Consider the following 57,671-nt stretch of genomic DNA (forward strand, 5'->3'; position numbering starts at 1 on the left):
TGGACTTGTCCACCGGCAAACACATTCACGAAACCCGCGAGTGGATCATCCGCAACTCGCCGGTTCCGATCGGCACCGTGCCGATTTATCAGGCACTGGAAAAAGTGAATGGCGTCGCCGAAGACCTGACCTGGGAGCTGTTCCGCGACACGCTGATCGAGCAGGCCGAGCAGGGCGTCGACTACTTCACCATCCACGCCGGCGTGTTGCTGCGCTACGTGCCGCTGACCGCCAAACGCGTGACCGGCATTGTGTCCCGTGGCGGTTCGATCATGGCCAAGTGGTGCCTGGCGCACCACAAAGAGAACTTCCTCTACACCCACTTCGACGAAATCTGCGAAATCATGAAGGCCTACGATGTCAGCTTCTCGCTGGGCGACGGCCTGCGTCCGGGCTCGATTGCCGACGCCAACGACGAAGCGCAGTTCGGCGAACTGGAAACCCTCGGCGAGCTGACCAAGATCGCCTGGAAGCACGACGTGCAATGCATGATCGAAGGCCCGGGCCACGTGCCGATGCAGTTGATCAAAGAGAACATGGACAAGCAGCTGGAATGCTGCGACGAGGCGCCGTTCTACACCCTCGGCCCGCTGACCACCGACATCGCACCGGGTTACGACCACATCACCTCGGGTATCGGTGCGGCGATGATCGGCTGGTTCGGTTGCGCGATGCTCTGCTACGTGACGCCGAAGGAGCACCTGGGTCTGCCGAACAAGGATGACGTGAAGACCGGGATCATCACCTACAAGATCGCCGCTCACGCCGCGGACCTGGCCAAGGGACATCCGGGCGCGCAGATCCGCGACAACGCCTTGAGCAAGGCGCGTTTCGAATTCCGCTGGGAAGACCAGTTCAACCTCGGTCTGGACCCGGACACCGCCCGTTCGTATCACGATGAAACCCTGCCGAAGGACTCGGCGAAGGTCGCGCATTTCTGTTCGATGTGCGGGCCGAAATTCTGCTCGATGAAGATCACTCAGGAAGTCCGCGAATACGCGGCCAACCAGCGGATCGACGCGGTCGACGTGGACGTCGCCCAGGGCCTGGCGGAACAGGCCGAGCGGTTCAAGAAGGAAGGCAGTCAGCTGTACAAGAAAGTCTAGCCACGAGCGGCAAGCTACAAGCTACAAGAGGAGAAGCAGTCCGCATATCGCTTCTGACTTGTAGCTTGCAGCTTGCAGCTTTTTTCTGCTTCTCTGTGAGAAACGTCCTTGAGCATTCAACCCGGTACTTATTCCCCCGACCTCGCCGTGCCCGCCAATCAGCGTGTGTTCGGCGGTCGCGATCTGTTTTCCCTATGGTTTTCCCTCGGCATCGGCCTGATGGTCTTGCAGACCGGTGCGCTGCTGGCGCCGGGGCTGGGCCTGTCGGGATCGCTGCTGGCGATCTTCCTCGGCACCCTGGTCGGTGTCCTGTTGCTGGCTGCCGTCGGCGTGATCGGCAGCGACACCGGCCTGTCGTCGATGGCTGCGCTGAAACTCAGCCTCGGCAGCAAAGGCGCGAGCCTGCCGGCGTTGCTCAACCTGCTGCAATTGATCGGATGGGGCTCGTTCGAAATCATCGTCATGCGCGATGCGACCAGCCTGCTCGGCACCCGTGCGTTCAGCGAAGGCTCGCTGTGGGCCAGTCCGATGCTGTGGACGCTGTGCTTCGGTGCATTGGCGACCTTGCTCGCGATCAGCGGGCCGTTGACGTTCGTGCGCAAGATCCTGCGCAAATGGGGCATCTGGCTGATTCTGGCCGCGTGCATCTGGCTGACCTGGAACCTGTTCGCCAAGGCCGATCTTGCCGCCTTGTGGGCACAGGCCGGGGATGGCTCGATGTCGCTCGCCGTGGGCTTCGACATTGCGATTGCGATGCCGCTGTCGTGGCTGCCACTGATTGCCGACTACTCGCGTTTCGGCAAGAAGGCGAAGAACGTGTTCGGCGGTACGGCGATCGGTTTCTTCATCGGCAACTTCTGGCTGATGAGCCTCGGCGTCGCCTACACCCTGGCCTTCGCGCCGAGCGGTGAAGTCAACGCGCTGCTGTTGGCGCTGGCCGGTGCAGGCCTCGGGATTCCGCTGCTGCTGATTCTGCTGGACGAGTCGGAAAACGCTTTCGCCGACATTCACTCGGCAGCGGTTTCCAGCGGGATTCTGTTGCGTCTGAAAGTCGAGCATCTGGCGTTGGCCATCGGTGTGATCTGCACCCTGATCGCCTTGCTCGCGCCACTGGCGCAATACCAGAACTTCCTGCTGTTGATCGGTTCGGTGTTCGCGCCGCTGTTCGGCGTGGTGCTGGTGGATCACTTCATCCTGCGCAAGCGCAGTGCCCAGGTGGCGTCGGCCGCGTTGCGCTGGCCGGCACTATTGGCCTGGCTGGGTGGCATCAGCACCTATCACTTGCTGGCCAATCTGTATCCGGATGTCGGCGCGACCCTGCCGGCGCTGGTGCTGGCAGGGCTGCTGCAACTGGTGCTCGGTCGGGCTTTCAGTTACGGCCGGGAAACAGCTCGGGCTTGAGAATGCCGTTCAGGCGCGGGTAAGGGATCTTCAGTTCGACGTGGCCCAGCGCATAAGGCGCGATGGTGGTCACGTCGTACTTGAGGATCACGCCGCCGTAGGTCAGCGCCACGTTCGGGGTTTTAACGAATGGCCAGCTCTTCACGAACTCCGGTTCCTGATCGAGCTTGGTGCTGATCAGCCAGCTGTTGTGCGCCACTTGCGCGGCTTTCCAGAATGCCTCTTCCTGACCTGGCAGCAACATATCCGCCAGGGTCAGTACCTTGTGCTGCTGACGCGAATAGTTGATGAAACCGCGGCCCGGTGTGCCATGGGCGCCGCCGATGTCCAGGTAGCTCGACGTTTCGATGATCACCAGACCGTCATGCTGCTCGCGTACTTTCGCCTGCAAATAGCTGCTGTTGCGCGGGCCGGCGTTGGCCAGGAACTGCTCGCGATACGCTGCCAGCGTCGGCGCCACCGGGGCGTTCGGTGCGGTGCGGGTCATCTGCAGCAGGCGTTTTTCGATGATGCCGTCCAGCGCCGGTTCTGCCGGGAAGCGCAACGTATCGATGTTCACCAGCGGGCAGTCCGGGTTGGAACAGCCCGGTTTAAGCGTTTCCGAGGCGTCGCGGGTGGTTTCCAGCGGCGTGCGGTAGTTGGGCTGGAACAGGCTGGCGCAGGCGCCCAGGGTCAGGGCGATGGCGGCCACGGAGGCGATTTTGAAAAGCGACATGGGCGTCCTTTCTGAAGCAGGGGAAGGCAAAAAGTTACCGCTTCGACTCTCAACGAAGCGGTCAGTTCGCCACTAAGCTAATTAGAGTGGGTTTCGCCTCCACCGTCCATCCCGCTGACAGTAAAGGGGCTGCATCAAACGTCACCGGCGCGTTAGGATGGCGCGAAGTCGAGGTCGCAGGTAAGGCGCCTCGTATTGGATTTGCAGTAAAGAGGATGCTCATGACCGATTTTGCCAAAGCCATTCCGTCCGCCGTCGATATCGTGCGACGCGAGCAGTGCTACAAGGGCTTCTACAAGCTCGACCGTCTGCACTTGCGCCACGAACTGTTCGCCGGTGGCATGAGCCGCGAAATCAATCGTGAAGTGTTCGTGCGCCACGATGCCGTGTGCATGCTGCCCTACGACCCGCAGCGCGATGAAGTGGTGCTGATCGAGCAGTTTCGCGTCGGCGCGATGGGCAAGGCCGATAACCCGTGGCTGGTGGAGCTGGTCGCCGGTCTGATCGACAAGGACGAACAGCCGGAAGAAGTTGCTCACCGCGAGGCACAGGAGGAAGCTGGGCTGGACATCAAGGCCCTGTGGCCGATGACCAAATACTTTCCATCGCCGGGCGGCAGCAACGAATTCGTGCATTTGTATCTGGGGCGTTGCAGCACCGAAGGCGCGGGCGGCCTGCATGGGCTGGAGGAAGAAGCTGAAGATATTCGCGTCACGGTCTGGGCTTTTGAAGATGCCCTGCAGGCCGTACGTGACGGACGGATTGCCAATGCGGCGAGCATCATCGCCTTGCAGTGGCTGGCGCTCAATCGCGCCGAAGTGAGGGGGCTATGGTCGTAAACAAGCTGCGCGATCGCTACCGCGTCGACCTCGTGGGCCTGCAAGCCGCGTGCGAGGCGAACTACGCGCGCCTGATGCGACTGTTGCCGGACATGCGCAGCGACCCCGAGGCCCGGCGTATCGCCGTGACCCAGGGCGACCAGATGCTCGGCGTACTGACCCTGGAAGTGCTGCAGGCCTGTCCTTACACCACGACCCTGCAGGTGCGTCAGGAACACAGCCTGCCGTGGCTGCCGGTGCCGCAACTGGAAGTGCAGGTCTATCACGACGCACGCATGGCCGAGGTGATCAGCGCCGAGCATGCGCGACGGTTTCGCGGCGTCTATCCTTACCCGAATGCGGCCATGCATCAGCCGGACGAGAAGGCCCAGCTCAATCTGTTCCTGGGCGAGTGGCTGAGTCATTGCCTGGCGTGCGGACACGAATACGCGGCGGTCCGATAACCACCGCAAGTTGTGAACTGCGTCCGGTTCGCCGGTTTCTCTTTGCGCTGTCCCCCCGCATAATTGCCGCACCTATCCAGTCCCGCGATCCCGGGGGAGAACGCCTTGCCGAGCGTATCGACTTTGACCACCGCCGACACGGCGTTGCTGGTGCAACTCTCTGACAGTCATCTGTTCGCCGAGGCGGATGGAACGCTGCTGGGCATGAACACCCGCGAGAGCCTGCAAAAAGTCATCGAGCTGGTGCTCGAACAGCAACCGCGGATCGACCTGATTGTCGCCAGCGGCGACCTGTCCCAGGACGGTACGCTGGAGTCCTACCAGCAATTCCGGCAGATGACGGCGCAGATCGACGCGCCGGCCCGCTGGATTCCCGGCAACCACGACGAGCCACAGATCATGGCTCAGGCGACTGTGAAGAGTGCGCTGCTGGAGTCCGTGGTGGACGTCGGCAACTGGCGCGTGACCCTGCTCGATTCGGCGGTGCCCGGATCGGTGCCGGGGTATTTGCAGGATGATCAACTGCAACTGCTCGCCCGCGCCCTGAGCGAAGCGCCGGATCGCCATCATCTGGTGTGCTTTCACCATCACCCGATGTCGATCGATTGCGCCTGGATGGAGCCGATCGGCTTGCGCAATCCGGAAGCCTTTTTCGAGGTGCTCGATCGTTTCCCGCAGGCCCGTGCCGTGCTGTGGGGGCATGTGCATCAGGAGATCGACCGCGAGCGCAACGGCGTAAGGCTGATGGCATCGCCGTCGACCTGCATCCAGTTCGAGCCGGGCAGTGAAGACTTCAAGGTCGGCGAGCAGGCACCGGGGTATCGCTGGTTGCGCTTGTTGCCAGATGGTCGGATTGAGACGGGCGTGGAGCGTGTCACCGATTTCCGGTTCACCGTTGATTACGGCTCCGACGGTTACTGATCAAAGGGCGCAGCGCTGATTTCCTCGGGTGCTGGCCCAACACCCCTCGACTCCCTGTAAACTCCGCTTTCTTCAGCCGACGCCCAGGGAGCTCAAATGTCCGGTTCGATTCTCTATATCCATGGTTTCAACAGTGCGCCGGCCTCGAAAAAGGCCTGTCAGCTGGTCGAGGTGATGGAGCGGCTGGGTTTGAGCGATCAACTGCGTGTGCCGGCGCTGCATCACCACCCGCGCGAAGCCATCGGTCAGCTGGAACAGGCAATCGCCGAACTCGGCCGGCCATTGCTGGTGGGAAGCTCGCTCGGCGGCTACTATGCGACTCACCTGGCCGAGCGCCATGGCTTGAAAGCCTTGCTGGTCAACCCGGCCGTCAGTCCGCACCGGATGTTCGACGGATACCTGGGCACCCAGAAAAACCTGTACACCGACGAAACCTGGGAGCTGACCCACGACCACGTGACGGCCCTGGCCGAGCTGGAAGTGCCGGCGCCGCAGGATCCGCAGCGTTATCAGGTATGGTTGCAGACCGGGGATGAAACGCTGGATTATCGCCTTGCCCAGCAGTATTACCGGGCCTGCGCCTTGCGCATTCAGGCCGGCGGCGACCACAGTTTCCAGGGATTTGTTACACAATTGCCGGCATTGCTCAGCTTTGCCGGGATTGGTGCCGATACCTATCAGGCAATCGATTTCACCGCACTGTGAAGTCTTGCCCCATTTTCATTGAATCACTGACGACGAGACCCTATGGCCACTCCCAGCGCTAGCTCCTATAACGCCGACGCCATCGAAGTCCTCTCGGGCCTCGACCCGGTGCGCAAGCGCCCCGGCATGTACACCGACACCAGTCGGCCGAACCACCTTGCCCAGGAAGTCATCGACAACAGCGTCGACGAAGCCTTGGCCGGCCACGCCAAATCGATCCAGGTCATCCTCCATGCCGATCATTCGCTGGAAGTCTGCGACGACGGCCGTGGCATGCCGGTCGACATCCATCCGGAAGAGGGTGTGTCGGGCGTCGAGCTGATCCTCACCAAGCTCCATGCGGGCGGCAAGTTTTCCAACAAGAACTACCAGTTCTCCGGCGGTCTGCACGGGGTGGGTATTTCCGTGGTCAACGCCTTGTCGACCCAGGTACGGGTGCGGGTCAAGCGTGACGGCAACGAATATGAAATGACCTTCGCCGACGGCTTCAAGGCCACCGATCTGCAAGTGATCGGCACTGTCGGCAAGCGCAATACCGGGACCAGCGTGTACTTCGCGCCGGATCCGAAATACTTCGATTCGCCGAAATTCTCCATCAGCCGCCTCAAGCACGTGCTCAAGGCCAAGGCCGTTCTGTGCCCGGGGCTGCTGATCAGTTTCGAAGACAAAGGCACTGGCGAGAAGGTCGAGTGGCATTACGAAGATGGCCTGCGTTCCTACCTGGTGGACGCGGTCAGCGAATTCGAGCGCCTGCCGGACGCGCCGTTCTGCGGCAACCTGGCCGGTACCAAGGAAGCGGTCGAGTGGGCCTTGCTGTGGCTGCCGGAAGGTGGCACCTCGGTCACTGAAAGCTACGTCAACCTGATCCCGACGGAGCAGGGCGGCACCCACGTCAACGGTCTGCGTCAGGGCCTGCTTGATGCGATGCGCGAGTTCTGCGAATTCCGCAGTCTGCTGCCGCGTGGCGTGAAGCTGGCGCCGGAAGACGTTTGGGAGCGCATTGCTTTCGTCCTGTCGATGAAGATGCAGGAGCCGCAATTCTCCGGCCAGACCAAGGAGCGTCTGTCGTCTCGTGAAGCAGCGGCTTTCGTTTCCGGTGTGGTCAAGGACGCGTTCAGCCTGTGGCTCAATGCCAACCCGGAAACCGGTCTGGCGCTGGCCGAACTGGCAATCAGCAACGCCGGCCGTCGCCTGAAGGCCAGCAAGAAAGTCGAGCGCAAGCGCATCACCCAGGGGCCGGCGTTGCCGGGCAAACTGGCCGATTGCGCCGGGCAGGATCCGATGCGTTCCGAGCTGTTCCTGGTGGAAGGTGATTCCGCCGGCGGTTCTGCCAAGCAGGCGCGGGACAAGGAATTCCAGGCGATCCTGCCGTTGCGCGGCAAGATCCTCAACACTTGGGAAGTCGACGGCAGCGAAGTGCTGGCCAGCCAGGAAGTGCACAACATCGCCGTAGCCATCGGTGTCGATCCGGGCGCCGAGGACATGAGCCAGCTGCGCTACGGCAAGATCTGCATCCTCGCCGACGCCGACTCCGACGGTCTGCACATCGCGACCTTACTCTGCGCCCTGTTCGTCCAGCATTTCCGCCCGCTGGTGGATGCCGGTCACGTCTACGTGGCGATGCCGCCGCTGTACCGCATCGATCTGGGCAAAGAGATTTACTACGCCCTCGACGAAGCCGAGCGCGACGGGATCCTCGACCGTCTGGTGGCCGAGAAGAAACGCGGCAAGCCACAGGTCACCCGATTCAAAGGCCTGGGTGAAATGAACCCGCCGCAACTGCGCGAAACCACCATGGACCCGAACACCCGGCGTCTGGTGCAGTTGACCCTCGGGGACGACTTCGCCCAGACCTCGGAAATGATGGACATGCTGCTGGCGAAGAAACGCGCCGGCGACCGCAAGACCTGGCTCGAATCCAAGGGCAACCTTGCCGAGGTTCTGGCCTGATGCGGTTTGGCTGGATCTTGGCGGGTGCGTTGCTGCTGGGTTCGATGACGGTGTCGGCAGAGCCTGTGCAAGAATTGCGCGTGCTCGCCGAACACCCGGTCGAAGGCATGCGCGGCGGCAATCTGTCGGGGCTGGCCTTGTGCGGTAATGACCTGTGGACGGTTTCGGACCGCGACGATGATCAGATCTACCGTCTCGATATCCGCGACCGGGTCTGGCAGGCCACGGCCGTGCGCATCGATCCGCCGAAAGTGCCGGACAGCGGCTTGCCGTGGGGCATCAGTTCGCGCACCTGGGCGGCGTCGTTCATTCGTGGCGGCGATCTGGATTTCGAAGGCATCAGCTGTGATAGCGCCGGTAACCGCTACATCGTCAGCGAAGCCCACGCGGCCGTGCTGCAAGTACCGCCGCAGGGGCCGTCGTCGTGGCTGAAAATCTCGCCGATGATGGTGCGCGAGGCGCGGGCCAGTGGCATGTTGCTGCAGTTCAACGCGATATTTGAAGGTCTGGCGATCAGTCCGGCGGGCGATCAGATGTGGCTGGCTGCCGAGCGGCAAAGTCGCGGTTTGTTGCTGATCAAACGCCAGCAGACGGTGTGGGATTGTGACGGTCGCTGCGTGCTGCTCAGTGAAGGCGGCATGGAAATGCAACCGCCGCAGTTCCCGAAAGCGCGTCCGGTCAATCGGGATTTTTCCGATATCTCCCTGTTCAACGGGAAGCTGTTTACCCTTGAGCGCAACGCGTACCAGATCTGTCGTCGCGATGCGCAGACGGCCAAGGTCGAGCTCTGCTGGTCGTATGCGGCCGAGCTGTTGCAGGCCAATCGGCGTTATTCACAGAACTTCGGCCTGGAAGAGGCGCTGGTGGTCGATGCTCAAGGCGCCTGGATCGGCGTCGACAACAATTTCGGCCCGCGCGCCGATGGCGAGGTTCGCCCGATCATCTGGCGTTTCGCCGCGCCCGAGGGTGGCTGGAGCGCCAAGCCATGAGCCAGCAACCGCCGGGCAAACGCGCCGGTCGGGTGCTGATGATTCTGGCGTGGTGCGCGGCGCTGTTTCTGGCCACGCGGTTTTTCGGCCAGTGGGAAGAACGCCAGCGTAATCCCAATGCGGAAGTGGCTTCGCTGCAGGGCAACGGCTTTATCGAAGTGAAATTGATCGGCAACGCCCAGGGACATTTTGTCGCCAGCGGCCTGATCAACGGTCGGCCGGTGGAGTTCATGCTCGACACCGGCGCGACCGACGTGGCAATCCCGGCCGAGGTGGCGGAAAACCTTCGGCTGGAAGAAGGTTTCGGTGTGACCCTGAGCACGGCCAATGGCCTGAGCCAGGGCTATCGCACCCGTATCGACCGCCTGCAACTGGGCGACATCGTGCTGCGGGACGTCCGCGCACTGGTGGCGCCGGGGCTGCATGGCGATCAGGTGCTGCTCGGCATGAGCGCCCTGAACAAACTTGAATTTACTCAGCGCGGCGGCACCATGCTGCTGCGCCAGACAACGAACCGATGAGGCCCGCATGAGCGATAACCTTGCAGACAGCTTAGATGGCGTAGAACGCCGGTCGCTGGCTGACTTCACCGAAAATGCCTACCTCAACTACTCCATGTACGTGATCATGGACCGTGCCCTGCCGCATATCGGCGACGGTCTGAAACCAGTACAGCGGCGTATCGTCTATGCCATGAGCGAGCTGGGGCTGGATGCCGATTCCAAGCACAAGAAGTCGGCGCGTACCGTCGGCGACGTGCTCGGCAAGTTCCACCCGCACGGCGACTCGGCGTGCTATGAAGCGATGGTGCTGATGGCCCAGCCGTTCAGCTATCGCTACACGCTGGTGGACGGCCAGGGTAACTGGGGTGCGCCGGACGATCCGAAATCCTTCGCCGCCATGCGTTACACCGAAGCGCGGCTGTCGCGTTATTCCGAAGTGCTGCTCAGCGAACTGGGCCAGGGCACCGCAGACTGGGGCCCGAACTTCGACGGCACCCTGCAGGAACCGCTGGTGTTGCCGGCACGTTTGCCGAATATCCTGCTCAACGGCACCACCGGCATCGCCGTGGGTATGGCCACCGACGTACCGCCGCACAACCTGCGCGAAGTCGCGACCGCGTGCGTGCGCCTGCTCGATGAGCCGAAAGCCACGGTCGAACAGCTCTGCGAGCACATTAAGGGCCCGGACTACCCGACCGAAGCGGAAATCATCACCCCACGCGCCGACCTGTTGAAAATGTACGAAACCGGCAAGGGCTCGGTGCGCATGCGCGCCGTGTACCACGTCGAGGACGGTGACATCATCGTCACCGCGCTGCCGCATCAGGTCTCCGGGGCCAAGGTGCTGGAACAGATCGCTGCGCTGATGCAGGCCAAACCGTCGAAAGCGCCGCAGATCGCCGATCTTCGCGACGAATCCGACCACGAGAACCCGTGCCGCATCGTGATCATTCCGGTCAACAGCCGCGTCGATCACGAAGCGCTGATGCAGCACCTGTTCGCCAGCACCGAGCTGGAGTCGACCTATCGGGTCAACGTCAACATCATCGGTCTGGACGGCAAGCCGCAGCTGAAAAACCTCCGTGCGCTGCTGGTGGAGTGGCTGGAATTCCGCGTGCTGACCGTGCGTCGCCGCCTGCAATTCCGCCTCGACAAGGTCGAGCGTCGCCTGCACCTGTTGGACGGTTTGCTGATCGCCTACCTCAACCTGGATGAAGTGATCCACATCATCCGCACCGAGGAACACCCGAAAGCCAAGCTGATCGAGCGTTTTGCCCTCAGCGAGATCCAGGCCGACTACATCCTCGACACCCGCCTGCGTCAGTTGGCGCGACTGGAAGAGATGAAGCTGCGCGACGAGCAGGACGAACTGCTCAAGGAACAAGCCAAGCTGCAAGCCTTGCTGGGCAGCGAAGCCAAGCTGAAGAAGCTGGTTCGCACCGAGCTGTTGAAAGACGCTGAAACCTACGGCGATGACCGTCGGTCGCCAATCGTCGAGCGTGCCGAAGCCAAGGCGCTGACCGAACACGATCTGCTGCCGAACGAGAAAGTCACCGTCGTACTGTCGGAAAAAGGCTGGATCCGTTCGGCCAAAGGCCACGAGATCGACGCCACCGGCCTGTCGTACAAAGCCGGGGACGGCTTCAAGACCTCGGCGGCGGGGCGTTCGAACCAGTCGGCGGTGGTCATCGACTCCACGGGCCGCAGTTACTCGCTGGCCACCCACACCCTGCCATCGGCACGGGGCCAGGGCGAGCCGTTGACCGGCCGTCTGACGCCGCCGCCGGGCGCCACGTTCGAATGCGTGCTGATGCCTGAAGAGGACTCGCTGTACGTGATCGCCTCCGACGCCGGCTACGGTTTTGTGGTGAAAGGCGAAGACCTGCAAGCCAAGAACAAGGCCGGCAAGGCCCTGTTGAGCCTGCCGAACAACGCCAAGGTGATTGCGCCGCGTCCGGTCGCCGACCGCGAGCACAACTGGCTGGCCTCGGTGACGACCGAGGGTCGCCTGTTGATCTTCAAGATCAGCGATCTGCCACAATTAGGGAAGGGCAAAGGCAACAAGATCATCGGTATTTCCGGTGAGCGTGTGGCCAGTCGCGAAGAATATGTCACGGACATCGCCGTTCTTCCGGAAGGCGCCACCTTGGTGCTGCAGGCCGGAAAACGTACCTTGTCGCTGAAAGCCGACGACCTCGAACACTACAAAGGTGAACGTGGTCGTCGTGGTAACAAACTGCCACGTGGCTTCCAGCGGGTGGATGCGCTGCTCGTCGAAAACCTCAATTAAGCGTCCTAGAGCGCCGGATCTACGATTTAACCCGTAGATCGGCGCTTTGGCGCTGGAGTCGGAACGCATATTCACGGATGATATGGCCTTTCCAAGCGCCGGCGTGGCCGAGCGTTCTTCATATTTATTGAGTATTTTCACTGTGGTCAGCCTTGTGGCGGCCACCTGGACGGGATGATGACTTCTCTGCGCCCCCTTATTTTCCTGCTCGCCGGCGTTCTTGGCCTGGCGGGTTGCAGCGTTCACCAGCCGGTGTCGCTGTATCAGCTGGACAGCGGAAGTCCGGCCCAGCCTGCGCAAAGCGCGGGCATGGCAGTTTTGCTGGGCCCTGTGATCGTTGCCGATTACCTGCAACGGGAAACCCTGTTGCAGCGTCAACCGGATGGCAGCCTCCAAGCTTCGACCGATGGTCGCTGGGCCGGAAGCCTTTCGTCGGACATCGATCAGTTGCTGTTGCGTCAGGTTGCCGGGCATCTGGACAGTCAGCGCGTCGTGCTGGCGCCGGCCACTGTGGGCTTCACCCCGGATGTGCAGGTGCTGTTGACCATTACGCGTCTGGATTCTGGTCAATCGCAACCGGCGATCCTCGATGCGCAATGGCGTCTGATCGACCGCCGTGGCCAGGTGCGCGATAACCGCATCGTCCATCTGCAAGAGCAGCATGCCGGCACCACCGCCGCGCAGGTGCAGGCGCAAGGCGTGTTGTTGCAGCGTCTGGCCGAGCAGTTGTCGGTAGCGCTCAAGCCGTTGGCCAATCAGCCACCGGTCGCCGAAGCGCCGCGCAAACCGGCACCGAAACCGGCAGCACCGGCGGCGGAAGCCGAGAAGCAGCCGAAGATACCGATGGCTTCGCCGATTCGTACGGATATGGAAGTGTTTCGCTTCTAAGGCTGGATCGAGTCAGGACAGAGCCCGCCTTGTGCGGCTTTGTCGTGTCTGGGCGTTGGTGGGACATGCATTGGTGTCCGACTCGAAAAGCCCCTCACCCTAACCCTCCCGAAACGTCGGACCGCCCGGAGGGAGAGGGGACTGATTGGGGGATATTCGGGAGGTACGCCGACTTGAAAGCTCGGCTGTGAATCCATAATCGACTCAAATTTTCAGGTCGACGGATAGCGTTATACACCTCAGTCAGTCCCCTCTCCCCTCTGGGAGAGGGCTAGGGTGAGGGGCTGTTTGACGACGGGTGATATCACAATAACGCCACAAACAAAAAGCCCGCAGACAATCACTCGTCTGCGGGCTTCTTCACATCAAGGGCAAGGCCTCAGGCCCGACGCTCATGCATCCGCGCCAGCTGCCGCTCAAGCATCGACGGATAAGGCTCCATCAACCGCTCCACACAGCAAGCCCCCTCAGGGCTGGCAATCGGGCGGATCCGCGCACGCTGGCGAATCAGCGCGTCGTCACCGATCTTGCGCTCCACCAGCAGCAGGTTGCGGCTGTGTTGCGACAGAGCCAGGGCGTCCTGGGCGGAGTCGGTCAGCAACAGGTCGATCTGGCTCAGGCCGAACAGCTCGTCGCCAAGTGTCAGGCCCAGCTGCAATTGCAGGGTGATGCCGCTGTCGGCGACTTCGATCTGCAACTGGTGGCCCAGCGCCCGCAGCAGCTCGCCGCAGCAGATGGCGTTGGTCAGGTAATCGTCGCCGCTGTCTTCGGTGTGGAACAGCATCAGGGTGCTGCCGTCGTTCAGTGTTTCGATTTCGCCCTGGTACAGCGAAGCAGCCTGCTCCAGGCAGTCGCGATAGCGATCCTGCAACTCTTCCAGACGTGCGCGCGGCAAACGGCGCAGTTGTTCCTGCGAGCCCAGTTGTACCGCCAGCACCGCCGTGTGTTGCGGCACGCTCGGGGTCGGTCGGCGCACTGCCGGTTGTGCTGCTTCGTCCAGCGACTCGTCACGCAGATCGGCGAACGGATCTTCGTCATCGTCGTCTTCAACGGTGCTGACCACATGGCGTGGCGCAGGCTTCTGCGCGGCCATCGGGCGGCTCTCGTCGAAGCTCGGATCACGCAGGTTGCGCACTTCGAATTCCGGCTCGTCGTCCTCGAACTCGGGTTCCGCCTCAGGCTCCGGTTCGGCCGGCTCCGGGGCGTAGTTGGCGTGCAACTGGCGGGCAAGATCGCCGATCTCGTCCTGACGTTCGATACCCGGCGTGTATTCGTCGATACGGCGCAACCACACGCGCAGTTGCAGCAGCGGCGTGGAAATGTGCCGGCCCAGACGCAGGCTCAGGGCCAGTGACAGTGCCAGCAGGATCGCACTCAGGATACCCATGCTTTGCAGGCTGATGGTCATCGGCTGCTGGAACTGATCCATGTCCAGGCTGATGCGCAGTTGCCCGGCGGTCACGTCCTGGAAAGTGATCTTGCTCTCGTACATGCCCTCGGCTTCGCCCAGCAGGCCGTGCTTGGGCCGCTGACCGGACTCGGCGAGGATGCGGTTGTCCACGCTGTAGATGGCGGCGTGGGCCACCAGCTTGTTCTTGGTCAGGTTGTTGAGCAGCACGTTGAGGCTGAGGATGTCGTTGGACACCAGCAGCTCGGTGGCGGAGGTGGCGGTCTGCGTGGTCAGGCTTTCGCCCAGCGCATCAGCCTGCTCGTGCATGGCCTGCTTGAACTGCAGGCCCATCACGCAGGCATAGATCACCAGGGCCAGGGCGACCAGGATCACGTTATGGCTGGCAATGCGCAATGCAATCGGTACACGGCGGTGGCGCAGTGCACGGAAGATCAGCAGGAAGAAGTTATCGGTTTTAACTGGCGTGGGCCGGTTCACTGAGCTCGGCTCTTTTGTCCGTGAAGTTGACGCGCAGTATAGCGACAGGCCCTAGACCGGCAAAGCGCTGGCGGTGCCCGATGGTCACTGAAAGTGGGTAGAATGCGGTTTTTTTCCAGTTGCGGGGGTGCGCGTTGCGCGAAATCGTCCTGATTAACATCACGGGAGTCGACCGTCCGGGTCTGACGGCGGCCATTACCGGTGTTCTGGCCCAGGGTGGTGTGAATATCCTCGACATCGGTCAGGCGGTGATCCACGACATGCTGTCGTTCGGCATCCTCGTGGAAATCCCCGATTCCGAGCAAGGCAAGTCGGTGCTCAAGGACATCCTGTTCAAGGGCTATGAGCTCGACCAGCAGGTGCGTTTCACCCCGGTGTCCGAAGAGGATTACCAGCAATGGGTGGGCAATCAGGGCAAGAAGCGTCATATCGTTACTCTGTTGACCCGCAAGGTCACCGCTGGCCAGTTGCAGGCCGTGAGCTCGATCACCGCCAAATACGGCCTGAACATCGACCATATCGACCGTCTGTCGGGTCGTATGCCGCTGGACACCCCGGCTGACAAGGGCAAGGGCTGCATCGAATTCTCCGTACGCGGTGAAGCGGCCGACCCGCAGGCCCTGCGCGCCGAATTCCTCAGCGTGGCTCAGGAGCTGAACGTCGACATCGCCTTCCAGGAAGATTCGCTGTTCCGTCGCAACCGTCGTCTGGCGGTGTTCGACATGGACTCGACCCTGATCGAAGCCGAGGTCATCGACGAACTGGCCAAGGCCGCCGGCGTCGGCGATCAGGTTTCGCAAATCACCGAGCGGGCAATGGCCGGCGAGCTGGACTTCCGCGCCAGCTTCAAGGAGCGTCTGGCACTGCTCAAGGGCCTGGATGTCAGCGTGCTCGATTCGATCGGCGCCTCGCTGCGCCTGACGGAAGGCGCCGAAACCCTGTTCGCCGAACTCAAGCGTCTGGGCTACAAGACCGCGATCCTGTCGGGCGGCTTCACCTACTTCGCCAAGCAATTGCAGGCCAAACTCGGCATCGATTACGTGTTCGCCAACGAACTGGAAGTGGTCGACGGCAAGTGCACTGGCGTGGCGATCGAGCCGATCGTCGATGCCCAGCGCAAGGCTGATCTGCTGAAGCAGCTGGCTGAAAAAGAAGGTTTGCGTCTGGAGCAGACCATCGCCGTGGGCGACGGCGCCAACGACCTGCCGATGCTGGCGATTGCCGGTCTGGGCGTGGCGTTCCGCGCCAAGCCGCTGGTCAAGCAGTCGGCGAAGCAGGCGATCTCGACCCTCGGTCTGGATGGCGTGCTGTACCTGCTGGGCTTCCGCGATCGCGACGGGCAGCTCTGACATCGGCGCAGGATCGCAGCCTTCGGCTGCGGTCCTGGCTCAAAGGGATTTCCACAACGAGTCGAAATCCTCTTCGCTCCCGCCATTCCTGGCGGTTTCCAGCGAGCGATAGGCAAACTGATTGAAACTGTGAGTGCTGGCCACCCGCCGATCCAGCCCGGCGCGGTGCTCCTCGCCCTGGGTGTTGATCAGCACTTTGTTGCCTTCCTGAAACGGCAGCCGTGGCGCCAACAGCGTCGCCGGCAAGTCGATCGCACTGATTTCCGGCAACAACAAACCGCGCAGATACTGGCTGTGATCATCCCGCGAACGCACCAGTTGCAAACCGCACGGCCGCGCATGGGGCGCCACCAGTTCGATGCCCATTTGCGTACCGGCGCCGCGCACCTGGCGGATCCAGCGCACCACGGCAATGCTCCAGCCCTGATTGAGGCTGTCCTGAATCCCGACCATTTCCCCGGCCTGCAATTCGGCGGGTACATCCTTCGGCCAGGCCAGACAATAACCGCCGGGGCTGTGGTTGATCACCGGCAAGGCGTAGGTCGGGTAATGCGGCGGACTGTCGGCGTCGTCTTCATCGTCGATCAGCGGTTCGTAACGAATTTCCTCGTAGGGCAACAATTCATCGGATGTGCTCTGCGGCGCGGCATCGAACGCCTGGCTCCAGCTGTCCTTTTCGCCCTGAACCACCGCGCGGCTGAAATTCGCTGCACGGGCGCCGGGGTGCTTGAGCAGTTCGCTGAAGGTGCGTTCGCCGCCGAGGTAGAAGTGCAGGGCGCTCATGCCGACGCACACGGTCAGGTTGCCCTGGCCGACGGTGCGCTGGAAGCTGCGTTCGGCAGCTTCGCCCCAGGTGGCGTGCAAATGTTGCAGGGTGTCGAGCGTCAGGCCGGACGGCACGGGCAGCGGCGTGGTCGCATCCTGATGCAGCAGGTGGGCCTCGATGGCGTTCACCAGTGGTTGCGGATCGAAACCGAGCAGACTGGCTTGTTGCTCGCTACGGAATTGGGAGCGGTAACGCGGGCCGGCGTCGATCTCTGCCGAAACCGCGAACAACCCCTCGCCCGGATGTGCGGGATGCAGTTTCAGCCACGCACTCCACGGCTCCACTACTTGGGCCAGGCGCGCGATCTGATTCTGCCGCAACTGATTGCAGCGGGCGCTGCCCAGCAGCAGGGCGGCGAGGTAGGTCTGTTCGACACTCAACTCGGCGGTCAGGCTGGCAAGGTCGTCGCGCACCCGGCGATGTTGCAGTTGCAGCTCGCAGGCGCAGCGAAACAATTGATGCAGTTCGAACCACAGCTGTTCCGGTGCGGCGCTGTACAACTGCGTGGCGCGAACCAGTTGCCCTTTCAGCGCATGGGCCGCCCGTTGCAGCGCTTCGCTCACCAGGGCTGCGCGATCCCGGGAATACTTGGGCGCGATCCGCAGAATGATCTGTTTGTAACCGATGGCCAGCTGACTTTGCAGGGCCTGGCACAGGTTGCTGATCTTGCGTGAGCGCTCATCGAGCATGATCGCCTGATGCAGAAAATGCCGTTCCAGATGCTGGCAGACGAAGTAAACCTCGGGTCGCAACAGTTCCAGCAGATGCAGGCGATTATCGCTTGGCGTCAGCAATTGATTGAGCTCACCTAAGCCTTGATACAGCAGGCGCGCGGTTTCGCCGATGTTTGCTTTCGGCAGGTCGGCGATCCAGCGCTTGAGGTCGCGCGGGGTGGCTTCACAGAAGGACAGGCGCAACTGCGTCGGGGTCGGGGCGCTCAGTTTTGGTTGGGAACGAGGCTCACTCATGCCGTGACAAGCTCCGGCGGCGAATAGGGCAATGCCAAAAACTCTAGCAGTTGTGGTCTGTTTCGCAGGCGATTGTCAGGGTTTTTTACCGTTGGTCTGCTGGCCTGGTGCCATTCCCGCAGGCGCTACTAGGCTCTCAGACGTGCGATCGGAAACGCACGGTTGCACGGCCTGCCGTCAACGTCGGGGCAGGTCTCCCGAAACTTCAAGGAGATGAGGTTCATGTCTAAATACGCAGTGGCAAATCAATGGGGCGGTAGTTCGGCACCCTGGCATCCGGGTGGAACCTGGGTGCTGGGCGCGCGGGACAACCAGAACGTCGTCGCGATCGAGATCAAGTCCGGCGACGGTGGCAAAACCTTTAACGGCACCATGACTTACGCCGGCGAAGGCCCTATTGGCTTCAAGGCTCAGCGCACTGGCCAGAACCAGTACAACGTCGAAAACCAGTGGGGTGGCAACGATGCCCCGTGGCACCCAGGTGGCAAATGGGTGATCGGCGGGCGGGATAACCAGAACGTTATCGCGTTGAGCGTCACGTCCAGTGACGGAGGGAAAAACCTCAGCGGCACCAATACCTACGCCAACGAAGGGCCGATCGGCTTCCGTGGGCAGATAGAGTAACGGCGCCACCCAGGTCGTATCCGCCCCTTCGCAGACTTGCGAAAGGGCGGATCAACCGGTTCAGGGGTTGGACAGTGCCAGGGCCTGACCCATCTGCACCGGCGAGCCGGCTCTCAGTTCTTCAACCCATTTCACCTGATCCGGCCCGAACAGCACGATCGCGGTCGAACCCAGCTTGAAGCGCCCCAGTTCCGCACCTTTTTCCAGATGAATCGGCGCACGGGCGGCTTCGTCGTAACGGAAGGTTTTCAGCTCGCGCTTCGGCGGCGTGACCAAACCGGCCCATACGGTTTCGATCGATGCCACGATCATCGCGCCCACCAGCACCACGGCCATCGGCCCGCGCTCGGTGTCGAAGATGCACGCCACGCGCTCGTTGCGGGCGAACAGTTCAGGAACGTTTTCCGCGGTGGTCTGGTTGACCGAGAAGATCCGGCCCGGAATGTAGACCATTTCGCGCAGGGTGCCGGCCAGCGGCATGTGCACGCGGTGGTAGTCCTTCGGCGACAGGTAAACAGTCGCGAATTCACCGCCCATGAACGGCGCCGCATTGGCCGCGTCGCCGCCCAGCAGTTCCAGCACGCTGAAGCTGTGGCCCTTGGCCTGGAAGATACGACCGTGTTCGATCGGACCGAGCTGGCTGATCGCACCGTCGGCCGGGCTGAGGATTGCGCCCGGGGTCTGGTCCAGTGGACGTGCGCCGTCTTTCAGCGCGCGGGTGAAGAAGGCGTTGAAGTGCTCGTAAGCGGTCACGTCTTCAACCAGCGCCTGCGACATGTCCACTTGATAACGCTTGGCGAACCAGGTGGTGAAGGCATTCTTGAACCAGCGCACGCGGCACTCGGCGACGCAGCCGGCCAGGCGCGACAGCAGGTGATGAGGCAGCAGGTACTGGCTGATGATAAACAAACGCTCTTTCATGACTGTCCTTAAAAATCCTTAAAGCTCGACGGGGGTGTCGGGGTGGTTGCCCCATTCGCCCCAGGAACCGGCGTAGCCCTTGACCCGCGGATAACCGAGGGCCTTGGCCACCAGATAAGTGAAACCGGACCGGTGATGGGTCTGGCAGTGGGTAATGATTTCTTTGTCCTTGGTGATCCCGAGGTTTTCGAGGATCTGCGGCATGTCGGTACGGATGCGCAGCTGGCGCGCCTGATCCATGCCCGCCGTCCATTCGAAATTGACCGCGCCGGGGATGTGCCCGCCCTTGGCCGCCAGGACCTTTTCGCCGGAATACTCCAGCGGACCTCGAGCGTCCCAGATCGCCAGGTCAGCGGCGCCAAGACGGCTCTGCAGGTATTCGCGGGTGGCGGTGGGTTCCTCGTGCAGGGTCAGGGCAACCGGGCCGCCCGCCGCTGGAGGAATCTGGATCGACATCGGCGAGCCTTCCGCCAGCCACGCCGGCAGACCGCCGTCGAGGTAGTGGTATTTGTCATGGCCGATCACGTCGAGCAGCCAGATGAAGCGCCCGGCCCAGCCGCCGCCTTCGTCGTCATAGACCACGTAAACCGCGTCCTTGCGATGACCCAGCTCGCCGAACAGTTCTTCGAGTTTCTCTTTGCTCGGCAACAGGCCCGGAGCCGGCGCCTGACCCAGCTGGGTGCGTTTCGGATCAACAAAACGTGCGCCGGGAATGTGTCCCTCGGCGTAGCGGGCGGCACTGGTCAGATCCACCAGAATCAGATCGCGGGATTCGAGGCGCGGCAGCAGGTCGCTCGGCTCGATCACCAGGGCCAGGCCAGAGAAATCAGACATGTGAGGTCTCCAGAGCACAAAGGGGAAGGATTGTAGCTGTCATTGGCCGCGCTGGCTAAAACTGTGCAGGGCTTTCTCGATGCACTGCGCGGTTTTGCCGAAGGCTTGCACGGTGATGTCGGCGAACGGCCCGCCACCCTGGTCGGCGACCACGATCATGATCACCCGGCCGTTGTTCACCAGTGAACGCAGGAACAGGTGCTCGCCCCGGAACAGCGTGCGCAGCGAGGGCGGCAGCAGAGCGGAAAACTGGGCATTGTTGTCCGGGGTGATCCGCACTTGCGCCTGCTGCGCGAGCAAGCGTTGCAGCACCGAACTCTGGCTGACAACGAAATTGAGCGCAGCGGCTTCCTTCGGCAACCCCGAGGTTTGATGGACGCGCAGATTGGCGTGGCTGCGGTCGGCCATCAGGATCATCACCCGACGCATGCCGCTGGCGACCAGCGCGTCACGGGCGGCGACAGTCAGGCTCATGGCATTGGTGAAGCGGCTTGGCACGGCCAGCAGCTCGGCGCATTGCCGGCGCCACTGGGTCAGATCTTCAGCGGATGGCGCCGCAGCCGGCAGCATTCCGGCAGGCAGACGACGGGTGCCCCACGGCCAGAGCAGCGAAACCGCCGGGTGCCACAGATCCGGCATGGAATGATGGCGAGCGCTGACGGCGGCCTGTTGGTGCAACTGTTGTTGCACCTCGTCCATCGAGATTTGCAGATAGAGGCTGGTCAGGAATTGCCAGCGCTCACTGTGCGGACTGTCCCAGGCCTGTTGCGCCGAGAGTGCCAGACCGTTGGCCAGCAACACGGTGTTGGCCGGCTGATTGAGCCAGCGACGCAGGGTCGGATCGTCGTCGAGGCGGTTTTGCTGGCGCAACGGATGATCCACATCGCGGGCAATGCGCAGGACCTTGACCAGTTCGCGCTGCTCGGTCAGCAGCAGCCGATAACCTTGTTGCACCCAGATCGGCAGACGCCAGGCTTCGACCAGCGCTTCGCCGATTTTCAGCAGGCGCACGCCGAACAACTGCTTTTCCACGACGCGCGCTGATTCGCCCTTGTGGATAACCCGCACTTCCCACTCTTCAAGCAATTGGGGAAAGGTCAGTGCCAACGGCCACAGCGGCGAGAGAAACAGCAGGCTGCCCCAATGGATGTCCTGCCACAAACGTGCGAGGCGGCTGGCGAAAAAACCGTTGGCCTGTTGCGTGGCGTGCTGGCTGATCATCTGCAACTGGCGCAGGGCCTGGGGGATCTGTGCGGAAGGTTCGGCGGGCAGGCGCGCGAGCAGTTCTTCGGTGCGGCCAAGGCCGAGGCGATTGATCGCCACTTCGAGGTTTTCCGCCGGCGCAGTCATGTTGCCGTGGGTGTGGCGGTTGGCTTCGCGGATGATGCTCAGAGCCAGTGCCGGGCTGTCCTGCATCAGGTCGGCGATGTCGCGCAGCGAGCTGCGGTCATCGCGAATCGCCCGGCAGACCCGGTCATGGGCATCTTGCGGCACCGGCAGGCGAACGCTGTCGAGCAGCTTCACCCAGCCATCGAGTGTGGTCGGTTTTACGTGTGGGACGTTCGTTTCATTAGCCATGTCTGGACGAGATCTTCACTGACTGTAGACGCGCCCGGCATGGGCTAAATTGGCTTTTCGCCTGAACTGGCTATAGTCTGGCGCAGTTTTGCCGATAAGTAGAAGAAGAGATTTTTTAACTTCCGAATATGACCTTGAACCCGACTTAAACAAGTACCTTTCTACCTATGGCTAAAATTATCGGCATCATCGTCGTATTCGCGAGCGTGCTCGGCGGATACGTGCTCTCCCACGGCAAGATTGCCGCCCTGATCCAGCCTTTCGAGGTAATGATCATCGGTGGTGCTGCACTCGGTGCATTCCTGCAGGCCAACCCCGGCTACATGACGATGCACGTGCTCAAGAAATCCCTGAGCATGTTCAGTTCGCGTTTCAGCCACACGTTCTATCTGGAAGTGCTGGGCCTGATCTACGAGATCCTCAACAAGAGCCGCCGCGAAGGCATGATGGCCATCGAAGGCGATATCGAAGACGCCGCCGCGAGCCCGATCTTCGCCAAGTACCCGGCGGTACTGAAAGACGAACGCATGACCGCGTTCATCTGCGATTACCTGCGCATCATGTCCTCCGGCAACATGGCTCCCCACGAGCTGGAAGGCCTGTTCGACATGGAACTGTACAGCCTGAAGGAAGACCTCGAGCATCCGTCCCACGCGGTGAACGGCATTGCCGACGCCATGCCGGGTTTCGGTATCGTCGCGGCGGTACTGGGTATCGTGGTGACCATGGCCTCCCTGGGTGAGGGCGATCAGAAGTCCATCGGTCTGCACGTGGGTGCGGCACTCGTGGGTACCTTCTTCGGTATTCTCGCGGCATACGGTTTCTTCGGCCCGCTGGCGCACTCCCTGGCGCACGATGCCAAGGAAGAGCTGAACGTCTACGAAGCCATCAAGGCCTCGCTGGTGGCTTCGGCTTCCGGCATGCCGCCGTCGCTGGCTGTCGAGTTCGGTCGCAAGGTTCTGTACCCGGCTCACCGTCCAAGCTTTGCCGAGCTGGAACAAGCCGTTCGCGGTCGCTAAGTCATGGAAAATAACCAGCCGATAATCATCAAACGCGTCAAGCGCATCGCCGGCGGGCATCACGGCGGGGCGTGGAAGATCGCCTTCGCCGACTTCGCGACGGCGATGATGGCGTTCTTCCTGGTGTTGTGGCTGCTGTCCACCGCGACCCCGGAACAGAAGATCGCCATCGCCGGTTACTTCAAGGATCCGGTCGGTTTCTCCGAGAGCGGCACGCCGTACATCATCGATCTGGGCGGTACGCCGACCCTGGCGCCGGAAAACACCCTCAACCCTGAAGTGAAGTCGCAGCCGCAACCGGACAAGGTCACGGTCGACACCGAACAGGTTGAAGGCATGGCCGAGCAGGTCGAGAAGGAACGCCTGGAACTGTTGCTGCAGGAACTGCAGAACAAGGTCGACGAGAACCCGCAACTGCAGAAGTTCAAGGATCAGATCCTGTTCGAGATCACGCCGAACGGCTTGCGCATCCAGATCATGGACGCCGAGAACCGACCGATGTTCGACTCCGGTTCTGCACGCCTGAAGCCGTACTTCGAAGACATCCTGCTGGCCATGGCCGACACCATCAAAGCGGTACCGAACAAGATCAGCATCAGTGGTCACACCGATGCCAAGCCTTACGTGGGCAACGGCGATTTCGGCAACTGGGAGCTTTCGGCCAACCGTGCCAACGCCGCCCGGCGTGCATTGGTGGCGGGCAGTTATCCGGATGCTCAAGTGGCGCGGGTTGTTGGTTACGCCTCGTCGGCACTGTTCGACAAGGAGAACCCGTTCAACCCGGTCAACCGCCGCATCGACATCGTGGTGCTGACCAAGAAGGCCCAGGCGGCCATCGAAGGTTCGCAAGGTGCCGACCCGTCGAAACCGGCAGATCAAGGCCAGAACGGCGCGGCGCCGGCCACCCCGGTCGACCCGAACGCCTTGCCGGCGGATCAGCAGCCGGTGCCTGCACACGAGTTGCGCGAACGGCTGAACCTGTTCGACGACCCGCTGCCGAAACCGACCGAGCCGGGCGCAGCGGCACCAGCCCCGGCGCCTGCTGCACCGGCTCCCGCGCCGAAGCAGTGACCCACAAAAAAGCCGACAGCGATGTCGGCTTTTTTGTGTCCGGTGGGAAGGCTGGTCACAGACGTATTCCCTGCGGCGCTCGGGCTGACTAAAACCCGCGTCGAATACGGTTTTTCAGCGCGTCATGAAACACTTCGGCGTTGTGTCGATTGGCGGTTCGGGTTGACTGATTTGCCGTGACCGAATCCAGGGTCATGGAACGCTTGACGCTTCCTTCGGTGCGGTAAGCATCGATGAAGAAATCCAGATCCCGATCGGTGCTCAGCTTCGGCCATTTGTCCAGGTAGTGCGGAAGCTCCGCCGGCCCGGTTCTGAACGAGCAGATTCGTCGGTGGCTGATGGTCGCCTCGCCGATTTCGAACGGCACCCACCACGACAGTGCGGTCTTTTCCGACACCACGGCCAGCAGGTGGCTGCACTCGGTGATGTTACGGGTGATGACACCCGTGATGTCGTCGGTGGTCTGGGATTCAGGATCCAGCACATCAAGGTAGGTCTTGATATTGGCCTGAACCAGGCGGCTGTTGATGGCAATCGCCTGAGCGCGATCGCCGTGGCGGTAGCTGATGAATACGGGCATCAGAAATGTCCTTTGAGCGCGAGCTCTCGGTAATAGGCGCCGAGTGCAGTGAGGCGGCAGCCGGTGGAGTGGAGGGCGGCGTAGTACATGTGCTCGGCGTCGACCGGTTCGATCAGGCTGTGGCGGTTGCACATCTGCAACTGTTTGAAGACATCGCCGTGATCGGGATCGAATGCCGCTTCGGTGGGTTCGTAGCTGGGATCGAGCCGGAAGACGAAGCTCGGCTCGGGAAACCAGTCCTTGAGCTTGCGCAGTGTTTCTTCGGCAATCAGCGGCGCGACTTCGCGCAGCGGTACGAATTGCGACACGTTGGTCTTGAACACCGGCCGCTGTTCCCATGCCCCCAGCGCATTGTCGACAAACGAATACACACTGCCCGGCGTGACCTTGCCCAATACATTGGCTGCGCCGCCGTGCAGGGCTTGCAACAGCAGATCGGTGAACACCCCGTGGCCACGGCTTTCCAGCGCCGATTGTTCTTTCTTGCAGGCCGTCAGGATGGTCATGCCTTCGCCGATCACGCTGCTGCCACCGCGCAGACTGCGCATGGCACCTGCTGCGCCGGCCTGGCAGCAATCCAGGATGATGATCTTGTTCTTGATGTGCGGTGCCTGATCGGCCCACCTCAGAATGTCGCTGATGCGAATGCCTTCGCCGCCGTGCCGGAAGTCCTGTGGAATCAGCAGTCCTTCGTCGATGCTGGTGTCGAACTGGCCATGGCCTGCGAAGTACAACAGCGCCACATCGCAATCGCCGGAAAACAGCTCCCGGATCTGTTGCTTCATCGTGTCGAGTGTCAGGTTCTCCTCGGCTGAAGTCAGTACCTTGCTGCTGAAGTTCGGCCGCCCGTTGGCGTGGCGCTCCAGTACCGAGGCCATGGCCATGGCATCGTTGTTACAGCCGCTCAGAGGGGCGACATGGTGGTAGTGGTTGATGCCGATAAACAGTCCCTTGCGCATGGTTACACCGCCGTGTGCAGGCGGATGGCCTTGATGATGCTCTGGGTGTTCCACGCACACTCGGCATGTGCGGCATTGCGTACAACGGTGGAAATCCGTTCGGCACCGAACGGTTTGATCGCGATGATCACCTTGCCCATGCGTCTGGCGATCTCGATTTCCTTGTTGATCCACTTGCTGTAGGTCGAATACATGCCGGCCATGATCAACACCGCCGAGCACGGCCGGATCTTGTTTTCGATCGCCTCTTCAAGCTGCTTGTCGGTGCGTGCACCCATGATCGGATTGTGCGGTGGCACGGAAAAGTTCTTGAAGCAGAAGTCGGGTTGAGCGCCGAGCAGGCGCACCAGATTGTCGTGGGCGTGGGGGTGGTTCCACGAGTGACTGATGAACAAATGATAGGTCTGCATGGGGTTCCTCGGAGATCGCATAGGTGCGAAGGAAGAACCCAATTTAGGCCTCTGGAAGGGCGCTACAAGGTCTGGGCGGGAAAAGAGAAATGTCCTGCAAACTGAAGTAATCAGGCTTACAGAAAGGGCTTGTGTTTAAGGTGAGGGTGGGAACGCCGGCAGGTTCCGACAACCGGCAGCCCTTGGGGAAGGGCCGCCGACAGGGCTGTTTAGTAGCCGTTTTCCGGCAAACTGGCGATGATCGAGCGGTAGCTGTTCATTCGCTGCTGCTGCACGCGGCCGTCTTCCAGGGCCTTGAGCAGTGCGCATCCCGGTTCGCGATCGTGCTTGCAGTCGCGGAAACGGCAGGTGCCGAGCAGGTCGTTGAACTCGATGAAGCCGGCTTCGACGTCGGCGCGGCTGACGTGGCCGAGGCCGAATTCACGGATGCCCGGGGAGTCGATCAGTTCACCGCCGCCAGGGAAGTGGAACAGGCGCGCGGTGGTCGTGGTGTGCGTGCCCTGGCCGGACAACTCGGACAGCGGGCCGACACGGGTTTCGACTTCCGGCAGCAGGCTGTTGACCAGGGACGACTTGCCGACACCGGACTGGCCGACGAACACGCTGATGCGCCCGTCGAGCTGCTTCTGCAATTGCTCCATGCCGTTGCCGTGGTGCGCCGAGACTTCCAGCACCGGATAACCCAGCGTGCGATAGACCGCCAACAGGGCATTCAGCGCCGGGGCGTTCTGTTCGTCGATCAGGTCGAATTTGTTCAGCAGCAGCAACGGGCGGATGCCAGCGTGCTCGGCGGCGACCAGATAACGGTCGATCAGGTTCGCATGGGGCTCGGGCAGCGGGGCGAACACGATGACGATCATGTCGACGTTGGCGGCCACCGGTTTGAGCTGGCCACGGCTGTCCGGACGGCAGAGTTCGGTGGTGCGCGGCAGTTGCGCCACGATCACGCCGATGCCCTGGTTGCCGGCGCGCCATACTACCCGGTCGCCGGTGACCAGTGCCGGCAGGTTGGCCCGCAGGTGGCAGCGGAAGACCTGGCCGGCCAGCTCACCGTCAACGGCCTCGACCTCGACCTGCACCCCGAAGTGGGCGATCACCAGGCCGTGCTGTTCCGGGCCGAGGTCGCCGCCTTCGAGCGCCTCGACAGCCGAGGACTCGCGTTTGGCGGCGCGGGCGGCGCGCTCGCCCTGAATCTTTTCGATGCGCCAGTTTTGACGACGATTGAGTTGGCGTTTGGCCATGGGTGTTCCGTCTGAAGAATGCAGCGATTAGGTAAAACGGCCGCGAGTTTAGCACGCCCGGCAGGCTGCCTAGGCTAAACTGCGCAGCATTGCTCAGGAGCCGAAATATGCAAAACCCGCAGAATCTGATCTGGATCGACCTGGAAATGACCGGTCTCGATCCGGAAAACGACGTGATCATCGAAATGGCCACCATCGTCACCGACAGTGACCTGAACACCTTGGCCGAAGGCCCGGTGATCGCCATCCACCACAGCGACGAAGTCCTCGCCCGCATGGATGAGTGGAACACCCGCACTCACGGCAACTCCGGCCTGACCCAGCGCGTGCGTGAAAGCCGCGTGAGCATGGCCGAGGCTGAAGCCGAAACCATCGCCTTCCTGGAGAAGTGGGTGCCGAAGGGCAAGTCGCCGATCTGTGGCAACAGCATCTGCCAGGATCGTCGCTTCCTTTATACCCACATGAAGTCGCTGGAAAGCTACTTCCACTACCGCAACCTCGACGTCTCCACACTCAAGGAACTGGCCGCGCGCTGGGCGCCGGAGGTGCGCGACAGCTTCAAGAAAGGCAGCACCCACCTGGCGCTGGATGACATCCGCGAGTCCATCGCCGAGCTGCAGCACTACCGCAAGCATTTCATCAAGTTCTGAGATCGGCACCCACGCCGGGGCGCCCTCTTTTGGTGCCTCGGTGAAGTGAGTAGACTGCGCGCCTTCCTGCCAGGATCGCCACCATGTTGCTGATGCTCTATCTCGTCGCCATTACTGCCGAAGCCATGACCGGCGCCCTGTCTGCGGGCCGTCGCGGCATGGACTGGTTCGGCGTGGTGCTGATCGCCTGCGTCACGGCATTGGGTGGTGGTTCGGTGCGCGACGTGCTGCTCGGGCATTACCCGCTGACCTGGGTCAAACACCCGGAATATCTGATACTGACCACAGTCGCGGCGATGATCACCGTGTTCACGGCTCGCTGGATGCGCCATCTGCGCTCGCTGTTTCTCGTGCTCGACGCGGTCGGTCTGGTGGCGTTCACCCTGATCGGCTGCATGACCGCCCTGGAAATGGGCCACGGCATGCTGGTGGCCTCGGTCAGCGGTGTGATCACCGGCGTGTTCGGCGGCATCCTGCGCGATATCTTCTGCAACGACATCCCGCTGATCTTCCGCCGTGAGCTGTACGCCAGCGTCTCGTTCGCTGCGGCCTGGTGCTACATGCTGTGTCTGTTCCTGAACGTGCCGGGCGAGCAGGCGATTCTGATCACGCTGTTTGGTGGCTTCCTGTTGCGCCTGCTGGCGATTCGTTTTCATTGGGAAATGCCGAAGTTCGTTTATAACGACGAACATTGAGACCTTGCGCAAATGAATTCGTAGCTGTTCTGCCAGCGAATGATTTTTTCGCTATCTGTGTTGTCGAGTGCGGCTGCTTTACGTTCTTCGTGGTTTTTTTCTTTCGAGCTTACATTTCATGATGAATGTATCTCGGAGGTAATGTGGCCGGGTTTTTCAAATTGCTGATTCTGCTTTCATTTTAGCTACAGGTTCTTACATTTAAATTTTTGCCGGTTTGTGGTTGCATGTTATTCATGTCTCACTTCGCGTTTGCTTTGCGAGGTATGGAATGACGTCAAACACAAGGAGTAAAAATATGAGTGAGCTTAACGAAGTGTCAGGAAATCAGTTGGTCCATCCTGAAAGGCTGGACAATATCGACTTGAAGGTGAAGTTCGACTCTTCGTCATTAACGCGAAGTAAAGTGCTGTACGGCAACGGCCGTATGCAAGTAAAGGTTCAGGTGCTGGTATCGGGTTATGATGGAAACGGGGATCGAATTCTGGTTCCAGCAGAAGTCATGAATACGGTTGAACTTATTCACTACAACACCGGGAGAACCTTGCGCGATGGCTGGAGTGCCAGTACCGAACAAGGTCGATTTACGCTGGAAGCGCCGGTGATACAGGATGCAGCACAACCCTCTGACGATGAGCCGGATGATGGTATCCACCCGCAAGTGCGCACATTCTGGGTATCGTCCGCGGGTAGCGGCACGACGCAAATCGCGGCAAGTGTTTCTTTGAACGGGGCAACTATCCGAAGCAATGGAACCGGTCTTTCCGGTTTTCAGGACAGCAGTGTCACTCTGGACGCTCAGGTGCCGGTTACCTACTCGGTAGAACAGTTTCGCTGGACTTCGAACAGACGAGGCAATGAGGAGCCGGGAAACCGGATCTGGAACTACTATCTCGGACTTGTTTATCAGGGACAGCAGATCAAACTGGTGGACTGGGTTTCTTCGAAAGGTACGGATGATGTCAAGTTTGCCTATGGCAACTGGATATATGCGTCGAAAACCAACTATTTGAAAGGGAATCTGGTAAGGCCGAATAAAACTGATGTCACTGTTGCGCTACCTGTTAATGACAATACCTTTGTAAATTATATATTTCGAGATCACGCTCTGGATTCTTCGGCAAAGACCAAAGAGTATGTCGTCAGAGTCAATGATCGTCACGGCGAGTTGACCGTCGTGCAAGCGCTTTCCGAGTTCGCATACACGGCGGCCGAATCCAGTGCGGATGGCGTGTTTCCCTTTGTCGCAATCGACCAATATGGCACGGAGCACAAGTTGGCCATTCGGACCAACTCTGAAAAGCGTGAGTTCTTTCTGGAACGGGGATGAGTCTGCGGCGAGGTGCATTCACTACTTGAGTTCTTTTCGTCGAAAAGGATCCGACCTTGCCAATTAAATATACAGCGGTGCCGACACCTTTATAGATTGGAGGTGCGCGTGGCAGCGCGCGCTTGGTTTTCTGATATCGCCCGATTTGTTGCTACGGTTAATTTAGCCGTTTTCTCGCAGTTTTAAATGATTGCGGGAAAACGGTTTTTTATTGTGCGTAATTAAATGTCCGTTTGTTGAAGAGGGTATTGAGCAGTTCAGAGTCGGAAGTGAGTTTATCGTTGTTTCATTGTGTGTGATTACATGTTGTCACTGGTTGTCTGTTTTATTTGTTTTTGGAGCGTGTATCAATGAGTTGGCGTGAATGCTATTCAAGCTTCGCGATAACTTTTTTGTTTAAGGGGTTTGATATGTCTGAAGAAGGTTTGATTATCCAGCGTATTGAAGTGAAGTTCGATTCTTCGGCGGCCATTCGCCATAAAGCACTTTATGCCAACGGTCGCATGCAGATTCGGGTGTTGGTGCTGATTTCTGGTGAAGATGCGCAAGGCAACGCTGTTTCGCTCCATGGCCACTCTGCTCTGGAGACACTTCGGTTGATTGACTATAACTCCGCCGCACCGCTGACAGGTGACTGGACAGCGAGCTCCCGGGAGAATCATTTTGCCCACGACATTAAGGGGGGGCACGCACGGGTCTCGCCATTGGTGCCTGCCGCCGGCAATCGATTGTCCGACCCTTCGGAGGTCGTCCAGGTTTTTGAGTACTGGGTTTCCAGCAGTCGCTCGGGGTCGATGCAGATTGCTGCCGAGGTCATCCTGGATGGCGAAAGGTATCGAAGCAACGGCCAGGACGGACGCGACAGCAGTATCACCTTGGAGGCCATCTCACCCAGGCAATATCCGATCGCCAATTTCATGCTGGCCAGGACAAGGGTGCTGGATCGGCCAGGTCTGTTTGAAAGGATGGAGCAGCACAGTCTGACCTTAAACGCAGAAGGTCGTCTGATTCATTTGCTCGAATGGTCCAGCGGGACGGTACAGCAGGAAACCGAATATGCAAGCGAGTTTTTCTATTCCGGCGATGCAACAAAAGTGTCGGCCGGTTTGAGAAGTTATATCGGTTACATTGGTCCTGCTTTCAGCGATCAGGTGACCGCGCGCACGCCGAGTGGCTTTCGGACGTTGCGTCAGGATCCCGGTACGATCTCGATAATCACCCATATAACAGCAGAACTCCAAAGTAAGGTGATACGCCGGGAGTTTCTGGATCTAAATGTCTACGACGAGTATGGCACCGAACATCGGATACGTATAAACCCGGATATTGCAAATCGGTCATTCACATTAAGTTGAAATGCATTTTTCAATTTGACGCTCTCTTGGCGTTGCTCTGCAATCTTCTTGCGCAAACAGTTTGTCGCAAATAAATGACAGGATGTTAGTTATGAGTAACCACTCTCCGGAGTCCGTGCATTCGAATGCATTCAATTTTGGTGATTTTGTAGCCGGCGGGGTCGATCCCAGAACCGGCGTTTATACCTGTTCGTTATCCCTTGGGTCTATTCAGTCCGTCGACCTTAACGGCCCTTCATTCAATCTTGCGCTGAATTTCAATCCGTTGAATTCGCGCAATGCCGGTTATGGCGCTGGCTGGTCCTTGTCGATCACCCATTATGACTTGCGCAGTAAGGTTATGACGTTCTCCAGCGGCGAGCGCTACAAAGCTGTCGAGTCGCGGGGAGCCTTGCATTTCAAGGAAATGAAGCTGGAAAGCGCCAAGGTTCTGAAAACTGCTGATGGACGATACGAGATCCGATACAAGGATGGTCGACGTGAAGTGCTCAGGGTCCATGGGGCGACCAACATCGCGGTTCCCGAGACGATATTCGCAGCCAATGGCGTGAGTATTTCCCTGAAGTACAGGACGTTCAATGAGCAGCCGATGCTGATCGAGATCAGCGACTTCCAAAGAACGTTGCTCAAGATCGCCCGCAAAGACACAAGGGTGATTCTGACCCGGCATCCGGAGACGCCCTCCAGCGCTGAGTTTGCTCTGACGCTCAGAAACGATCAGGTCAACGCCATCGATTTGCCGGAAGGTGGGGGCTGGAAGCTGCAGTACGCAGACGGTTATCTGACCCGAGTTGAATCGCCCCTGGGTGCCGTGGAAAACATTCGCTACAAGGAAGTCGGCCATCTATTTCCGACCGTCGAGGGTGATCAAAGCCTGCCTTGCGTCATTGCCCACGATATTTACGCCAGATACGGGCAACCGAAGGTCAGCAAGATCTACACCTATTCGGACCATAATTACCTTGGGCACGGCGTTGCAGCGGATCCCCAGGACGATGGCGATCCTCTTTTCCGCGCCGTGGGGGGCTATCAGTACTCCAGCGAAGAGCGGCTGATTGTCGGGAACAAAGTCCACACCCGTATCAAGCGAACCTACAACAAGTTCCATTTGTTGATCTCCGAGGTGACCACTTGCGGTAATGCGCAAACATCAGTTGCAACGCGGTACTACTGTGACGTGAGACTGCCTTTCACCCAGCAGCCCGCGCAGTTCCGGATGCCTGAAGTCCAGACCCTGACTTACGAGGACCTGACGACAAAAGAGAAGCGTTCCGAGGCCTCTGTCACTGAATACGATGCCATCGGCAACCTGCTCAAACAGGTCGGGGCGGACGGGGTGACAACGCGGTTTGAATACTATCCGGCGACCCAGACACCGGATTGTCCAGCGGATCCGCTGGAGTTTGTCCGCTTCCTGAAGCAAAAAACCGTGGCTCCCGCGACGGGTGGCGGTGCGTCCATCGTCACGCGTTATCGCTATGCCTTGCTCTCCGTGCTCAAGGGCGGGACGCTGGCCAGTGTGGTGCCTGTCGAGGAAAAATCTTTCGAGTGGGTCGCAGATCGCGAAGTTCTTCGTTCGACCCTTGCGCTGACTTATCTGGAAACACCGGACAACCCTCTTACACACGGCCTCCTGGAGCAGCAGAAGGTCACTCGCAACGGCACGACGACTTGTATCGAGCATGCCTACACGACCGACGATTTCTCCCTGCGGCTGAAGACAACCTTGCAGGGGTTCGACGGTACAGCGAGTTCGACCGAGCAAACGCTTTCCACCCTGAGTGGTTTGACGCTGTCCGAGCGCGATGCTGACGACAGTGTGGTTACATTCGAATACGACAAGCTTGGACGTCGTGTACGCAAGACGCTTGTCTCTGGCACGACGAATGTTGCTTCGTATCAATGGCGTCACGAAACGGCCAAGGTAGACGTGCCGGCCACGGTGGTTCTGACCGATCCGTCGGGAGGCATGCAAAAAGTTACCTATGACGCGTTGGGGAGGGTCATAGGCGTTGAAGAAAAGGATTGCGACAACCCGGATCCGGCAGGCTCATTTCCGATGCGAGCGGTCTATGCCGCGCTCCATGATCGGGTCGGACGACTGACTGAGCAGACCCGCACCGACTGGTGGGACGGTGTTGCACGTCCTGTGAAATCGCAGGTGTTTTACGACAACTGGGGTCAGATCAAGGAGACTCGCCATGCCGACGGGCGAGTCGAGTATAACGAGTTCGACCCGGTGGCTCGCCAGCAGAAGCGCTGGCAGCGAGGCCTGGGTAAAACTGTCACTGTCTTCAATGCCTTCGGCAAGCCGGACAGCCTTGAAGTCTTCGACCTCAAGGCGCAAAGCCTCGGCAAAACCGTCTTTGAGTACGACGGATTGGGTCGAACGATCAGTCAAACCGACCCCGCCGGGAACAGGACCGGTTATGAGTACGATACGTACGATCGACTGTTTCGCAGTGTTTTGCCGGACGGGCATGCGGTGCAGACCGACTTTGCTTTCCACAGCACCGAGGTTTTGCCGGTCGCCATCAGAGTCGCCGGGAAACTGTTGGGGCAGCAAGTCTTCGATGGTTTGAATCGGCTGACCGAGCTTTCGGTGGGCGGGCGCAAGTCAGTTGCAGTTTATCCGGCCGGCAAGACTCAGCCCACATCGCACACGAGTGCGGCAGGGGAAACGACCGAGTTTGTTTATTCATCGGGTCCGGGTGGCGCCTTGACTGAGCGCAAAGCGCTAACAGGAGGCGGAGGGCTTACCCGTTTCACCTACGATGAACGAAACGGCAGAATGGAAAGTTGCGTCGAGCAAGGACGTGAGAATCTGTTCGAGTACTTTCCGTCCGGGCGTCTGAAGTCGGAAACAACCCGCTTTGACGGGCAGCGCCGGACGACCTCCCATACCTACTCCCTGGCGGGGCGCCCTCTGGAACACGTGGACGTATCGGGCACGCGGCACAAAACCGAGTACGACATCTGGGGGCGCGAAACCTTGCACAGGCAAGGCCCGATAGAAACTCGATACTTCTATGGCAAGGCTGGTTTGCTTGAGCGGATCGAAACCCGGGATACCCTGTCCGGGCATCATATCCTCACGCATCTGACCTACGATGATATCGGTCGTGAGCTGACCCGCCGTTTTGAAGTCAACGGGTTATTCTCTCAAACGCTGAGCTCCAGTTACACCGTGACGGGCAAGCTGGCGCAGAAGGTTCTCAAACGCGGCTTCATGGTGTTGCGCGATGAGCGGTTTTCTTACGATGCACGCGGTCGACTCATCCAGTACGACTGTGAAGGGATCCAGCGACCGCGGGACCCTTATGGCAAGGAAATTATCCAGCAAACATTCACGTTCGATGCGCTGGATAACATTCTCTCCTTGCAAACCACGTTCCCTCTGGGTGTCAACGTGACGACGTTCAGTTTCAGCGAACAGGATCCGGCCCAGTTGGTCGGGGTTCAACATTCTCATGCCGACTATCCGGCACCGGTCACCCTGGAATACGACGCCAACGGCCGGATGATCAAGGACGATAAGGGCCGTACTCTGGCCTACGACACGTTTGGCCGCCTGACTCAGGTTATCGATTCACGTGGGGAGGTCCTGCGTGGTTACCAATACGACGGCTTCGATCGGCTGGTCGAGCTGTCGCAATCCGGAAAGTCGGCGGTGCAGCGCTTCTATCACCACAACAAAATGAGCAACGAAGTCAGTGGTCCTGAATCACGCAGTGTCGTGCGACACGGCCGTCTGATATTGGGACAGCAGCAACTGGGAGCGGATGCGGGTATCCGGCTTTTCGGGGCTGACCAGCAGCAGAGCGTGCTGAGTCGCTCGCATGGCGAACAATCGCTCGACAGCGCCTACAGTCCCTACGGGCATCGGCCTGTCGAGGGAGGCCTGTTCAGTCAGGCGGGTTTCAATGGCGAGCAACTGGATGAGGTCACCGGTCTGTATCTGCTGGGCAATGGTTACCGGGCCTACAGCCCGACACTGATGCGCTTCATCAGCCCGGACAGCCTGAGTCCGTTCGATGCAGGCGGCTTGAATGCTTACGCGTATTGCCTTGGCGATCCGGTTAACCGAGTGGATCCTACGGGGCATGTTTCCTGGCAGTCGATTGCCGGGGTTGCGCTAGCAGCACTGGGGACTGCGGTGAGTTTTCTGACGCTGGGAGCGGCCTCGCCACTCGGTGTGCTGGCCATCGGGCTGGGAGTCGCCTCGGGTGTTACCGCTATCGCCAGCGAGCTGGCTCATGAACTGGCCCCGGATTCTTCGGCGGGTGACGTCCTTGGCTACATCAGTCTGGGACTTGGGTTGGCATCCCTTGGCGCCGGCCTGGCGGGTCAGGCTATCAAAGGTGCCAGCAGGTTGGCGGGGGCTTTCAAGTCAGGGTTGAGCACTAATCCTCGCGAGGCCGCCAGAGCCATGGCGAGTGGAATGGGGGGGCGAAGCACTTCGGGAACGAGCGCAGGTCCACGAAAATGGACATACAAGACACAGGGCTTCAGAGGGACGGTAGATGGTCAAAAAACAGGAAGAGGCGCCATTCCCGGCTTTGAAGACCTTGATGACATTTCAAGGGATAAATTCTTCCGTTTCAAGGATGCAATCAAGGACGGAGGAAAGTCTCCAAGTGAAGCTGCAAATGGTCTTGGGGGCAAGACTTATTACAATGAGATGGTCCCTTTCAAGTCTCCCAACCCGCGTCAGCTCCGCGACCCAGGTTACTTCAATGACACGGGTTACACGGAAATCAGGCTTAACCAGGCCACACGTCTGTTTTTCTTTGCAAACCATGACACCCGGACGGTAACCATGCATGCGTTTGGTCATACCGTTCGAGGCGCTTGATGGGCCTGGCGTGCCATGGCCGGGAGGGCAGCGCCCACTCGAGCTTTTGCCGGATACACTCTGAGGAATGATCCGGTCGCGCCTTCGGTGGTTCCAAGAGGAATCGCTGAAGGCGCCTTTTCTCTTTAATTTACTGATCAGGCAATCAACGCGCCTCCAGGCTGCAGTGTGAGAATGCAGGCTCATGCGGTAGACATATGTACGACAGTGCGCAGCAAGCACGGCGGTATGATGGTTTTTCGAGGGCCAGACAATTCAGGTTTGGCTGACTGACCTGCGCGTTCGATACGGTTCGCGTAGCACTCCGTTATCAGTGCAACCCAATCTCAAGGATGAGAGTTTCATGGCTGACAAATCACCCAGGATCAAACCTGGCTCCAGCAAAATAAATGACTCTGCTGCCGATGGTTCTCATCGTGTGCCCAGAGGGGATTCTCCCCTCTCAGCCCTGCCGCATCGCCCGGATCCGCGACCGTCTCTTTTCCTGCCGGATCCTGTCACGACGGCGCAGATAACCAATCCCAGGCCGAGCGTGGAGCTTTTCGCGATCAATGAAGTAGCGGGAGTTGCCTCGCCCACTTCTTTCGCGGACTACCGGGTGCCCGCCCGAAAAAATCTCGGCGAGGTCGATGCGCAGGGCGTTCGGGAGTTCAAGCAGCGCCAGTATGTGGCTGTTTCCGACGATCATTTCGTACAAGTGGTTCGGGATACCGAAAGCGGCCTTTTTCGCGCGACGGTCGCCAGAGAACTCAAGGCTTCCGGTCCGCTGATGGAGCCGGACGCCGAGGGCAGGTACTGGCACCCTATAGCATCAGGGAACCCGTTGGATCGAGGCGATGCCCCGTCGGGGCTGGCGCGCAATGTAGATGAGCGTCTGGCAGCGTTGTTTCCGACCATGGCCCAGGATGCTCGGACTTCCATGCACCGCGAGCGATTGACGGGTGATCCGCTGCTGGCAGTGGCCCGGCTGGAAGCGGAATACTTCACTCTGTTGAAGGATCTTGGCGCGTGGGCCGGGCAGGTGCCGTCCCGGCACCCGGTCACGGGGTTGCCCCTGACAAGTACCGAGATTGGCGTGCAGAGAACAAGCCGAGAGCGTTTTGCACAGGAACTTCAGGACAATTGGTCCCGGAAGGCAACCAGCGCCAATCCGTATTCGCCATCGACGCTGGATTACGATCTCGATGTACTTGGCAGCCTGCCTCGTTTGTCGGCGGATTTCAGCCATGTTCGCGAGTTGAGTCTGACCAGCACTTCCCCGTTGGAAGACAGCGCCTTTCTCGCGAGTTTTCCGGGTGTGCGGTATCTCACCCTGTCGGGCTTTGCCCTGAAATCGTTTCCCGCTGAGGTGTACCAGATGAGGGAACTGGTGACGCTGACCTTGGACAACTGTGACATACGGCTCACCGAAGCCAGCGTCGAAGGCCTCGCCCACATTGAACAACTGACGCTGCTGGACTTGAGCAACAACCCGCTCGGGCTGTCGCCCGACCTCAGATTCATGAGGCGCCTGGACAGTCTTTATCTCTCGGATACAGGGCTGAACGAGGTGCCTGTCGGGCTATTTGAAAGCGAAAGCCTGGCATTTGCCGATCTGCGCAATAACGAAATTGAACACTTGCCAGACGAACTTTTTGAGGTGCCGGATATTCAACAGGTCAATTTTAACTTTCGAAACAATCCGCTGGATGAGGCCACTCTGCAGCGAGTCAGTGCCTATATCGAGGCCGCTGGCCTGGATAGGAGAGTACTGATTCAAGTTGATGGAGAAAACCAGTTACAACCGCAGATTTTAGCCTTCGAAGGTGAGGACAGTGGTGTGGAGAGTTCGTGAGTGAGGGCATCACGTACTTTCATCGAGATGCTGGCGCAACGCCCACTCCACATGTTCTCTAACCAACTCTGACGGATGATCCCGTCGCGCCTTCAATGCTTCCAGCACCGGAATCGTTGAAGGCGCATTGCCCAATCCCACCGCCAGATTGCGCAGCCAACGCTCGTAACCCGCGCGGCGCAACGGCGAACCCTCGGTGCTGCTGAGGAATTTGTCTTCATCCCACAAGAACAGCTCGGCCAGTTCGGCATTGTCCAGATTGTGCCGTGGCTTGAAATCGCTTTCACCGGACGGGCGGGCGAAGCGGTTCCACGGGCAGCAGATCTGGCAGTCGTCGCAGCCGAACACCCGGTTACCGATCAGCGGTCGCAGGTCTTCGGGGATGGCGTTTTTCAGCTCGATGGTCAGGTAGGAAATGCAGCGTCGCGCGTCCAGCACATACGGGCCGACGAAGGCGTTGGTCGGGCAGATGTCGAGGCACGCGGTGCAGCGTCCGCAGTGTTCGGTGCTGTGGGGTTCATCCACCGGCAGGGGCAGGTCGACGAAAAGCTCGCTGAGAAAGAAGTAACTGCCGGCCTTGCGGTTCAGCACCAGGGTGTTTTTGCCGATCCAGCCCAGCCCGGCCTGTTCGGCGATGGCTTTTTCCAGCACCGGCGCACTGTCGACGAAGGCGCGGAAGCCGAACGGGCCGATCTCGGATTGAATCCTGTCCGCCAGTTGTTGAACGCGTTTACGGATCAACTTGTGATAATCACGGCCCAAGGCATAACGCGAGATGTAGGCCTTTTCCGGTTTTGCCAGCAATTGCGCCATTTGCGTGTCGCCCGGCAGGTAGTCCATGCGCAGTGAGACTACGCGCAAGGTGCCCGGCACCAGCTCTTCGGGGTGCGAGCGTTTGCTGCCGTGGGCGCCCATGTAATCCATTTCGCCGTGGTAGCCGGCCTCGAGCCAGCGTTGCAGGTGCTGCTCATGCTCGGCCAGATCCAGACCGCTGATGCCGACTTGCTGGAAGCCCAGCTCGCGGCCCCAGTCCTTGATGGATTGGGCGAGGGCAGGCAGATCTGTGGTGATGGCGGACATGAGGCGAGAGAAACCGGAGCTGAGGTGCGTATAATTCTGCCAGACATCGGAGCCCGAAGACGCATGCCGCACACTAAAGATCAATTACCCGACGCGCTGTACCGTGCCGCGCAGGTGCGCGAACTCGACGCACGGCTGATCGCCGCCGGCACGCCGGGCTTCGAATTGATGCAGCGTGCCGCCCATGCCACCTGGCGCGCACTGGTACGCCAATGGCCGGCCGCGAATGAATTGACGGTGCTGGCCGGGCACGGCAACAACGCCGGCGATGGTTATCTGGTGGCGGCGCTGGCCCACCGTGCGGGTTGGCAGGTTCAGGTACTGGCTGTCGGCGACCCGCAACGTTTGAAGGGCGATGCCGCCGTGGCGCACGCCGAAGCCGTGGCCGACAGCGTCTCGATTGCCCCGTGGGATGTGTCCTGCGAGTTGCGCGGCATCGTTGTTGACGCGTTGCTCGGCACCGGCCTGAGCGGCGAGGTGCGTGAGCCCTATGCCGCTGCGATTGCGGCGATCAATGCCAGCAGACTGCCGGTGGTGGCGGTCGATATTCCTTCCGGATTGTGCGCCGACACTGGTCATGCGCTGGGTGATGCGGTGCGCGCTGACCTCACCGTGACTTTCATCGGCCTGAAGCTCGGGCTGTTCACGGGCGCGGCGGCGGATCACGTCGGCGAACTGCTGTTTAACGATCTGCAGGCCTCGGCCGAAAACTTCACTGACATTCCAGCCGCCGCTCAACGTCTCAACGCGATTAACCTGCCGCGTCTGGCGGCCCGTACGCCGGCGGCGCACAAGGGGCGTTTTGGCCATGTGCTGCTGATCGGCGGCGATCACGGTTTTGGCGGAGCAATTCTGTTGAGCACCGAAAGTGCGTTGCGCAGCGGGGCCGGGATGGTTTCGCTGGCGACCCGTCCGGAACATGTGCCGGCGGCGTTGAGCCGGGTGCCGGAAGCCATGGTGCTGGGCACTTCTTCGGCCAATCAATTGATGGGGCTGCTGGAAAGGGTGTCCATGCTGGTGGTCGGGCCGGGGCTTGGGCAGGCGAGTTGGGGGCGGGCGCTGTTGTCGGCCGCTGCCAATGCCTCGCTGCCGCAGGTGTGGGATGCCGATGCACTGAACCTGCTGGCCTCCGGTTTTGTCAGTCTGCCCAAGGATTGCGTGATCACGCCGCATCCGGGAGAGGCGGCGCGGCTGCTGGGGATCAGCACTGCCGAGGTGCAGGCCGATCGTCCGGCGGCGGCGCTGGCGTTGAGCGAAAAATATACAGCGGTGGTGGTGCTCAAAGGCGCAGGCAGTCTGATTGCTCATCCCGATGGTCGTCTGGCGCTGTGTCATCAAGGCCATCCGGCCATGGCTACTGCCGGTCTTGGCGATGTATTGGCCGGTCTGGTCGGCGCGCTGCTTGCCCAAGGTATGAATGCGTTCGACGCGGCTTGTCTGGCGGTCTGGCTGCACGCCAGCGCTGGGGCGCAACAAGGTAAATTCGGCCGTGGGCTGGCGGCCAGTGATCTGATTCCAGCCATTCGTCAGTTGTTGGAGGAGCATGCACCGTGTCTGAAGTAACCCTGTACCTGGCCGATGAACAGGCCATGAGCGACTTTGGCGCACGCATCGCCCGTATCACCCAGGGCCATGGTCTGATCTTTCTCGAAGGCAACCTCGGGATGGGCAAAACCACGCTGTCGCGGGGCATCATTCGCGGTCTGGGGCACGTGGGGGCTGTGAAAAGTCCGACCTTCACGTTGGTCGAGCCCTACGAGATCGGTGACGTCCGGGCGTTTCACTTCGACCTGTATCGCCTGGTCGATCCGGAAGAGCTGGAGTTTCTCGGGATTCGCGACTATTTCGAAGACGACGCCCTGTGCCTGATCGAATGGCCCGATAAAGGTGCAGGCTTTTTGCCAAAGCCTGACCTGACCATTACCATTAGCCCGCAAGACAGCGGACGTTCGCTGACCATTTTATCCCAGGGCTCGCGCGGCGAGGCCTGGTGTGCCGCTTTGGCATTGGAAACCAATTGAATGATGGGGTTAGGTATGCGCTTTCGCGCGTTGGTGGCTGCCGCTGGACTGATGTTGATGGCAGTAACCGTCAACGCTGTGGCCGAGACGAAGGTCAACAGCGTGCGCCTGTGGCGGGCGCCGGACAACACGCGACTGGTGTTCGACCTGACAGGCCCGGTACAACACAGCGTCTTCACGCTGACCGCGCCGGATCGTCTGGTGATCGACATCAACGGCGCCACCCTCGGCGCGCCGCTGAATGTGCAGACCGCCAATACGCCGATCACCGCCATGCGCTCGGCCCAACGTACGCCGACCGACCTGCGGGTGGTCATCGACCTGAAAAAAGCCGTCACCCCGAAAAGCTTCTCGCTGGCGCCGAATGCGCAATATGGCAACCGTCTGGTGGTCGATCTGTTCGACAACCCGGCTGACGCCGCACCACCGCCGACACCTGCGCCGACCCCAACGGTTGCGACCGTGCCTGCGGTGCCGGTCACCCCGGCCGAGCCTGCGATCAAACTGCCACCGGCCCCGGCCGGCAAGCGCGACATCATTGTGGTGATCGACGCCGGTCACGGCGGCGAAGACCCGGGTGCGTCCGGTTCTCGCGGTCAGCGCGAGAAAGACGTGGTACTGCAGATCGCCCGCGAGTTGCAGCGTCAGGTCAACGGCATGAAAGGCTTCCGCGCCGAACTGACCCGTACCGGCGACTACTTCATCCCGCTGCGCGGCCGTACTGAGATTGCTCGCAAGAAGGGCGCAGACCTGTTCGTCTCGATCCACGCCGACGCCGCGCCGTCTGCGGCCGCGTTCGGTGCGTCGGTGTTCGCCCTGTCCGACCGTGGCGCCACTTCGGAAACCGCCCGTTGGCTGGCCGACAGCGAAAACCGATCCGACCTGATCGGCGGTGCCGGCAACGTCAGCCTCGACGACAAGGACCGGATGCTGGCCGGCGTTCTGCTCGACCTGTCGATGACCGCCTCGCTGACCTCCAGCCTCAACGTCGGCCAGAAAGTCCTGACCAACATTGGCCGGGTCACCCCGCTGCACAAACAGCGCGTGGAACAGGCCGGGTTCATGGTGCTGAAATCGCCGGACATCCCGTCGATCCTGGTGGAAACCGGCTTCATCTCCAACGCCAACGAAGCAAACAAACTCTCGGCAGCGAGCCACCAGCAGGCGCTGGCGCGTTCGATCAGCAGCGGCGTGCGTCAGTTCTTCCAGCAGAATCCGCCACCGGGCACTTACATCGCCTGGCTGCGTGATTCGGGCAAGATTGCTCAGGGGCCGCGTGATCACCGGGTAGGTCCGGGTGAAACCGTGGCGATGATTGCCGTGCGTTACCAGATTTCGCCGGCCACGTTGCGCAGCGCCAACAATCTGAAAAGCGATGATCTGAAAGTCGGTCAGCACCTGACCATTCCCGGCACCGAACTGGCGTCCAAAGAATGAATCAGGTCCTGAACGCTGCCCGCATCGAACTGCTCAGCCCGCGGCTGGCGAACCAGATTGCCGCCGGTGAGGTGGTCGAACGCCCGGCCTCGGTGATCAAGGAGCTGCTGGAAAACAGCCTCGACTCCGGCGCCAAACGTATCGACGTCGATGTTGAGCAGGGCGGCGTCAAACTGCTGCGTGTGCGTGACGACGGCAGCGGTATTTCCGCCGATGACCTGCCGCTGGCCCTGGCGCGTCACGCCACCAGCAAGATCCGCAACCTGGAAGACCTTGAGCAAGTAATGAGCCTGGGTTTCCGGGGCGAGGCTTTGGCATCGATCAGCTCCGTGGCACGTCTGACCCTGACCTCGCGCACCCGAGATGCCGATCAGGCCTGGCAGGTCGAGACCGAAGGCCGCGACATGGCGCCCCGCGTGCAGCCGGCGGCGCACCCGGTCGGCACGTCGGTGGAAGTCCGTGACCTGTTCTTCAACACCCCGGCGCGACGCAAATTCCTCAAGACTGAAAAAACCGAATTCGATCACCTGCAAGAAGTGATCAAGCGTTTGGCGCTGGCGCGTTTCGACGTGGCGTTCCATCTGCGTCACAACGGCAAGACCATCCTCAGCCTGCACGAAGCCCACGATGACGCGGCGCGCGCACGGCGTGTGGCGGCGATCTGCGGTTCGGGCTTCCTTGAGCAGGCGTTGCCGATCGAGATCGAGCGCAATGGCCTGCATTTGTGGGGTTGGGTCGGTCTGCCGACCTTCAACCGCAGTCAGGCGGACTTGCAGTATTTCTTCGTCAACGGCCGTGCGGTGCGCGACAAACTGGTGGCCCACGCGGTGCGTCAGGCTTATCGCGATGTGCTGTTCAATGGCCGGCATCCGACGTTCGCACTGTTTTTCGAGGTCGATCCGGCAGCGGTCGACGTCAACGTGCACCCGACCAAACACGAAGTGCGCTTCCGCGATGGGCGCATGGTGCATGACTTCCTGTATGGCACCTTGCACCGTGCCCTCGGCGATGTGCGGCCGGAAGATCAGCTTGCCGGTTCGGTCACCACCGCGATCATCCGGCCAACCGGCCTTGAAGCCGGTGAGTTCGGGCCGCAGGGCGAAATGCGTCTGGCGGCCAATGCGTTGCTGGAGCAACCACAGGCGCAACCGGCGTTCAATACCTCGTCGGGTGCCAGCGCTGGCGGGGCTTATCAGTATCAATACACGCCGCGTCCGCAATCGAGCGTGCCGGTAGCCGAGGCCCAGGCCGCGTACCGCGAGTTTTTTGCGCCGCTGCCCGAGGCCAACGCCAATGCATTGCCAGCCGGTCAGGAAGACATTCCGCCGCTGGGCTATGCGCTGGCGCAGCTCAAGGGCATCTACATTCTGTCCGAGAACGCCCAAGGCCTGGTTTTGGTGGACATGCACGCCGCTCACGAGCGCATCATGTACGAGCGTCTGAAGATCGCCATGGCCAGCGAAGGCCTTAGCGGTCAGCCTTTGCTGGTGCCGGAATCCCTGGCGGTCAGTCAGCGCGAGGCCGATTGCGCCGAAGAACATGCGGCGTGGTTCCAGCGCCTCGGTTTTGAATTGCAGCGCCTTGGCCCGGAAACCCTGGCCATCCGGCAGATTCCGGCCCTGCTCAAGCAGGCCGAAGCCAACCGTCTGGTGGGTGATGTGCTGTCGGACTTGATGGAATACGGCACCAGCGACCGGATCCAGGCACATCTGAACGAATTGCTCGGCACCATGGCCTGCCACGGCGCGATCCGCGCCAACCGGCGCCTGGCCCTGCCGGAAATGAACGGCCTGCTGCGCGACATGGAAAATACCGAGCGCAGCGGTCAATGCAACCATGGCCGACCGACCTGGACCCAACTGGGCCTGGACGATCTGGACAAACTGTTCCTGCGCGGTCGTTGATGAGCCAGCTTCCTCCAGCGATTTTCCTGATGGGCCCGACCGCTGCGGGCAAGACCGATCTGGCCATCGAGCTGACCAAGGTACTGCCGTGCGAGCTGATCAGCGTCGATTCGGCGCTGGTCTATCGCGGCATGGACATCGGCACCGCCAAACCGTCCAAAGAACTGCTGGCCGAGTTTCCGCACCGGTTGATCGACATTCTCGACCCGGCCGAAGCCTATTCGGCAGCGGATTTCCGCCGCGATGCGCTCCAGGCCATGGCCGAGATCACCGCACGCGGAAAAATTCCGCTGCTGGTGGGCGGCACGATGCTCTATTACAAGGCTTTGATCGAAGGTCTGGCGGACATGCCGGCGGCCGATCCCGAGGTTCGCGCGCAAATCGAAGAAGAGGCTGCACGCCTTGGCTGGCAGGCCCTGCACGATCAACTGGCGGTCATCGATCCGGAGTCTGCGGCACGCATTCATCCGAACGATCCACAACGACTGAGTCGTGCGCTGGAAGTTTACCGGGTCAGCGGTCAGAGCATGACTGAACTGCGGCTGAAACAATCTGTACAAAGTACCGAAGCGGCCGCATCGGGACTGCAACAATTGCCCTATACTGTCGCGAACCTGGCGATTGCTCCAACTAATCGGCAGGTACTGCACGAGCGCATTAAACAAAGATTCACAAATATGCTGGAACAGGGATTCATCGACGAGGTCGTAGCCCTGCGTAATAGAAGTGACCTGCATGCCGGGTTGCCGTCTATACGTGCGGTAGGCTACCGCCAGGTCTGGGACTTCCTGGATGGCAAGCTGACGTCGGCCGAGATGCAGGAGCGGGGCATCATCGCCACGCGCCAATTGGCCAAACGCCAGTTCACCTGGCTGCGCAGCTGGAAAGATTTACACTGGCTCGACAGTCTGGATTGCGACAATCTGCCACGCGCCTTGAAATACCTTGGGACGATCTCCATATTGAGCTGAGTCCTTGCAATTGCCGTCTATCCTTGGGGGTGTGGCGGCAAAAGCCATCTGTTTACCTATTTTTTATATTGAATCCTTAAAGGAGTGCGGCACATGTCAAAAGGGCATTCGCTACAAGACCCTTACTTGAATACTTTACGTAAAGAGAAAGTGGGGGTTTCCATCTACCTGGTGAACGGGATCAAACTGCAAGGCACGATCGAGTCGTTCGACCAGTTCGTTATCCTGCTGAAGAACACCGTCAGCCAGATGGTTTACAAACACGCTATCTCTACAGTCGTGCCGGTTCGTCCAATTCGTCTGCCAAGCGCAACCGAATCCGAAGCAGGTGACGCTGAGCCAGGTAACGCCTGATAGGAGTCTCCTTTGTTCTTTGAGCGCCACGGTGGTGGTGAACGAGTCATCCTCGTTCACTTGGATGGACAGGACCCTGAGGCGCGCGAAGATCCGCAGGAGTTTCAGGAACTGGCAAATTCGGCTGGCGCCGAGACCGTTGCGTTTTTTAACGTGCCGCGTCATCGGCCAACCGCCAAATACCTGATTGGCAGCGGCAAGGTCGAGGAACTGCGCGACCTGGTCCACGCCGAAGAAGCCGATCTGGTGATCTTCAATCACGTCCTCACGCCCAGTCAGGAACGTAACCTCGAACGTGTTTTCGAGTGTCGCGTGATCGACCGTACCGGTCTGATTCTCGATATTTTCGCCCAACGCGCCCGTACCCATGAGGGCAAGCTCCAGGTAGAACTGGCCCAGCTTGACCACATGAGCACCCGGCTGGTTCGCGGCTGGACTCACCTTGAGCGTCAAGGTGGTGGTATCGGCATGCGCGGCCCGGGTGAAACCCAGCTCGAAACCGACCGGCGACTGCTGCGGGTTCGCCTGCGCCAGATCAAGGGCCGTCTGGAAAAAGTGCGCAGCCAGCGCGAACAGTCGCGTCGTGGCCGCTCGCGTGCGGATATCCCTACCGTGTCTCTGGTGGGATACACCAACGCCGGCAAGTCCACGCTGTTCAATAACGTGACCAAGTCCGACGTGTACGCGGCTGACCAGCTGTTCGCCACGCTCGACCCGACCCTGCGCCGTCTGGATCTGGACGACCTGGGGCCGATTGTCCTGGCCGACACGGTAGGGTTCATCCGCCACTTGCCACACAAACTGGTCGAGGCATTTCGGTCTACGCTCGAAGAGTCGAGCAACTCCGATCTGCTGCTGCACGTGATCGATGCGGCCGAACCGGATCGCATGTTGCAGATCGAGCAGGTGATGGTAGTGCTGGGCGAGATCGGTGCCCAGGACTTGCCGATCCTCGAGGTCTATAACAAACTCGATTTGCTTGAAGGCGTTGAGCCACAAATCCAGCGCGATGAAAACGGCAAGCCCCAGCGGGTCTGGCTGTCTGCGCGTGATGGCACCGGTCTGGAATTGCTCGAGCAGGCGATTGCCGAGTTGTTGGGCAGCGACCTGTTCGTGGGAACCTTGCGCCTGCCTCAGCGGTTCGCGCGTCTGCGTGCGCAGTTCTTCGAACTGGGCGCGGTACAGAAAGAAGAACACGACGAAGAAGGGGTCAGCTTGCTGGCCGTTCGATTGCCACGCTCGGAGCTCAATCGACTGGTGAGTCGTGAAGGCGTTGTGCCGACGGAGTTCATCGAGCAACACACTTTGCAATAAAAGCCTGGCAAAGCGGTTGTGCCGCAACGGCAGGCATTCTGTAGCATTGGTCGGCGCGCCGTGGGTGCGTCTTTGCTTTATCAGATGGAGAGCGCTATGGCTTGGAATGAGCCGGGTGGCAACTCGAACAATCAGGATCCTTGGGGTGGCAAGCGTCGCAACAACGGCGACCGCAAGGGGCCGCCGGATCTCGACGAGGCCTTCCGAAAGCTGCAGGAAAGCCTGAACGGGTTGTTCGGTGGTGGAAAAAAACGCGGTGATGACGGTGGTGGCTCGGGCAAGAGCGGCGGCTTCGGCGGCCTGCTCGGCATCGGCCTTGTCGTGCTGGCGGCCGTCTGGCTGTATAGCGCGGTATATGTCGTGGACGAGCAGGAGCAAGCCGTGGTGCTGCGCTTCGGCAAGTACTACGAGACTGTCGGTCCCGGCCTGAACATCTACTTCCCGCCGATCGACAAGAAGTACATGGAGAACGTCACGCGTGAGCGTGCCTACACCAAGCAGGGCCAGATGCTGACCGAAGACGAGAACATCGTCGAAGTGCCGCTGACCGTGCAGTACAAGATCAGCAACCTGCAGGACTTCGTGCTGAACGTCGACCAGCCGGAAATCAGCCTGCAACATGCGACCGACAGTGCGCTGCGCCACGTGGTGGGTTCCACCGCGATGGACCAGGTGCTGACCGAAGGTCGTGAGCTGATGGCCAGCGAGATCAAGGAGCGTCTGCAACGCTTCCTCGATACCTATCGCACCGGTATCACCGTCACCCAGGTCAACGTACAGAGCGCAGCGGCACCGCGTGAAGTGCAGGAAGCCTTCGATGACGTGATCCGCGCCCGTGAAGACGAGCAGCGTTCGCGCAACCAGGCTGAAACCTACGCCAACGGCGTGGTGCCAGAAGCCCGTGGTCAGGCCCAGCGCATCCTCGAAGATGCCAACGGTTACCGTGACGAAACGGTCTCGCGGGCCAAGGGTGAGGCGGATCGCTTCACCAAGCTGGTTGCCGAGTATCGCAAGGCGCCCGAGGTCACTCGTCAGCGTCTATATCTGGACACCATGCAGGAAGTCTTCAGCAGCACCAGCAAGGTTCTCGTGACCGGCAACAAGAACGGCCAGAGCAACCTGCTTTACCTGCCGCTGGACAAGATGATTCAGAACAGTTCGGGCAGCAATGCACCGGTCACCGGTTCGGCTGCCGCCAGCAACAACACGGACGTCACGCCGCATGTCACTGACGTGCCGCAGTCGCGCACAAGGGAGACCCGCTGATGAGCAATAAATCGCTGATCGCCCTGATCGTTGGCGTTGTCGTGGTACTGGTTGGCTGGAACTGCTTCTACATCGTTGCTCAGACCGAGCGCGCGGTGTTGCTGCAATTCGGTCGCGTGGTTCAGGCTGACGTTCAGCCGGGTCTGCATGTGAAGGTTCCTTACGTTAACCAGGTGCGTAAATTCGACGCGCGTCTGATGACGCTGGATGCACCGACACAACGCTTCCTGACGCTGGAAAAGAAAGCCGTGATGGTCGATGCCTACGCCAAGTGGCGCGTGAAAGATGCCGAGCGCTTCTACACCGCAACGTCCGGCCTCAAGCAGATCGCCGACGAGCGTCTGTCCCGTCGTCTGGAATCGGGCCTGCGTGACCAGTTTGGTAAACGCACCCTGCACGAAGTGGTATCCGGTGAGCGCGATGCGCTGATGGCCGATATCACCGCGTCGCTGAACAAGATGGCGGAGAAAGAGCTGGGTATCGAAGTGGTCGATGTCCGGGTCAAGGCCATCGATCTGCCGAAAGAAGTGAACCGCAGCGTGTTCGAACGTATGAGCACCGAGCGTGAGCGTGAAGCTCGCGAGCACCGCGCCAAGGGTAACGAGCTGGCCGAAGGCATCCGTGCCGACGCCGATCGTCAACGCCGCGTGCTGCTGGCTGAAGCCTATCGTGAATCCGAAGAGATTCGCGGTGACGGTGATGCCCAGGCTGCTGCGATCTACTCCAAGGCCTACGGTCAGGATCAGGAGTTCTACGGTTTCTACCGTAGCCTGCGTGCCTACCGTGAAAGCTTCGCGAACAAATCCGACGTCCTGGTCCTCGACCCAAGCAGCGACTTCTTCCGTTACCTGGAAAAGTCCAAGCCTTGATACGACGTTGACCTGAATCATTCCGCCCGGCGGCTAAAACCTCGGGCGGGGTGATCCTTTGGGAAAACGTGTGTATGATGCGGCAGCCGGGAAATTCCCGGCTTTTTTGCGTCTGCACGTTTGATTGCTGTTTTTGTTGCAGAAGATCGGGTTGAATGGCCCGACAGTTTTTCGAGGAAAGTGATGGGCGAAGCCGGTAACAGGCCTTTCGCCGCGTCGTTCATGCGCGTGCGTTTTGAACGGGCCGGTCATTTTCTGCTTCACTCAAGGCTCGCCCTCGGGCTGGCCGCCCGGATCTAAGGGGAATGGCGTAATGGCAACGGTAGACCGCTGGCTGCTGCCAGATGGCATCGAAGAAGTACTGCCACCGGAAGCGGCGCGCATTGAAGTCGCGCGTCGTCAGGTGTTGGATCTGTTCCAGAGCTGGGGTTACGAGTTTGTCGTGACTCCCCATATCGAGTACCTGGAATCCCTGCTGACCGGCGCGGGCCAGGACCTGGATCTGCGTACCTTCAAGGTCATCGACCCGCAATCGGGCCGGCAGATGGGGTTCCGTGCCGACATCACGCCGCAAGTGGCGCGCATCGATGCGCACACCCTGCGTCGCGAAGGCCCGAGCCGTCTGTGCTACGCCGGCAGCGTGCTGCATGCCCAGCCGCGTGCCTTGTCGTCCTCGCGCAGCCCGATCCAGCTGGGTGCCGAGTTGTACGGCGATGCCAGCCCGAGCAGCGACGTCGAAGTCATCAGCCTGATGCTGGCGATGCTGCAACTGGCCGATGTGCCGGACGTGCACATGGACCTCGGGCATGTCGGCATCTACCGCGGTCTGGCCCAGGCGGCCGGTCTGTCGGGTGAAGTCGAGCAGCAGTTGTTCGATGCGTTGCAACGCAAGGCCATCGACGAGGTCATTACCTTGACCGAAGGCCTGCCGGCCGATCTGTCCGGCATGCTGCGCGCGCTGGTCGACCTGTGCGGCGGCCGTGAAGTCCTGACCGCTGCCCGCGAGCGTCTGGCCAATGCGCCGGCGCCGGTACTGGCGGCACTGGAAGACTTGCTGGCGATCGCCGAGCGTCTGTCGGCGCGCTTCCCTGAGCTGCCGCTGTACTTCGATCTGGGCGAGTTGCGCGGTTACCACTACCACACCGGTGTGGTGTTCGCGGTGTTCGTGCCGGGCGTTGGCCAGTCCATCGCTCAGGGCGGTCGTTACGACGACATCGGCGCCGACTTCGGTCGCGCCCGTCCGGCCACCGGCTTCTCCACCGATTTGAAAACCCTGGTGACCCTGGGGCGTGCTGAGATCGAGCTACCGTCTGGCGGTATCTGGATGCCTGACAGTACGGATGCGGCACTCTGGCAGCAGGTTTGCCAGTTGCGCAGTGAGGGTCAGCGTGTCGTTCAGGCATTGCCTGGACAACCTTTGGCCGCCGCCCGTGATGCGGACTGCGACCGGCAATTGATCCAGCAGAACGGGCTTTGGCAAGTATCGCCACTGGCTTCTTGAGTTTTCCTGCCGGCTGAAGCCGGCACCAAGTTTGCGCGAATGAGGACAAGTGTTATGGGTAAGAATGTCGTAGTCCTGGGCACCCAATGGGGTGATGAGGGCAAAGGCAAGATCGTTGATCTGCTGACCGAACATGCTGCCGCCGTAGTGCGCTACCAGGGTGGCCACAACGCCGGTCACACTCTGGTGATCGATGGTGAAAAAACCGTCTTGCACCTGATCCCGTCGGGCGTGCTGCGCGAAGGCGTGCAGTGCCTGATCGGCAACGGCGTGGTGGTTGCACCCGACGCCCTGCTGCGCGAGATCACCAAGCTGGAAGAGAAAGGCGTACCGGTGCGCGAGCGCCTGCGCATCAGCCCTTCCTGCCCGTTGATCCTGTCCTTCCACGTGGCACTGGACCAGGCCCGTGAAAAGGCCCGCGGCGAGCTGAAGATCGGTACGACCGGTCGCGGCATCGGCCCGGCTTACGAAGACAAGGTTGCACGTCGCGGCCTGCGTGTTGGCGATCTGCTCAACATGCCGCGCTTTGAAGACAAGCTGCGTGAACTGGTGGACTACCACAACTTCATGCTGGTCGGTTACTACAAAGAGCCTGCCATCGAGTTCGAAAAGACTCTGGCCGAGTGCAAGGAATACGCCGAGCTGCTCAAGCCGCTGATGCTGGACGTGACTGCCGAGCTGCACGACCTGCGTCGCGCCGGCAAAGACATCATGTTCGAAGGCGCCCAGGGTTCGTTGCTCGACATCGACCACGGTACCTATCCGTACGTGACCAGCTCCAACACCACCGCGGGTGGCGTGGCGACCGGTTCGGGCGTTGGCCCGATGTTCCTGGACTACATCCTGGGCATCACCAAGGCTTACACCACTCGCGTAGGTTCGGGCCCATTCCCGACCGAGCTGTTCGACGAAGTCGGCGCGCACCTGGCCAAGCAAGGTCACGAGTTCGGCGCTACCACCGGCCGTGCCCGTCGTTGCGGCTGGTTCGACGCCGTTATCCTGCGTCGCGCTATCGATGTGAACAGCATCTCGGGCATCTGCCTGACCAAGCTGGACGTACTTGACGGCCTGGAAACCATCAACATCTGCACCGGCTACAAAGATGCACAAGGCAACGCCGTTGCTCCAACTGACGCTGACAGCTACGTAGGCCTGCAGCCTGTGTACGAAGAAGTGCCGGGCTGGACCGAATCGACCGTGGGTGCCAAAACCCTGGAAGAGCTGCCGGCCAACGCTCGTGCCTACATCAAACGCGTTGAAGAGTTGATCGGCGCGCCGATCGACATTATTTCGACGGGTCCGGACCGCAACGAAACCATCGTTCTGCGCCATCCGTTCGCTTGATAAGTCGTTGATGTAAAAACACAAAGGCCCCTTCATCGGGGCCTTTGTCGTTTATGCCTGTTGGACGGCATGACCTTTGCTGTGATTCTGTCTACAAGAGTGCCATCAAATTAATGGCGTCAGAAGTAGAGGGATTCAAAGTGTCAGCCGTTCTCTCACTGTTACAAAGCCGTCTGTTGCGGCCTGTGTTCGTTACCCTTGGTATCGCCCTTTTGGTGCAAGTGCTGGTGGCCGTCGCCCTGACGCGGAGCACCGTCACCGCGCTTGAAGCCGATCTCGGCACTCGCCTGGGCGCCGACAGTCAGAAGTTGTCCGGTGAGCTGGAGCAAGCCGGGCGTGAAGTCACGTCGAGCCTCGACAACCTCTCCTCAAGTACTCGTCAGCGTCTTACCGCCGGTCTTTCCTCGCGTCTGAAGGAAGAGCAGGCGCAGCTGCGTGCGACTCTGGAAAAAGACCTGAAGGATTCGGCCAATGACATGGCCCAGTTGCTGGCCTCGGTGGCGCCTCGCGCCATGTGGGACAGCGACGTGCCGACCTTGTCCGAGTTCGCCCGCCGGGCCCAGCGCAATCCCAACGTGCTGTTCGTGGTGTATGACGACGCCACCGGCCAGCATCTGACCCGCTACCTCAACCGCGAAAACCCGATCAACAAGGCCCTTTTGGAAAAAGGCCAGGGTGAGCGGGCGCTGGATAAAGTGCTGGATGCGGCGAAGAACGATCCGTCGGTCTACTACCTCGAAGCCTCGATCAACCCCAATGGCGTGGAAATCGGCAAGGTGCTGATGGGTGTCTCGACTGCTTCGGTCGAAACCGATCTGGCGGCGCTCGATCAGCGCTTCACGGCGTTGATTGCCAGCAGCGATCAACTGGTCGGTGACAGCCTCAAAGGCGCTGCTGCCGACAGCGCCACCGCCATGCGCGCGCGCCTGCAATCGGCGCAATCCACGGCTGCTGAAATGAAGGCCAACACCACCAGTACAGTGCAGGACGCAGCAGCAACTCTGCGCTGGCGTATCGGCATGGGCCTGGCGCTGGTCGGTGCCGGGGTGCTGTTGCTGCTGGCGGTGGTGCTCGGTCATCGAGTGGTCAATCGCCTGAAGATGCTCAACGCCGCCATGGATGATCTGGCAGCAGGTGAGGGCGATCTGACCAAACGCGTGCAGATCAACAGCAAGGACGAAATCGGCGACATGGCGTCGGCGGTCAACCGCTTTGTGGAGAAGTTGCAGCCGATCGTGCGCGAGGCCGGGGATGTGGCTCAGCGTACCGGTGTGGAAATTGGTGCGATGACCTTGCGCAATGCCGGTGCCGATGCGGCGGCCGGAATGCAGCGTGATGAAGTGGCCGAAAGTTTGCGGGCTCTGTCGCAAATGGCCGATGAAGCGCAATCGGAAAGCCATGCGATGCAGGCTGCGTTGAAGCAGGTGGTGGATATTCGCCAAGCCACCGACGAGAACACTCGCACTTCGGCCAAGGTCGGCAGCCTGATCGAGGCGCTGGCGGGGCAGGTCGATACCGGGGCGAAAGTCATCGAGCGGCTGGCGCAGCAGAGCGAGCAGATCGAAGTGGTGCTGACCGTGATTCACGGCATCGCCGAGCAGACCAACCTGCTGGCGCTCAACGCGGCCATCGAAGCCGCCCGGGCCGGCGAGACCGGACGCGGGTTTGCAGTGGTGGCGGATGAAGTCCGCGCGTTGGCGAGCAAGACCCAAAGCTCCACGGGCGACATTCAGGCGCATATCGTGGCGCTGCAGCAGGGTGCCCGTGAGGCGGTCGAGGCGATCGGTCAGGCCGGGCGTCAGGCCAGCGAAGGTTTGCTGGTGCTGCGTGACAGCGCACGGTTGCAGCAATCGGTGCAGGCGTCGGTCGAGCAGGTGCATGCGGCGATTGGCCTGGCGACTCAGGCCGCGGCGCATCAGGCGCAGGGCGCGCAGGCCGTGCGTTGGCGGGTCGAGACGATCCATGCCCAGGCCGAGAAAGCCGCCCAGGCGGTGGTCGAGACCACGGCCAGCGGCAAGGTGCTGGATGGTCTGGCGGCGCAGCTCAAAGCGAGTCTGGGTCAGTTCCGGGCTTAATGTGACAGGCAAAAAAAATCGCAGCCTCGGCTGCGATTTTTTTATCGGCTCAAATACATCCGGGTCGTCAGCAGGTACACCGGCAATCCCGACACCACAATCAACAACGCCGCATAAGGCGCCGCTGCTGCGAACTCGACATTCGCGGTGTGCGCCCAGACTTCGGTCGCTAATGTGTTGAGCCCCGTCGGACTCAACAGCAGTGTCGCCGTCAGTTCTTTCATGGCATCCAGAAACACCAGAGCGAACGCCGCACCCAGTGCCGGGAAGATGATCGGCAGGGTCACTCGACAGAACGCCGTGAATGAAGAAGCGCCCAGAGTGCGGGCGGCTTCTTCGAGCTGCGGAGCCGCCTTGTTCAACGCCGTGCGGATCGGCGCCTGAGCGAGCGGCAGAAACAGCAGCGCATAAGCGATCAGCAACAGCGCGGAGGTCTGGTACAGCGCCGGCACGTAATGCAGGGCGAAATACACCAGCGTCAGGGCGATCACCAATCCCGGCAGGGCGTGCAGCAGATAGGGCAGGCGCTCGGCCCAGATCGCCAGCTGACCTTTATAGCGCACCACCAGCAGTCCGACCGGTACCGCCAGCACCAGACACAATCCCGCGCCACCCAGCGATAGTGCCAGTGACGACAGCAATGCTTCGGTGATTGCTGCCACCGGGAAGGCTGCTGACGACCCCACGGCGAGCCAGTAGGCCAGCATGCCCAGCGGAATCCCGCTGCCGACAATTGCCAGCATCAGGCAGTACAGCTGGCCGGCGATCGACCAAGGCCCGAGTCGCACTTGTTCAGCCCGACGCGCCGCACCTTGGCCGGTGCGCACGTGACGGCCCTTGCCGCGAACGCGCAGCTCCAGCCACAACAGCATCAAGCACAGCGCCAGCAATACCGCTGACAGCATCGCCGCATTGGCATTGCTGAATTCCAGTTCGAACTGCTGGTAGATCGCGGTGGTGAAGGTTTGCAGGCCAATGATCGACAGTGCGCCGAATTCCACCAGCATGTGCAATGCAATCAGCAGCGATCCCGCCAGCAGCGAAGGCCAGAGCAGCGGCAGGGTGACGCGGAAAAACACGCCCCAGCGATTCTGTCCCAGTGTGCGAGCCGACTCTTCAAGGGATGGATCAAGATTGCGCAGCGTGGCGGCCACCGGCAGAAAGATCAGCGGGTACTTCGACAGGCTCATCACAAGAATCGCCCCGCCGAGTCCTTCGAACTGCGCGCTGAGCGAAACCCAGGTGAAGCTGCTGACAAATGCCGGCACCGCGAACGGCAGGCAAAGAATCACGCCCCACAGCCGTCGGCCCGGCAGATTGCTGCGCTCCAGCAACCACGCCAGTGACAGGCCGATCACGCCACAGGTCACGGTTACGCCAACCATCAGCGCCAGCGTGTTGCGCAGCAGGCTGAACACATACGGGCGCCACAGCAAGTGCAGCGCCTCGGACCAGCCTGCTTGCCAGGCTTTGAGCCCGACGTAGGCCAGCGGCAACAGGCTCATGACCACCAGCAACAACACCGGCAGCACCAGCCAGATCGACGGCCGCTTGCGCCGTGGCACGTAACCCCCGCGTGTAGCGGGGGCGGATAACGATGCGGTCATCAGTTCAGGCCAACTTCGCGTTCCAGCTCCAAAGCTTCTTCGGCATTACCGAGATCGGCCGGCGTGACGTCCGGCGCTTCCAGTTCACTGAAAGGTTTGAGGCCGCGATCCGATTCCATGCCTTTATGCAGCGGGTATTCGGCGGTGGTCTGGGTGATCACGCGCTGGCCTTCTTCGCTGGCCATGTAGGCGAGGAATTGCTGGGCTTCTTTTGGATGTTTGCTGGATTTCAGCACGGCTGCGCTGGACACGGTGATCAGGCCGCCAACGTCACCGCCGGTGAAGTAATGCAGTTTCGAATCAAGCTGGCCTTTTTCCCGTTGCAGGGCGAACCAGTAATAGTTGTTCACCAGCACGGTGGCGACTTCGCCGTTTTCCACAGCCTTGAGGGCGACCATGTTGTTGCTGTAGGTCTTGCCGAAGGCGCGCAGACCGGTCAGCCATTCCTCGGCAGCTTCACGGCCGTGTTTTTTGATAATGGCGACAGCCTGTTCCTGGAACGCGCCGCTGGTCGGTACGAACCCGACCTTGCCTTGCCACTGCGGGTCGGCGAAATCCAGTACCGATTTCGGCAGGTCCTTTTCATCGACCAGTTTCGGGTTGAAGGCCACTACACGAACCCTGGCGGTGACGCCGATCCAGGTGCCGTTACCGGCGACGTATTCTTTCGGCAGAACGGCGAGGGTCGCGTCGTCGGCCTTGGCCAGCAGGCCTTGTTCGCCGAGGTTGTTCAGCGGCGGGGATTCTTCGGTGTAGATGACGTCGGCGGGGGAGCGGTCGCCTTCTTCGATGATCTGGCTGGCCAGCTGATTGCTGCTGCCCTTGCGGACATTGACGTGAATGCCGGTCTTGGCTTCGAAGGCTTTGGCGATCGCGTCGCCGACTTCCTTGTGTTGACCGTTGTAGAGAGTCAGGGAAACCGCGTCGGCAGCCTGGGTGAGGGGAGTGGCGAGTGCCAGGCCGAGCAGGGTGAAGGTCAAGCCGCGGCGCAGGGTATTTCGAAACATCATTCGCAGGGTTCCTCACTGTCGCATTGCAAAAACTTGCAACAATGATAAACGATATTGTTTCTCAAGTGCGCCTTGCGGGGAGGGAGTTGGTCTGGTAGGCGTTGGGGCTCAGACTTTTCCAGCCCCCGGAAACGCAAAAACCCGCTTTCGCGGGTTTCTGTGATATTCAAGATCGTGACCTTGAATTTGAATTGGTGCCCAGAAGAAGACTCGAACTTCCACGACCGTAAGGTCACCAGCACCTGAAGCTGGCGTGTCTACCAATTTCACCATCTGGGCTTCATCTTCAGCGTTGCCGCTGTTGATGTGGCGCACTATACGGAGCGCCTTTTGATCTGTAAACCCCTGATTTGATTTTAATAAATCATTTTCAGAAAAAAGGCGGGGCGCAGAATGCAAAAAACCCGCTTTCGCGGGTTTTTGTGTGAGTCTTGAAACTGATCTAGTCTCAAACTCGAAATTGGTGCCCAGGAGAAGACTCGAACTTCCACGACCGTAAGGTCACCAGCACCTGAAGCTGGCGTGTCTACCAATTTCACCACCTGGGCATCTCGTCAACGTGTGTACGTCGTCGATGGCGCGCACTATACGGAGCGCCTTTTTAACTGTAAACCCCTGGCAGCAAAAAAAATGATTTTTTTTACCAGCGGTGTTCAAAACGCCCTCCAGGCGTCGATACAAGGCTCCAGACGCGTCTTATATAGTCGGAAATTTCCCGTTTGATGGCGCCTATGCCAAACTAACCCGCATATAGACAAGGTGAAAACTCTCTAATGGCCGATTGGCAGTCCCTCGATCCCGAGGCCGCTCGTGAAGCGGAAAAATATGAAAACCCTATTCCCAGCCGCGAACTGATCCTTCAGCACCTTGCTGATCGGGGTTCGCCTGCTGCCCGCGAGCAACTGGTCGAAGAGTTTGGTCTGACCACAGAAGACCAGATCGAAGCCCTGCGCCGCCGCCTGCGCGCCATGGAGCGCGACGCTCAACTGATCTACACCCGCCGTGGCACGTATGCGCCGGTGGACAAGCTCGACCTGATCCTCGGCCGCATCAGCGGTCACCGCGACGGTTTCGGCTTCCTGGTGCCGGATGACGGCTCCGACGACCTGTTCATGAGTCCGGCGCAAATGCGTCTGGTGTTCGATGGCGACCGTGCCCTGGCCCGTGTGTCCGGCCTGGAC

47 protein-coding genes and 2 tRNA genes (2 of these 49 cut by a window edge) are annotated in these 57,671 nt (G+C 60.5%); 34 read left to right on the forward strand and 15 right to left on the reverse strand.

The features are described 5' to 3' along the window. Together thiC and cytX are read left to right on the forward strand one after the other, a co-directional pair. Nucleotides 1–1,106 carry the 3' portion of a phosphomethylpyrimidine synthase ThiC gene (gene thiC / locus C1X29_RS04685; RefSeq protein ID WP_102716953.1) on the forward strand. The gene continues 784 nt to the left of window position 1, outside the view, so the window shows 1,106 of its 1,890 coding nt (coding positions 785–1,890); the start codon falls outside the window, past its left edge; the stop codon is at nt 1,104–1,106. A 108-nt stretch (nt 1,107–1,214) separates the two neighbouring features. Then, a complete protein-coding gene (gene cytX, locus C1X29_RS04690; protein WP_102716954.1) occupies nt 1,215–2,507 on the forward strand; it encodes a putative hydroxymethylpyrimidine transporter CytX in 1,293 nt (430 codons plus the stop codon). On the opposite strand, the gene C1X29_RS04695 is transcribed toward cytX, so the two are convergent. Further along, nucleotides 2,476–3,222, reverse strand: a complete 747-nt coding sequence (locus C1X29_RS04695; RefSeq protein ID WP_102716955.1) for an RsiV family protein — start codon at nt 3,220–3,222, stop codon at nt 2,476–2,478. The genes cytX and C1X29_RS04695 overlap by 32 nt on opposite strands. A gap of 221 nt (nt 3,223–3,443) precedes the next feature. On the opposite strand from C1X29_RS04695, the gene C1X29_RS04700 reads away from it, so the two are divergent. The 9 genes from C1X29_RS04700 (at nt 3,444) to C1X29_RS04740 (ending at nt 12,750) form a co-directional block, all read left to right on the forward strand. Further along, nucleotides 3,444–4,061, forward strand: coding sequence for an NUDIX domain-containing protein (locus C1X29_RS04700; RefSeq protein ID WP_102716956.1), 618 nt, complete (start codon nt 3,444–3,446; stop codon nt 4,059–4,061). Then, nucleotides 4,052–4,504, forward strand: coding sequence for a DUF1249 domain-containing protein (locus C1X29_RS04705; protein ID WP_007952222.1), 453 nt, complete (start codon nt 4,052–4,054; stop codon nt 4,502–4,504). Before C1X29_RS04700 ends, C1X29_RS04705 begins: the two co-directional genes overlap by 10 nt. Nucleotides 4,505–4,609: 105 nt before the next feature. Continuing rightward, nucleotides 4,610–5,425: a 3',5'-cyclic-AMP phosphodiesterase gene (gene cpdA / locus C1X29_RS04710; protein ID WP_102716957.1), complete on the forward strand. Its 816-nt coding sequence runs from the start codon at nt 4,610–4,612 to the stop codon at nt 5,423–5,425. Between the two features lie 96 nt (nt 5,426–5,521). Further along, complete coding sequence (locus tag C1X29_RS04715) at nt 5,522–6,130, forward strand: YqiA/YcfP family alpha/beta fold hydrolase (RefSeq protein WP_064382909.1); 609 nt, start codon at nt 5,522–5,524, stop codon at nt 6,128–6,130. A 42-nt stretch (nt 6,131–6,172) separates the two neighbouring features. Continuing rightward, nucleotides 6,173–8,080, forward strand: a complete 1,908-nt coding sequence (gene parE / locus C1X29_RS04720) for a DNA topoisomerase IV subunit B (protein WP_039766602.1) — start codon at nt 6,173–6,175, stop codon at nt 8,078–8,080. Further along, nucleotides 8,080–9,069, forward strand: coding sequence for an esterase-like activity of phytase family protein (locus C1X29_RS04725; RefSeq protein WP_102686798.1), 990 nt, complete (start codon nt 8,080–8,082; stop codon nt 9,067–9,069). Before parE ends, C1X29_RS04725 begins: the two co-directional genes overlap by 1 nt. After that, the gene (locus C1X29_RS04730) at nt 9,066–9,590 is read left to right on the forward strand and encodes a TIGR02281 family clan AA aspartic protease (RefSeq protein ID WP_102686797.1); all 525 of its coding nucleotides are present in this window, start codon (nt 9,066–9,068) and stop codon (nt 9,588–9,590) included. Before C1X29_RS04725 ends, C1X29_RS04730 begins: the two co-directional genes overlap by 4 nt. Before the next feature lie 7 nt (nt 9,591–9,597). Further along, on the forward strand, nt 9,598–11,862 hold the full coding sequence (gene parC / locus C1X29_RS04735; protein WP_102686796.1) for a DNA topoisomerase IV subunit A: 2,265 nt from the start codon (nt 9,598–9,600) through the stop codon (nt 11,860–11,862). A 177-nt stretch (nt 11,863–12,039) separates the two neighbouring features. After that, nucleotides 12,040–12,750: a membrane integrity-associated transporter subunit PqiC gene (locus C1X29_RS04740; protein WP_085746491.1), complete on the forward strand. Its 711-nt coding sequence runs from the start codon at nt 12,040–12,042 to the stop codon at nt 12,748–12,750. A 379-nt stretch (nt 12,751–13,129) separates the two neighbouring features. Here the strand turns inward: C1X29_RS04740 and C1X29_RS04745 are convergent, their stop codons facing one another. Beyond that, nucleotides 13,130–14,638 carry an AhpA/YtjB family protein gene (locus tag C1X29_RS04745; RefSeq protein WP_102716958.1) on the reverse strand — a complete coding sequence of 503 codons (1,509 nt, stop codon included), beginning with the start codon at nt 14,636–14,638 and terminating at the stop codon, nt 13,130–13,132. A 134-nt stretch (nt 14,639–14,772) separates the two neighbouring features. Here C1X29_RS04745 and serB point away from each other — a divergent pair, with 134 nt between their 5' ends. Beyond that, complete coding sequence (gene serB / locus C1X29_RS04750) at nt 14,773–15,987, forward strand: phosphoserine phosphatase SerB (RefSeq protein ID WP_039766615.1); 1,215 nt, start codon at nt 14,773–14,775, stop codon at nt 15,985–15,987. A 39-nt stretch (nt 15,988–16,026) separates the two neighbouring features. Here serB and C1X29_RS04755 read toward each other — a convergent pair whose 3' ends face one another. Further along, the gene (locus C1X29_RS04755) at nt 16,027–17,781 is read right to left on the reverse strand and encodes a molecular chaperone (RefSeq protein WP_102716959.1); all 1,755 of its coding nucleotides are present in this window, start codon (nt 17,779–17,781) and stop codon (nt 16,027–16,029) included. Nucleotides 17,782–18,003: 222 nt separating this feature from the next. Here C1X29_RS04755 and C1X29_RS04760 point away from each other — a divergent pair, with 222 nt between their 5' ends. Continuing rightward, nucleotides 18,004–18,405, forward strand: coding sequence for a lectin OAA (locus C1X29_RS04760; protein WP_102716960.1), 402 nt, complete (start codon nt 18,004–18,006; stop codon nt 18,403–18,405). Between the two features lie 60 nt (nt 18,406–18,465). On the opposite strand, the gene asd is transcribed toward C1X29_RS04760, so the two are convergent. The 3 genes from asd to C1X29_RS04775 are packed head-to-tail and all read right to left on the reverse strand — an operon-like array spanning nt 18,466 to nt 21,738. After that, complete coding sequence (gene asd / locus C1X29_RS04765; protein WP_102686792.1) at nt 18,466–19,326, reverse strand: archaetidylserine decarboxylase; 861 nt, start codon at nt 19,324–19,326, stop codon at nt 18,466–18,468. A gap of 18 nt (nt 19,327–19,344) precedes the next feature. Next, a complete protein-coding gene (locus C1X29_RS04770; RefSeq protein ID WP_064379082.1) occupies nt 19,345–20,160 on the reverse strand; it encodes a rhodanese-like domain-containing protein in 816 nt (271 codons plus the stop codon). A gap of 39 nt (nt 20,161–20,199) precedes the next feature. Next, on the reverse strand, nt 20,200–21,738 hold the full coding sequence (locus C1X29_RS04775; RefSeq protein WP_085746496.1) for an HDOD domain-containing protein: 1,539 nt from the start codon (nt 21,736–21,738) through the stop codon (nt 20,200–20,202). 167 nt (nt 21,739–21,905) lie between these two features. On the opposite strand from C1X29_RS04775, the gene motA reads away from it, so the two are divergent. Next, nucleotides 21,906–22,757, forward strand: a complete 852-nt coding sequence (motA, locus tag C1X29_RS04780) for a flagellar motor stator protein MotA (RefSeq protein WP_007952169.1) — start codon at nt 21,906–21,908, stop codon at nt 22,755–22,757. 3 nt (nt 22,758–22,760) lie between these two features. Beyond that, nucleotides 22,761–23,828: a flagellar motor protein MotB gene (motB, locus tag C1X29_RS04785; RefSeq protein ID WP_102686790.1), complete on the forward strand. Its 1,068-nt coding sequence runs from the start codon at nt 22,761–22,763 to the stop codon at nt 23,826–23,828. Nucleotides 23,829–23,916: 88 nt separating this feature from the next. On the opposite strand, the gene C1X29_RS04790 is transcribed toward motB, so the two are convergent. The 4 genes from C1X29_RS04790 to rsgA all read right to left on the reverse strand — a co-directional run bounded on the left by C1X29_RS04790 (nt 23,917) and on the right by rsgA (nt 27,018). Beyond that, entirely contained in the window at nt 23,917–24,408 is a 492-nt protein-coding gene (locus C1X29_RS04790; RefSeq protein ID WP_102686789.1) for a toll/interleukin-1 receptor domain-containing protein, read from the reverse strand. Next, a complete protein-coding gene (locus C1X29_RS04795; RefSeq protein ID WP_102716961.1) occupies nt 24,408–25,367 on the reverse strand; it encodes a caspase family protein in 960 nt (319 codons plus the stop codon). Before C1X29_RS04795 ends, C1X29_RS04790 begins: the two co-directional genes overlap by 1 nt. A 2-nt stretch (nt 25,368–25,369) precedes the next feature. After that, nucleotides 25,370–25,777, reverse strand: coding sequence for a TIR domain-containing protein (locus tag C1X29_RS04800; RefSeq protein WP_064379087.1), 408 nt, complete (start codon nt 25,775–25,777; stop codon nt 25,370–25,372). Between the two features lie 209 nt (nt 25,778–25,986). After that, entirely contained in the window at nt 25,987–27,018 is a 1,032-nt protein-coding gene (gene rsgA, locus C1X29_RS04805) for a small ribosomal subunit biogenesis GTPase RsgA (protein ID WP_039766628.1), read from the reverse strand. A gap of 107 nt (nt 27,019–27,125) precedes the next feature. Between rsgA and orn the strand changes: the two genes are divergently transcribed. The 6 genes from orn (at nt 27,126) to C1X29_RS04835 (ending at nt 37,737) form a co-directional block, all read left to right on the forward strand. After that, nucleotides 27,126–27,668, forward strand: coding sequence for an oligoribonuclease (gene orn / locus C1X29_RS04810; protein ID WP_102716962.1), 543 nt, complete (start codon nt 27,126–27,128; stop codon nt 27,666–27,668). An 83-nt stretch (nt 27,669–27,751) separates the two neighbouring features. Further along, nucleotides 27,752–28,363: a trimeric intracellular cation channel family protein gene (locus C1X29_RS04815; RefSeq protein ID WP_102716963.1), complete on the forward strand. Its 612-nt coding sequence runs from the start codon at nt 27,752–27,754 to the stop codon at nt 28,361–28,363. 298 nt (nt 28,364–28,661) lie between these two features. Beyond that, entirely contained in the window at nt 28,662–29,693 is a 1,032-nt protein-coding gene (locus C1X29_RS04820; protein ID WP_102716964.1) for a hypothetical protein, read from the forward strand. 410 nt (nt 29,694–30,103) lie between these two features. Beyond that, nucleotides 30,104–31,048 carry a hypothetical protein gene (locus tag C1X29_RS04825; RefSeq protein WP_146023251.1) on the forward strand — a complete coding sequence of 315 codons (945 nt, stop codon included), beginning with the start codon at nt 30,104–30,106 and terminating at the stop codon, nt 31,046–31,048. Between the two features lie 91 nt (nt 31,049–31,139). Further along, nucleotides 31,140–35,903, forward strand: a complete 4,764-nt coding sequence (locus tag C1X29_RS04830) for an RHS repeat-associated core domain-containing protein (protein ID WP_256584321.1) — start codon at nt 31,140–31,142, stop codon at nt 35,901–35,903. A gap of 343 nt (nt 35,904–36,246) precedes the next feature. Then, complete coding sequence (locus C1X29_RS04835) at nt 36,247–37,737, forward strand: leucine-rich repeat domain-containing protein (protein ID WP_102716966.1); 1,491 nt, start codon at nt 36,247–36,249, stop codon at nt 37,735–37,737. Between the two features lie 9 nt (nt 37,738–37,746). Here the strand turns inward: C1X29_RS04835 and queG are convergent, their stop codons facing one another. Next, the gene (queG, locus tag C1X29_RS04840) at nt 37,747–38,817 is read right to left on the reverse strand and encodes a tRNA epoxyqueuosine(34) reductase QueG (RefSeq protein ID WP_085746503.1); all 1,071 of its coding nucleotides are present in this window, start codon (nt 38,815–38,817) and stop codon (nt 37,747–37,749) included. Nucleotides 38,818–38,880: 63 nt separating this feature from the next. Here queG and C1X29_RS04845 point away from each other — a divergent pair, with 63 nt between their 5' ends. The 12 genes from C1X29_RS04845 to C1X29_RS04900 all read left to right on the forward strand — a co-directional run bounded on the left by C1X29_RS04845 (nt 38,881) and on the right by C1X29_RS04900 (nt 53,873). After that, nucleotides 38,881–40,380: an NAD(P)H-hydrate dehydratase gene (locus C1X29_RS04845; RefSeq protein WP_102716967.1), complete on the forward strand. Its 1,500-nt coding sequence runs from the start codon at nt 38,881–38,883 to the stop codon at nt 40,378–40,380. Continuing rightward, nucleotides 40,368–40,838, forward strand: coding sequence for a tRNA (adenosine(37)-N6)-threonylcarbamoyltransferase complex ATPase subunit type 1 TsaE (tsaE, locus tag C1X29_RS04850; protein ID WP_007950729.1), 471 nt, complete (start codon nt 40,368–40,370; stop codon nt 40,836–40,838). The genes C1X29_RS04845 and tsaE overlap by 13 nt, the downstream gene beginning before the upstream one ends. Further along, nucleotides 40,839–42,275 (forward strand): N-acetylmuramoyl-L-alanine amidase, encoded by a 1,437-nt coding sequence (locus C1X29_RS04855; RefSeq protein WP_085746505.1) that lies wholly within the window; start codon nt 40,839–40,841, stop codon nt 42,273–42,275. Then, nucleotides 42,272–44,179, forward strand: coding sequence for a DNA mismatch repair endonuclease MutL (mutL, locus tag C1X29_RS04860; RefSeq protein WP_102716968.1), 1,908 nt, complete (start codon nt 42,272–42,274; stop codon nt 44,177–44,179). Before C1X29_RS04855 ends, mutL begins: the two co-directional genes overlap by 4 nt. Next, entirely contained in the window at nt 44,179–45,150 is a 972-nt protein-coding gene (gene miaA, locus C1X29_RS04865) for a tRNA (adenosine(37)-N6)-dimethylallyltransferase MiaA (RefSeq protein WP_085746507.1), read from the forward strand. The genes mutL and miaA overlap by 1 nt, the downstream gene beginning before the upstream one ends. A 93-nt stretch (nt 45,151–45,243) precedes the next feature. After that, entirely contained in the window at nt 45,244–45,504 is a 261-nt protein-coding gene (gene hfq, locus C1X29_RS04870; protein WP_007902656.1) for an RNA chaperone Hfq, read from the forward strand. A 12-nt stretch (nt 45,505–45,516) separates the two neighbouring features. Further along, nucleotides 45,517–46,818: a ribosome rescue GTPase HflX gene (gene hflX, locus C1X29_RS04875; RefSeq protein WP_007950725.1), complete on the forward strand. Its 1,302-nt coding sequence runs from the start codon at nt 45,517–45,519 to the stop codon at nt 46,816–46,818. Between the two features lie 96 nt (nt 46,819–46,914). Further along, a complete protein-coding gene (gene hflK / locus C1X29_RS04880; RefSeq protein WP_039766653.1) occupies nt 46,915–48,084 on the forward strand; it encodes an FtsH protease activity modulator HflK in 1,170 nt (389 codons plus the stop codon). Then, nucleotides 48,084–48,953, forward strand: coding sequence for a protease modulator HflC (gene hflC, locus C1X29_RS04885; RefSeq protein WP_007950723.1), 870 nt, complete (start codon nt 48,084–48,086; stop codon nt 48,951–48,953). The genes hflK and hflC overlap by 1 nt, the downstream gene beginning before the upstream one ends. A 313-nt stretch (nt 48,954–49,266) precedes the next feature. After that, nucleotides 49,267–50,454, forward strand: a complete 1,188-nt coding sequence (locus C1X29_RS04890; RefSeq protein WP_102686781.1) for an ATP phosphoribosyltransferase regulatory subunit — start codon at nt 49,267–49,269, stop codon at nt 50,452–50,454. Nucleotides 50,455–50,508: 54 nt separating this feature from the next. Next, nucleotides 50,509–51,798: an adenylosuccinate synthase gene (locus tag C1X29_RS04895; protein ID WP_085711159.1), complete on the forward strand. Its 1,290-nt coding sequence runs from the start codon at nt 50,509–50,511 to the stop codon at nt 51,796–51,798. Between the two features lie 140 nt (nt 51,799–51,938). Beyond that, nucleotides 51,939–53,873 (forward strand): methyl-accepting chemotaxis protein, encoded by a 1,935-nt coding sequence (locus C1X29_RS04900; protein ID WP_102716996.1) that lies wholly within the window; start codon nt 51,939–51,941, stop codon nt 53,871–53,873. Between the two features lie 41 nt (nt 53,874–53,914). Here C1X29_RS04900 and C1X29_RS04905 read toward each other — a convergent pair whose 3' ends face one another. The 4 genes from C1X29_RS04905 to C1X29_RS04920 form a co-directional block, all read right to left on the reverse strand. Next, complete coding sequence (locus C1X29_RS04905) at nt 53,915–55,480, reverse strand: iron ABC transporter permease (RefSeq protein ID WP_102716969.1); 1,566 nt, start codon at nt 55,478–55,480, stop codon at nt 53,915–53,917. Next, the gene (locus C1X29_RS04910; protein WP_085746511.1) at nt 55,480–56,490 is read right to left on the reverse strand and encodes an extracellular solute-binding protein; all 1,011 of its coding nucleotides are present in this window, start codon (nt 56,488–56,490) and stop codon (nt 55,480–55,482) included. The genes C1X29_RS04905 and C1X29_RS04910 overlap by 1 nt, the downstream gene beginning before the upstream one ends. Nucleotides 56,491–56,682: 192 nt before the next feature. Further along, nucleotides 56,683–56,769, reverse strand: a tRNA-Leu gene (locus tag C1X29_RS04915). 182 nt (nt 56,770–56,951) lie between these two features. Then, nucleotides 56,952–57,038 (reverse strand) — tRNA-Leu (locus C1X29_RS04920). 225 nt (nt 57,039–57,263) lie between these two features. Between C1X29_RS04920 and rnr the strand changes: the two genes are divergently transcribed. Continuing rightward, nucleotides 57,264–57,671, forward strand: the 5' end (the start) of a protein-coding gene (gene rnr, locus C1X29_RS04925) for a ribonuclease R (RefSeq protein ID WP_102716970.1). The gene runs 2,223 nt beyond the window's last position; the window shows 408 of its 2,631 coding nt (coding positions 1–408); it begins with the start codon at nt 57,264–57,266; the stop codon falls past the right edge of the window.

It is taken from the genome of Pseudomonas sp. GW456-12-10-14-LB2 (assembly GCF_002884345.1).
Taxonomy (GTDB): domain Bacteria; phylum Pseudomonadota; class Gammaproteobacteria; order Pseudomonadales; family Pseudomonadaceae; genus Aquipseudomonas; species Aquipseudomonas paraglycinae.

Coding starts and splice junctions, on each gene's coding strand:
- C1X29_RS04695 (WP_102716955.1), bottom strand. CDS start 3,222: ATGTCGCTTTTCAAAATCGCCTCCGTGGCCGCCATCGCCCTGACCCTG.
- C1X29_RS04700 (WP_102716956.1), top strand. CDS start 3,444: ATGACCGATTTTGCCAAAGCCATTCCGTCCGCCGTCGATATCGTGCGA.
- C1X29_RS04705 (WP_007952222.1), top strand. CDS start 4,052: ATGGTCGTAAACAAGCTGCGCGATCGCTACCGCGTCGACCTCGTGGGC.
- C1X29_RS04715 (WP_064382909.1), top strand. CDS start 5,522: ATGTCCGGTTCGATTCTCTATATCCATGGTTTCAACAGTGCGCCGGCC.
- parE (WP_039766602.1), top strand. CDS start 6,173: ATGGCCACTCCCAGCGCTAGCTCCTATAACGCCGACGCCATCGAAGTC.
- C1X29_RS04725 (WP_102686798.1), top strand. CDS start 8,080: ATGCGGTTTGGCTGGATCTTGGCGGGTGCGTTGCTGCTGGGTTCGATG.
- C1X29_RS04730 (WP_102686797.1), top strand. CDS start 9,066: ATGAGCCAGCAACCGCCGGGCAAACGCGCCGGTCGGGTGCTGATGATT.
- parC (WP_102686796.1), top strand. CDS start 9,598: ATGAGCGATAACCTTGCAGACAGCTTAGATGGCGTAGAACGCCGGTCG.
- C1X29_RS04740 (WP_085746491.1), top strand. CDS start 12,040: ATGACTTCTCTGCGCCCCCTTATTTTCCTGCTCGCCGGCGTTCTTGGC.
- C1X29_RS04755 (WP_102716959.1), bottom strand. CDS start 17,781: ATGAGTGAGCCTCGTTCCCAACCAAAACTGAGCGCCCCGACCCCGACG.
- C1X29_RS04760 (WP_102716960.1), top strand. CDS start 18,004: ATGTCTAAATACGCAGTGGCAAATCAATGGGGCGGTAGTTCGGCACCC.
- asd (WP_102686792.1), bottom strand. CDS start 19,326: ATGAAAGAGCGTTTGTTTATCATCAGCCAGTACCTGCTGCCTCATCAC.
- C1X29_RS04770 (WP_064379082.1), bottom strand. CDS start 20,160: ATGTCTGATTTCTCTGGCCTGGCCCTGGTGATCGAGCCGAGCGACCTG.
- C1X29_RS04775 (WP_085746496.1), bottom strand. CDS start 21,738: ATGGCTAATGAAACGAACGTCCCACACGTAAAACCGACCACACTCGAT.
- motA (WP_007952169.1), top strand. CDS start 21,906: ATGGCTAAAATTATCGGCATCATCGTCGTATTCGCGAGCGTGCTCGGC.
- motB (WP_102686790.1), top strand. CDS start 22,761: ATGGAAAATAACCAGCCGATAATCATCAAACGCGTCAAGCGCATCGCC.
- C1X29_RS04790 (WP_102686789.1), bottom strand. CDS start 24,408: ATGCCCGTATTCATCAGCTACCGCCACGGCGATCGCGCTCAGGCGATT.
- C1X29_RS04795 (WP_102716961.1), bottom strand. CDS start 25,367: ATGCGCAAGGGACTGTTTATCGGCATCAACCACTACCACCATGTCGCC.
- C1X29_RS04800 (WP_064379087.1), bottom strand. CDS start 25,777: ATGCAGACCTATCATTTGTTCATCAGTCACTCGTGGAACCACCCCCAC.
- rsgA (WP_039766628.1), bottom strand. CDS start 27,018: ATGGCCAAACGCCAACTCAATCGTCGTCAAAACTGGCGCATCGAAAAG.
- orn (WP_102716962.1), top strand. CDS start 27,126: ATGCAAAACCCGCAGAATCTGATCTGGATCGACCTGGAAATGACCGGT.
- C1X29_RS04815 (WP_102716963.1), top strand. CDS start 27,752: ATGTTGCTGATGCTCTATCTCGTCGCCATTACTGCCGAAGCCATGACC.
- C1X29_RS04820 (WP_102716964.1), top strand. CDS start 28,662: ATGAGTGAGCTTAACGAAGTGTCAGGAAATCAGTTGGTCCATCCTGAA.
- C1X29_RS04825 (WP_146023251.1), top strand. CDS start 30,104: ATGTCTGAAGAAGGTTTGATTATCCAGCGTATTGAAGTGAAGTTCGAT.
- C1X29_RS04830 (WP_256584321.1), top strand. CDS start 31,140: ATGAGTAACCACTCTCCGGAGTCCGTGCATTCGAATGCATTCAATTTT.
- C1X29_RS04835 (WP_102716966.1), top strand. CDS start 36,247: ATGGCTGACAAATCACCCAGGATCAAACCTGGCTCCAGCAAAATAAAT.
- queG (WP_085746503.1), bottom strand. CDS start 38,817: ATGTCCGCCATCACCACAGATCTGCCTGCCCTCGCCCAATCCATCAAG.
- C1X29_RS04845 (WP_102716967.1), top strand. CDS start 38,881: ATGCCGCACACTAAAGATCAATTACCCGACGCGCTGTACCGTGCCGCG.
- C1X29_RS04855 (WP_085746505.1), top strand. CDS start 40,839: ATGATGGGGTTAGGTATGCGCTTTCGCGCGTTGGTGGCTGCCGCTGGA.
- mutL (WP_102716968.1), top strand. CDS start 42,272: ATGAATCAGGTCCTGAACGCTGCCCGCATCGAACTGCTCAGCCCGCGG.
- miaA (WP_085746507.1), top strand. CDS start 44,179: ATGAGCCAGCTTCCTCCAGCGATTTTCCTGATGGGCCCGACCGCTGCG.
- hfq (WP_007902656.1), top strand. CDS start 45,244: ATGTCAAAAGGGCATTCGCTACAAGACCCTTACTTGAATACTTTACGT.
- hflK (WP_039766653.1), top strand. CDS start 46,915: ATGGCTTGGAATGAGCCGGGTGGCAACTCGAACAATCAGGATCCTTGG.
- hflC (WP_007950723.1), top strand. CDS start 48,084: ATGAGCAATAAATCGCTGATCGCCCTGATCGTTGGCGTTGTCGTGGTA.
- C1X29_RS04890 (WP_102686781.1), top strand. CDS start 49,267: ATGGCAACGGTAGACCGCTGGCTGCTGCCAGATGGCATCGAAGAAGTA.
- C1X29_RS04895 (WP_085711159.1), top strand. CDS start 50,509: ATGGGTAAGAATGTCGTAGTCCTGGGCACCCAATGGGGTGATGAGGGC.
- C1X29_RS04905 (WP_102716969.1), bottom strand. CDS start 55,480: ATGACCGCATCGTTATCCGCCCCCGCTACACGCGGGGGTTACGTGCCA.
- C1X29_RS04910 (WP_085746511.1), bottom strand. CDS start 56,490: ATGATGTTTCGAAATACCCTGCGCCGCGGCTTGACCTTCACCCTGCTC.